Genomic DNA, 47,267 nt, shown 5'->3' on the forward strand with positions numbered 1-47,267 from the left:
CGCTCCACATCCTGACGTACTCTTTCCAGATTTGCCTTTGCACTGGCTACATTGGCCTGTGCTTGCCGGTATGCTGCCTGGTATTTGCTCCGGTCTATTTCATACAGTTTCTGGCCTTTTTTTACCTGCTTTCCATCAGATACATATATATCAGTGATGTAGCCACCCACTTGTGGCCGCAATTCTACTTCATTAATAGGCACGACAGTAGCCGGATAGGTATCCACCCCTGTCACTTGTTCTTGAGTTACCTGATAGGCACTTACCATAACCGGGGCATTGAGCTGGTTTTGCTGAGGGCTGCTTTGCGATTGCCCGCAAGATGAGAGGATAATTGGGCCGAGACTGATAGCCAGGGGCAATAAATAACGTATGTTCATTTAACTGTGTTCGGTTGAATTAATTGATGTCTATTTTTCCAAGAGCTCTTTCATAATCTAGCCGGCTGGCTAGCACCCGGTACAAGGCATTGTAATAATTTATTTGCGCAGTTTGCAGGTCAGTTTCTGCCACAATCAGGTCTACATAGGCTTTTATGCCTTCATCATACTGAAGCTTTATGGTGTTATATACCTCTTCTGCGATCTGGGCATTTTCTTGTAAGGTGAGGTACTCGTTATAATCACTTTTGTAATTGGCAAGCGCCGCCTGAAATTCTGTGTTTATGCTATTGCGGGCATTTTCCACTTCCAGATCCAGGCTTTTTTCCTGCAACTGCGCCTTTTTTAGGTTATGAAGCCTGCGGGTTCCCTGAAAAATAGGTATGCGGGCACTTAACCCCACCACAGACGTTGGATATACCTGATCGTATAATTGAGCAAACTCATTATTCTGGTATACCCAGTTATAGTTAATGAATGCAGAAACCGTTGGCACAAACCCCCATTTATAATAACTGGTATTTAGTTGCAGCAGGTTTTTCTGGGTTTGTAATTGACGGTATTCCACGCGGCTTGTATACACCAATGACTGGGTGGTATCAATCTGCATATCCTGCTGCATCACATTGTTGTCGTATTGAATATCAAAATCCGACTCTATTGGCACGCCCATCAACTCCTTCAGCATAGCATATTTGGCTTTAATGGCCTCTTCTGTTCTTTTCCGGCTAGCTCTGGTATTGGCTATAGAAATACTGGCCCGCTGATAATCTGTTTTGTCTACCAGTCCGCTGTTGTACCTGGCACGTGCATCGGCATACTGTTTTTGCTGCCTGGTAATATTTTCGTCCAATATCCGGAGTTGCTCCTGGCTGAAAATAATATCGTAGAAAGCTTTGCTTACATTTACTACTGTATTGATCTTGGTATTCTCGGTGTTCTGGTCAAACTGCAAGCGGGAATAGCGGGCCGCTTTGGAAGCGAGCAATACATCGTTGCTATACAAAGTCTGGTCGGCTTGTAAGAGTACATTGGATGTGTTGGCAACCCCGGTTTGTACAGCTACCCTCCTGCCCGAAGAAAGATCCGTAAAATCTGGTAAGATGGTGGTAGGCAATTTGAGGAAATGCTGCAAGTTATACTGTGCGGAAACCTGAGGAAGCCAGCCAGGTTTGCTTTTATTTCCTGCTCGCCAATAGATTCATTCAGCAGGGCTTGCCGCACCCCCGGCTGATTCTTTATGGCGTATTCTATGCACTGCTCCAAGCTCAATTCACCAGGTAAATTTGCCGGTACCCCTTGTGCGGCTATGAGTAAAGGAATACCCAAATACCCAGTAAGTAAAAAAATAAATCGTTTTATAGGTAACATATAAATAGGTGGTATTCAATAGTTATGTTCAATCAGCAAGTAATCCGATGTACGTTCAATCAGAATGGTTTTTAACTCCATCCCAGATCACCTGCACTATATTGGGAAAATCTTCTTCATTGATTTTTACACGTTGCGAGAAATACAGCTTAGCGGTAGTTACAACATGGCTATGAATTAAAATACCCAGTAAATGGATGTTCATAGGCTTCAACACACCAGTATCAATCCCTTGTTTTAAAAAATCCCACATCCGGTGCTGAAACTGCTCATTATCTTTTACTGGCTCCCGGTTGTTGTAAGGAGAGTTTATGTATTGCTCAATAAAGTATAAGGTGTTCGGATGTTTAATATAAAACCGGCAATGACTCAGAATAAGGTGGTAAAACCTGTCTTTGAACTCTTTTTGCTCATCGTCTCCTTCAAACATGGCATCTGCCATTTGCTTTTTCACATAGGCATACAATTCAGCAATTAATGTGTCTTTACTGTCGAAGTAATGATAAATGGTACCACATGCCACACAAGCTTTTTTAGCCACCATGCTCATAGGAGTTCCATGAAACCCGTTCTCTTTAATTAATTCCAGGGTACTCTCAAAAATTGCCTTTTTTTTCTCTGCCAGTATATCCATTAAATAGCTAATCAAATTACCGAATGAACATTCAATCGGGGCGCAAAGATAGGTTTAAAAACAAAAAGCAGAAATAAATATCAATAAATTTTAACAAAAACTTTATCCGTCCATCATTCAGGCCATTGAACTCATAAAAAATATAACTAAACCAATATTAAATAGACTTCACAAGTATTTACTTTAGACAACTGCTGAAAGCAGAATATTGTATTGAAAATGGAATAGACAAGCAGCGTAAAGTTTCATTGGTTAAAAACCTTGCAGCAACGGTAAGGGAGAATAAAGGCAGGTATCTGTTCAAAATCACTTATATGCTACATCAGTAAAGGATTTGCTGCCATACAGGGGATGACAGGGACCATAGAAACATACAAGCAACTGTTTCCAGATGTATACTTGGCTTGCTAGGTTTGCTACCTCTATGGTATATTTTGGTGAGATGAGTTATATAGTATAGTTAATCTTTAAACCGTAGCCCTTGCGCAGCTAATGCTTGCTGAAGTTTTGGTATAGAACTTTTACCCATCCCATGCCAGGCTAAGATTTCTTTTTCACTATGCTCAGCCAGCTGTTGCAGCTCAGTAATGCCATTATTTTTCAGGGCTCTTCTGGCAGGTGCTCCAAGGTTTGAAAAGACATGATCTTGTGAGTTTGCTTCTTGTTCACAGATGGGGCAAGTGGGGCAAGCGCTGCTTTTATAATAGGTATGTCCCTTTTTACATTTTCGGGCTGCTTTCTTTTTTTCTGCTTTTTCTCTATTTTCCTCTACCCGGAATTTTGTAATAGCTGAAATTAAATTCAAGGGTATGGGTTTGTTTAAAGGAAACTGAACAGAGCCTTTGGCAGATTTATAAACGGATAATTCTTTTTTGAAAGCTTCAATACCAGTTGGTACCGGGTAAAAGCCAATATGATGCGTAAACGCAGCAAAATGTACCAGATTGCCATGAAAAACAAAGGTAGGCATGGCATATTTAATAGTTTCCTGGGCTTCCGGAGCAGCTTGTTTAATTACAGACCGTATTTGTTCTAAAATTGCCTGAATTTCTACAGGAAAACTGGCTATATAGGCATCTATGGAGCTTGCTTGTAGTTGTTTCATAACTTAGTCCGGTTTGCAGCTTACATTTATACACAAATATATTTGTTTCAGATAAAGTAAATCCTGTGTAATGGCGGCAATCCGAAGGGGAAAATGCGTCAAAAATATAGTTATACCTTGAGTTGCCTGCACCCAATATGTACCTGCCTAAAACCTCCCTGGCTGATAGATTATATACATGCTATTGAATTTAAGCTGGTAATTGACTATCACTTTTAAAATAAATATATTAAGAAACTTTTTTCCTGATCAGGTCAGCTAACCTACCTACTACCTAAACGCAGCCTTATGATACACACATTTATTTTATTGAATAGCAGGAGAGGAAAATGGAAAAACAATATGTTCTTTAACATCTTCCTGCTTAGTGTTTTAGCTCTACTTAGTTCCTGCCAGTCTGGAACCTCCTCTACTCAAGTAAAGATTGGAGAGGCAGATATAGGAGGTGTCGTTACTGGCCCGAAAGGACCTGAAGCTGGTGTATGGGTAATTGCAGAGACAAATGATTTGCCTACCAGATTTGCCAAAATAGTAGTTACTGATGATCAGGGCCGGTATTTAATTCCAGAACTTCCCAAAGCAACTTATTCGGTTTGGGTACGCGGCTACGGGCTGATAGATTCACCTAAGAAACAAACCAGCCCTGGAAAAAATCTGGATTTAACAGCCGTAGAAGCCCCCAATGCGCATGCAGCCGCCGAATATTACCCAGCCGGCTACTGGTTTTCTTTATTGAATGTACCAGACAGCAGCAAATTTCCTGGTTCAGGGTCGGGACCAGAAGGAAATGGATTTTCTCCGGAGATTGCTACCCAGGCAAAGTTTTTATCCAATATTAAATCGGGTACTTGCCTGGCTTGCCATCAGCTAGGTAGCCAGGGCACCCGTAAACTGCCTGAATCGTTAGGAAATTTCAACTCTTCCGCACAAGCCTGGGAACGCCGTTTGCAGTCCGGGCAGGCAGGGCCAATAATGACTTCAGCTGTACACCAATGGGGACATGTAGGAACGTTGCAAATGTTTGCCAACTGGACCGACCGTATTAAGGAAGGAGAACTTCCACCTGCTCCGCCAAGACCTAAATGCATAGAACGGAATGTAGTCATTACCCAGTGGGACTGGGCCGATCCTAAAGCCTATTTGCATGACGTTGTTTCAACAGATCGGCGTAATCCCACAGTAAATGCCAATGGCCCGGTGTACGGCGCGTTGGAAGTAAGTGCTGATTATTTGCCTGTGCTGGACCCTGTAAAACATGCAGCCAGCCAAGTACCGCTTTCCGTCCGCGATACAAGCACGAAATCTGCTTCCGGCGTAGTGATGCAGCCCTCGCCTTACTGGGGAACTGAACCCATCTGGAGTAGTAAGACCAATGTGCATAATCCGATGATTGATGAAAAAGGCCGCGTATGGATTACAGCCACGGTTCGGCCACCAGACAATCCGGATTGCTGCAAAACAGGATCAGATCATCCATCGGCCAAACTTTTTCCACTTAACAGAGCCAGCCGCCATTTGGGTTTTTATGATCCGGCAACTAAAAAATATACCCACATTAGTACCTGCTTCAGCACCCACCATTTAATGTTTGCCGAAGACAGCAGCAATACCCTCTGGACAAGTGGAGGCGGAGAAGTGATCGGCTGGCTGAATACAAAAAAATACCTGGAAACAGGCAATGAAGAAACATCCCAGGGATGGACTGCCCTGGTACTGGATGCCAATGGTAATGGTAAACGGGATGCCTATGTAGAACCTACTGAACCAGTAGACCCAGCCAAAGATAAGCGTATAGCTAAAGGAATTTACTCAGTAGCGCCAGCGCCAGATGGTTCGGTATGGGGATCTTCATTAGGGTATCCTGGAGCTGTTATCCGGTTAAATCCTGGTTCTAATCCGCCAGAATCCGCCTTGGTAGAATATTATGAATTACCCTTAAACGACAAAGGCGAACCTATAGAAGGCTTCTCTCCCAGAGGGATGGACATTGACCGGAATGGGGTAGCCTGGGTTGCTTTAGCTAGTGGCCACCTGGCCAGTTTCGACAGACGCAAGTGCAATGGTCCCCTAAACGGACCTAATGCTACCGGTCAGCACTGCCCGGAAGGCTGGACGTTTTACACCGAACCTCTGCCCCAATTAAAAGGGGTTAATTACAAAGGAAGTGCAGAATCCAGCTACTATACCTGGGTAGATCAATTCAACACCTTAGGGCTGGGAGAAAATATTCCGATCAATACCGGTAACGAGTCGGAAGCTTTGCTGGCTTTAAAAGACGGACAGTGGGTAGTAATGCGGGTACCCTACCCGCTAGGGTTTTATACTAAATGGATGGATGGTAGAATTGATGATCCAAAGGCAGGCTGGAAGGGACGTGGCATATGGGCTACAATCAGCACCCGGACTCCTTTTCATATGGAAGGTGGCAAAGGCACTTCCAGTAAAGTATTTAAGTTTCAGATCCGGCCCGATCCTTTGGCCAGGTAATTCAGCTATCTCCTCAATAGTTGCTTCTAAAGGATAGTTTATAAAAAAAGAAAGCCCTCCAGGATAATTTTGAACCCGGGAGGGCTTTCTTTTTTGACTGCTTATTCTCTACTCTACTTTCTTCATTTCCTTCCAGGCCTGGTCCTGAAATACCGTACCAGGATTGAAACTAGCGTTATCGCTCATAATGAATGTGCTGCCATCGCCCCGGCTCCAGGCGTGATTATAGCCAGAGGCAAGCTCCATTGTACCAGTTTCATCCTGGTAGTTCTCAACTTCCCTAATGGTTTTAACAAAACTGGTATGCATGCGGTCTTGGGCACTTTGCCGTTGCTCCCAGCTTCTTAAATCCATATCCATTTCTTTTAATCTGGCTTCCCCTTTCCGGATAGTTGCTTCTCCGATGGCTTTTGTCTGGGCATCCATTAATTGCAGCTTTCCAATGTGCTCTATTTGCTTCTGCTGCCTTACGTTTGCCCAGAAATTATTCACTGTTTCATTCCACGAAGGATTAGTACGGAAACTTCCCATAATCACAGAAAACTGGCTAAGGGCTTGTTTGGCTTCTTCGGCAGGATAGGTGTAAACCATACGCTTGGTTACTTGCGTTGTATAACTTTTGCTGGTTGTGCCAGTGTATATATTGGGTATGGTATTTTCTAGTATGCTTACCCCCAACACAACCATGCCTTCTTTGCCATCCGGCCAACGGACAGTGGCATTAATAGCCGATTGATCAAACGCAATATTCGCGGAACCATATTGCATTAGTTCCCTTCTGGCTCTTTCATTAGACTGCTCCATTTCTTCCACCACCAATGGGTTAGATTCAACTTTTACTATTTGAGGGTTGCCTAACTCTTCCGGTCCAAATATATTTCTCAGGTAGTGTTCTGCATGTATAGGCTGTCCGATAGTACAATAAGGCGAACTGCTCTTATTGTTCTGATAAAACTGCATAAGTTCGGGATTGCTATTCCAGGTAAATAAAACGTCGGGTAATACCTGAAAGCGGTACTGGTTATCAGCAGATGTTGCCTCTAAAGCCCGGAAAGTACCTGCACAATCACTTCCTGGCAAATTCCAGATAATTTTACTTTCCTGCTTCCATCCTTTGGGCAGCAAAAGACTATAGGCTTCAGCAGGTTGGGAAAAAGCCGTTCTATCTACTATCCGGACTCTTTCAAAAAGTACATAATCATTGCCCTCTTTATAAGCCTGTGCACTAGCTATACTTGCCGGTGCATTATCTGCCGTGGAACTAGTTGCCGTATCTTTGGCTTGCTCCGGGGTACAACTAAACAGGCTTCCCAGCACAAGGAAAGAAAAGGAATAGATTTGGTAAGTTTGTTTCATAAAAGTAATAGATATCTATAATTATTGTATAGGAATGTGGCAGGATATTGAGCATGAAAGATGGCAGCTCTGCTGTTTTTTTACTTATGATCGAGCAATTGACTAACGGGTATTACTACATTCAAATTATTGCTTATTAATGAGTTATGCAAGCTATTTTCCTCTTTTTACTATTTTTGCATTCACCCTTTTACTCCTTCTCCTGCTTCTTGCAAATCTGTAAATTCAGCAGTGAAAATATCTGTATAGTTTCTGTATAATGCATTTGCTTTAGTAGGGCTTGGCAGCATTGACAGCATAATATTGGTAGGAAGTTTTACGATTTTTGTGTCTCCGAATAAGCATTTCGTCGAAAAGCAAACTACTGCCCTTCGTTTACCCTCACCCATAGGTAGACTATGTAAGAAAAATACATCATCTTTACGCCTCTTAACTTATATAGCAGAAAATCAACCATCTGAGAATACATACAAGCATCATCTAAAGCTATTTCCGATATAAATAAGAGTAAATTTGCTGCCTTCTAGCCTTTGCATAAAGAAGTTACCTATGTAATATTTCGTGTATACAGGTTGTATTCTTTACTAAGTAGCAATACCAAACCAGCTCAATGAGCATGTTTCATAAATAGTAAATTTGCAAGCCATCAACTTTTTTACCAACGTTTATAAGTTGAAGGTTTGCAAGGTACACGTATGGGTAATAACTACAGTATACACCCTTAATTTTCAAACTTTAACCAAACTAAAATTCGCTACATGAAAATTTAACAAAGTTCTCTCCCTTCTACGCTCGTTTTACGCTTGAGATTTCAGTAATGGCTTTGTACCCACTGAATTAATCTCTGTCTGTTCCTATTTGACATGGCGCAATACCTATCTTCAGAAGATATGTGTTGTGAATGTTTATTATGTATAATTTCTACTTCATTTTTAACTTATCTACCAACGTATGCAAAAAAAGTACAATAGTTTGTACAGGCATTTAGGAACCCTAACAGGTAACTGGCCGCTGATAGTATTTATCAGTTTTGCAATTGGTTTATTGTCGTATTCGTTTAATTATGCGCAGGAAGCAGGTTTTATCACCTGGACTGACGTAACGGACAAGCTAAACAATAAACCAGTGGCAGCGGTTGAGCCGGATATCCGCTCAACGGAATCAATAAATTTTAGTAATACTGTACACGGGCCTCCCCTAGCAAACGAAAGCAAAATCCATAGCAACACATTGATCGCATTTGACGATTGTACTTCTCCTTACAGTACATTGCCATGTGATCAAATTGCTGTGAATGTGCCTTTCCAACTTAACTTTGACGGAACAGAAGGTGGCTTAGCAGTAAATGACTCGACAAGTGGCAGCGGGTTTACAATGGCTTTACCCCACTCTGCTCCCCGCCTGACTGTTGATGAACCTGTAACGAATCAGCAGATAAACGGATACGAACTGAGTAAACTTGCTTTAAATAATGGCAGGTTAACCATTACCAGCTCTAAAGGGATTATGTTCAGAGATCCTATTGTGAGCCCTAATACCAACAGCCAGGTAAATGCCCTAGGTGTAGGGATTAATGGTTCACAAAGATTACGGATAAGCACTACCCTGACCAATCCATTCTCTTCTGTGGCTGCAGCCGACAATGGCTCTCAGCAAGCAGGTATCTGGTATGGCATTAACGATAATAACTATGTTAAGCTCGTTCTTGCTAAAGCAGGTGGCACCAATACACAAGCCAAAGTGCAATTAGTAGTTGAAAACTATGGGACAGCAACTACGTTGGCAACTACGCCTGCTGAAATTAACACGGCCAACTTTAACAGTACGGCGGGGCAACAAGTTACCTTAATACTTGAGATTGATCCACTCACTGGAACAGCAGCAGGTTATTATCAGATTGCCGGGGGAAGTAAAATTGTTGTTAGCCCAACTCCTACCTCTACTCTAAATTCGCTGGCTGTACCCAGCTTTATTCGAAATGGGGTAGATCATGATACGAATGCTTCAACAGAACCACTCACATTTGTAGGTTTGCATGCTACACACCGGAACTCAACTAACCCGGTGAATTTTTCATTTGAAAACTTTAGTATTGACAACTTTTCTACTCCTGTAAGTGTGCCTTTCCGTATAAACGCGGGTGGTTCGCAGCTCACAGCAGGTTCAAATGTATTTACTGCGGATGAATATTTTTCTCCGATACCTGGTGAAGTAAGCAACGCTACTTATTCCAATCCAGTTCTGTCTAATGGAGGACCAGAACCTCAGTTATATTATGACCGTCGCTTTGGAGCAAACATAAACTATAACATCCCTATAGTCAATGGCAATTACCAGGTAAAACTGCATATGGTCGAAAACTTTCAGACCAGTGCCGACAAACGCAAATTTGACGTAGATATAGAGGGCGTAAAAGTGATTGACGATATTGATCTGTTTGTGGATGGAGGTTATAGAGCGCCAATTATAAAAACATTTGATGTATCAGTTACCGATGGGCAACTGAATATTGCATTTGTAGCCTCTATAGACAAAGCAATCATTAATGCCATTGAAATCCTGCCTGCCCCTGTTGCTTCCAATCAGGCTCCTGTATTTGAAAATACTTTGTATACATTTACGAAAGAAGAAAATACAGCAATTGGCACAGAAGTAGGTACAATCTCTGCTACCGATGCAGACGGCCATACCCTTACATATAGTTTAACCGCAGGTAATCAAGCCGGTAAATTTGCCATCAATGCTAGTACAGGTCTTATAACATTGGCTAGCGCCTTAGACTATTCTACTGTTTCCGAGTATACTTTAACTGTTGAAGTTACAGATAATGGTACGCCTGCCTTATCAGCTACAACACAAGTAAGTATCAATGTAACAGAAGTATTACCAGAGAATCAGGCACCGGTAGTAGTTAATGCGATTACAAGCCAAACAACCACATCCGGTAGCTCTTTCAGCTTCTTAGTGCCTTCTAACACCTTCAGCGATGAAGACGGAGATGCGTTGACACTGACTGCTAGTTTAGCTGATGATTCCGTGCTGCCTGCCTGGCTTTCTTTCAATGGCACTACCTTCAGCGGTAACCCTCAAACAGCCGGCAACTACAGCATCAAGCTAACAGCCACCGATGGCAAAGCAACCGCAAGCACCCTGTTCAGCCTGACAGTAGAAGCTGCTGCTCCGGTCAACACAGCTCCTGTGTTTGCTAGTACAAGTTACAGCTTCAGCAAAGAGGAAACAGCGGCTGTTGGTTCCCTGATCGGCAGTGTATCAGCCACAGATGCAGATGGCCATAGTTTAGTTTACAGCATCACGGCAGGCAATCAGGCCGGTAAGTTTGCTATTGATGCTGGCAGTGGGGAAATTACCTTAGCGGCTGCATTAGACTATACTACAACAGCTGTCTACAGCCTGACAGTAACGGCCACTGACAACGGTACACCTGTGCAGTCCGCTTCTGCTCAACTTACCATCAATGTAACAGAAGTACTAGCTGTAAATCATACTCCGGTAGTAGCAAATGTACTGGAGAATAAAACAGCAACGGTAGGAACAATCTTCTCTTTTGCCATTCCGGCTAATACATTCAGTGATGAAGATGGTGATGAATTAACTTTAACCGCTAGCTTAGCCGATGATTCCAATCTGCCTGCATGGCTGCTATTTAATGGGAATACGCTAAGTGGTTTACCTACTGAGGTTGCTACGTACAGCATCAAAGTAGTGGCAACAGACGGAAAAGCTTCTGTTAGTACAGAATTTACATTAACGGTTAGTGCCGCCCCTATTGTTGCCTGTTTACCGATTAGTACCTTTCCTTGTAATCAGGTTGCCGTAAATATACCTTTCAGTCTGACCTTTAATGGTACCGAAGGTGGGTTAAGTGATAAAGAAGGGATTCAAACTGGTTTTACGATGGCAGATGCCTATACAGGCACCCGCCGGGTAGAAGACGGTACACCATCCTCACAAGTTAGAGGCTATGAACCTTCCAGACTGACCATTGCTAACAGCCGATTGAGCATACTATCTAATAAAGGGATTTCCATTGTTGGTAACAATAACCAGATAAATGCCTTAGGGGTAGCATTCAACGCCAGCCAGGGAAGATTTGTTATTGAAACTACCCTTATTAATCCTTACAAAGGAAGCAATGATGAGCAAGGAGGTTTATGGTATGGCCTCAACGATAAAACTTTCATCAGGCTTGCCATTAATAATAACCGGGTAGTGCTACGTAAAGAGCTAAATGACCTTTCTCCGATTACCTCTGATCTGAACGATCCAAGCAGACGGAATACAGCCTCAATAACTAATTTGAATTCCCAGACGGTCCGCCTGCGAATAGTAGTAGATCCAACAGCCAATACGGTAGAAGGTTTTTATTCCACGAATGGAACAACCTATATCAATGTTGGCGAAGGCTATCCTGTAAAAACCCTGGATATTGCGGATATGGGTATTACAGGAGCCAATGTACATGCCGGGGTATTCAATACACACCGCAATGCTACAACGCCCATTATCCATGTCTTCGATAACTTTACTATCAGACCGGAAGAAGCGCCAGTAAATACGGCTCCGGTATTTGCGAATGCCACTTATACATTTAGTAAGGAAGAAACAGCCGCTATTGGTGCAACTGTCGGTAGCGTATCGGCCACAGACGTAGATGGGCATGCGCTAGTATATAGCATCACGGCAGGCAATGCAGCCGGTAAATTTGCTATCAACCCAACTAGCGGCGAGATTACTTTAGCAGCCGCATTGGATTACAGCACAGCTTCCTCGTATAGCTTAACCCTACAAGCCACCGATAATGGCACCCCTGCCTTGTCGGCTACTGCCCAGGTTACTGTAAATGTGAGCAAGGTAAATAAAGCACCGGTTATTGTATCTGCGCCAGAGGCACAAACTATTACAGCCGGACAGCCATTTTCTTTCCAAACAGGCTCATTTTCTGACCCGGATGCCAGTGATGTACTAACCTATTCTGCTTCCTTGGCAGATAATAGTGTATTGCCAGCTTGGGTACAATTTAATGCTGCAACACAGGTATTCAGTGGTACTGCCCCTGTTACCCCCGGAAGCATTACCATTCGTGTAACAGCCACAGATCAGGCCCTTGCTTCTGTAAGCGCTACCTTTGCTATTACAATTGAGGCTGTTCAAGTAATACCTTGCTCGCCCATTAGCACTTTGCCTTGCGATCAGATCAATGTGCCTCTTCCCTATGTACTTAATTTTGATGGAAATGAAGGTGGGTTAACTGACAAAAATAATGCTCAACTGGGCTTTACCATGGTAGATGCCTATACAGGCACCCGTTTAGCTGTTGATGGTACAGCAAGCTCCGCCGTCATTGGTTATGAGCCCTCCAAACTAACACTAGCCAATGGCAGGTTAAGTATTCTGACAAACAAGGGCATTGCTTTCACGAATGCTACACAAGAAAACAATAATCAGCTGAATACCCTGGGTGTAGGTGTAATGGCCAATGGCAAGCTTACTCTGGAAACTACAGTGGTTAATCCTTTCAATGGTACAAGTTCTGAGCAGGGTGGACTTTGGTTTGGAATTAACGATAAAACATTTTTAAAACTGGTAGTGTCAGGTAACCGGGTAGAGTTACGCAAAGAATTGAACGATGTATCTAACACTGCCGGTGCTGAGTTAGCCAACCCCGATCAGCGGATTACGCTGGTAATTAACGGACTAAATACACAAACCGTCCGCCTGCGTATGGTGGTAGACCTGGTAGCCGGTACTGCAGAAGCTTTCTATTCTACTGATGGAATAACTTATGTGAATGCAGGTGCCCGGTATGCAACGTCTTCTCTCAACGTTGCTGATATGGCGTTGGCAGGCAAGCAGGTGTATACAGGTATTTTTGCTACGCACCGCAATGCTACTACGCCAGTTACGTTCACCTTCGATAACTTCTCTGTCACGTCTGACGGAGTGGCTGCCAAGGTATTAGCTTTCTCTCCTACTGCACTTGATTTCACGGTGTTACAGGGAGGTACAATCACTGCTAAGTCAGCGGTTCTTTCTGCCAGTGCAGGTACGCCAGTAGTTAGCCTTACTAAATCCACAGCCAGCTGGCTTACCTTGCCTGCTGCCGGATTAGGTACACTTACATTTGGTGCAGGTCAGATTAACTCTGCTATGGCACCCGGTATCTATGAAGCTACCGTTACTGCCAATGCAGAGGGGTATATGGCTGCTAACCTGACAATACGGTTAACGGTTACAAGTCCGGTTGCAGCTCAGGAGATAAAAGTAAATTTCCAGGACCCGGCTACTACACCACCCACAGGTTGGGTAAGTGATTATGGACAGCCATTCGGTGCAAGAATTGGAGCCAACCAAGGGAATGCATTGGAATATGGCTGGAAAGCCCGTTCTAATGGCAGTCCTCTGGATTTATCCGTAGGTGGAACTACGCCTGGTAATGGACGCAACCGGAATACTACTTTAAATCCGGATATTGATGTATTGCTGGCAACGTTGATGCACATGCAGGCAGATGATATTACCGGTACATTTAATGGTACAAAAGCTGAAGGATACTGGGAGATAAAAGTGGCCAATGGAGAATACAATGTAACCGTTACCGCAGGTGATGGAGAGCCTGGTACAGTTCCTGAAATTCATAGCCTGAATGTAGAAGGAGTAAGTGCCATCAGTGGTTTTGTGCCCGCTGGCACAGCAGGAACGTTAACCCGCTTCAGAACAGCTACTGTACGCGTAACTGTAACAGACGGGCTACTGACAATCAATGCAGATGGCGGAACAAATACCAAAATCAACTCTGCTATCATTACTCCGGTAAATGTATCTCCTTTCCTGCACTGGTCAGCGAATGAGCAAAGCCTGGTTATTGAAAGAGGAACCGCTGAGACCAATAAAACCTTTTCCTTAGATCTGGTTAACTCAACAGGAGAAGATAATGCAGTTATTTCGTTGACTGCTAATTATGGAGGCGGTGCAGCCAATTGGTTAAGCTTCAATGCAACGCATACCAGCAGTGAACCTAACGTAACCTTCGATTACACAGCTGCTAAAAACCTGCCTTTGGGCACTTATACAGTGTTAGTTACCGCAAGTGCTCAAGGATTTACCAGTGCCATTACCACCATTCAGATTACTGTGGTAGAGCCAGGTAGCATTCAGCCGTATGTAGTTTCGTCAACCCCTGCAAACGGAGCAACCAATGTGAGTGTGAATATTGCCAGCATTGCAGCCAACGACCTCTTTGTACCAGAAGTACCCGGATTTAAAGGTGGCGTGAACAACGAAACCTTAAACACGTCTACTGTTAAATTGCTGAAGATTAGCGGAAGCTCCACAACAGAGATTTTAGGTATTGTACAAGGAACAGGCGGCGGCGATGCCATTAGCTTCTCTCCAACCTTTGCCTTAGAACCAAATACAACTTATAAATTTGTTGTAACTGCCGGGGTGAAAGCGTACAGTGGTGCTTCTTTCTTGCCTTATGAAGCAACCTTTACTACCGGAGAGCTTACTACACCAGATGGCCCGACAGCTGTAGAGTTTGCTCCTAAACAAGTAATTCCAGGTACCATAGGAAAGAAATATACTTCTTTAACCTTCGGCCCGGATGGCAGATTCTATGCACTCCGGTTAGATGGTGTGATTGAGCGGTTTGTTGTAGACCGGGAAACAGGCATGCTTTCAGGCCAGACAGAAATCAGAACAGTGATCAACAAGTATGGCGCCCGTTCTGCGGTAGGTCTGGTATTCGATCCTGCTTCTACGCCTTCTAACCTAATTGCTTACGTTTCTCATTGTACCGCAGGACTTACCAATGCACCTGAGTTTGATGGCAATTTGTCAAGGCTTACAGGTGGCAATCTGGAAACTGAACAACTGGTATTAACCAAACTTCCCCGTTCAGCTAAAGATCACCTGGTAAATAATATTGTGTTCGGTCCGGATGGCGCCCTGTATTTCTGCCAGGGAAGCAATAGCTCGATGGGGGCCTATGATGGCACCTGGCAACGGGAAGAAAGTTTGTTAGCCGGCGCCGTATTACGCTTAGACCTGCAAAAACTAGCCGGACTTACCTTGCCTTTGGATGTACGGACAACAGCCAATCAGAGCCTGATCAATGCTGCGCCTGCTGCTAATATCCGGATGTCAGATGGCACCTATAATCCGTATGCAACTAACTCACCATTGACGATTTACGCATCTGGTGTACGGAATGCCTACGATCTGCTGTGGCACTCTAACGGACAGTTGTATGTACCAACCAACGGTTCTGCTGCAGGGGGTAATTCACCGGCCTCTGTTATGGGAACCCGCAGACCAGATGGTAGCTTCTACAATGGACCAGTAGTGCCTGCTACGACTAGTGTAAAAGTACAGAATGACTGGTTGTTCCGGGTAAATCCGTTTAAACCTGTTGGCTTTTTTGGGCATCCAAACCCCTTGCGTGGCGAATATGTAACCAACCGCGGGTATCTGGATAATCCAAAATATGCTACAACGCAAGGCCCGGATGCTAACTACCGGGGTGCTGCCTTCAACTTCGAGTTGAACAAATCACCCAACGGTGTGATTGAATACAAGAGCAATGCTTTTGGCGGTGCCTTAAAAGGCAGAATCCTGGTATGCCGTTTCAGTGGTGGTAGTGATATCATTATTCTGGAGCCGGGTTCTATGGAAAACCTTGCTTCTATCAACTCTGCGGACGACGATGATAAAATTTATGACATCGTAAAATTCCAGACTGGTTCAGGTACCAATGGCGTACCAGGGCTTTCCGGATTCACTAATCCGTTGGATATAACCGAAGATGTGCAGACTGGAAACCTGTATGTTATTGAGTACAACTGGAACAATACAGCCGGACAGACAGCACAACTAGTTCTGTTAAAAGCTACTACACCTTCTGCCCCAGTAGGCATAGCCAGTGTGAGCCCTGCCAAAATTGTGGATAATGATGTAGCTGGTGGCGAAGCCGGTAAAACTCACACCATTACGCTGGCTAATAAAGGCAATACTACTTTACTTGTAACAGGCATCACTTTAGCAGGAACAGATGTAAATCAATTCCAGTTACTAGGTGCACCTGCCGCAAGCACAGCCAGCCCGGTTTCTATTGCACCAAACAGTGCTATTACCTTTAATGTGGCTTTCAACCCTACTTCTGTAGGTGTTAAAACGGCCAAACTCTCTGTTACCAGTGTGAATAACACGGTGAAGGAAGTAGCCTTAAATGGATTAGGAACCATTGGCTTAAGCGGATCGAATGAGCCTTCTTTACAAGCGGTCTTAGATGTGCATGGCATTAATGTGAATGTGGGAGATGATAATAAGAGCACGAACATTATTCACAGCAATACCACCCAGCAAAAAGCCGCCTTGTTAGGAGAAGAAATTGCTGCACAGCGGTTCCAGCGGGCAGAAGATGGCCCGGTAACCATTCAGCCATTGTCTGTATTCGGGCCGACACATACCGGCGGTATCGTAACAGGTTTCGGCTGGTATGTTTCCGGCGATGCAAATGCGAAAAATGAACTCTTTACGGTAGCCAACAGCAGCTATCAGACAGTAGATGTACAAACAACTGGTAACCTTTCTTTTGATCCGGGTACGGCTTCGTTTGGTTTCTATTCTCGTTGGCCTTTCTTTAACAACCGTCATCTGTATAGTGAAGATGCCCTAAACACATTTGAAGGAACTATTCCTCATCATGTGCGGGTATATCCGCTGAAAAATACGGATGGTACCGTTGTAGAGAATGCGTATATAATAGCTACTGAAGAACATATCAGTGGATTCGATTACCAGGATGTGGTAGTAATAGCCTACAATGTGAAGCCTGTGGTAGTAAGAGAGCTTACCTTCTCTACTCCATCAATTGCATTCACTCACACCCCTGGCCTGCCTACAGCCACACAAACTGTAAGCTTATCGGCTAATACTGGCACGCCTGCCTTAACGCTGACAAAATCAGCCGGAAGCGATTGGTTGGTGTTACCTCAGCCTGCTTTAGGTGCCTTAACTTTTGGCATCAACGAAACAGGTTTGGCAACAGGCACTTATAGTGCTACGGTTACTGCAGCGGCTAGTGGCTATACCAGTGCAACCTTAACCGTTAGCTTAACAGTTAATGCTCCTGCCCCATTTGCTGTGATTAATGTAAGCAATAATGAACTTATTTTTGATGGAGTAAAAAGCACAACTATTACTAAGCGATTAACCATCACGAATACCGGCAATCAAATGCTGAACCTGGGCAATGTAACAATCAGTGGAACCAACGCCAGCAATTTTATACCGGATAACATTACGGTGGAAGGGGAACCTACCGGAAATGCAATTGGTCCTGATGAGACAAAAACCCTGCAGATATCCTTTGTACCCGGCAGCGCAGTTGCTACTTTCAATGCAGTATTGAATATACCAAGCGATGCATTGAATAGCCCAGCATTAAGCGTTGGCTTGTATGGCATGTCGTTGAATGGCTTTGAAGGAAACAATGAGCCGCCTTTACAAACGGTAGTAGATGTGTTGGGATATAAAATTAATGTAGGATGGACAACGTTAGCTGATGGAATTCAGGCAACACTAAAAGGAGAAGAAGTAGCTGTACAGCTCTTTGAAAAAGCAACTGAAGGGGTAGTAACTATTCTTCCGGTAGCCCGCTACTCTCCAAACCAGGAATTGCCTTTCGGGTTCTACACCAAGCAAAATGAGGCACCATTACGGACGGCTGTTGGAACACTTTCCGGTGTTTCAGGTCAACATCAAGCTCTGTTCCCGCAAATTGTAGCCGGTTCCGACCGTTTCGATCCACAAACAGGAGTATTTGGAATCTATGTACAAGGTCTGCAAAATAGATTATCGTATACAGAAGATCCATTGAATGCTGGTGGGCCTGCCCTGCATGCGGTACGTACCTATCCGTTGAAAGACCGTCAGGGAGTACTAGTACCTAACAGTTACCTGGTTTGTTTTGAAGATGCTTCTAATGGGGATTACCAGGATTATGTGTTCGTACTTCAAAATGTAATCCCGGCCGGAACACGTAAAGCTCTGGCTTTCAATCCAACTAGCTTGAACTTTAACGTGCCGCTGAATGGAACAACGGCAGCGAAAATAGCCACGTTGAGTGCAAGCAATGGTACGCCTGCTTCTGTCTCCTTAACTAAATCTGCTAACAGCAACTGGCTGATCTTGCCAGCAACTACCCTAGGCGATTTATCCTTTGGTGTAAATGTTAACGGATTAGCTGCCGGTGTGTATACGGCTACGGTTACAGCTGCTGCTGCCGGTTACACAAATGCAACCCTGACAGTGAACATGCGCATCGCTGATATAGGTGCTAATGCAACCAGAATAAACTTCCAGCTGGCTACTACAGCTACGCCTGCAGGTTATCTGGCAGATGCTGGTTTAGCCTACAGTGAAGCAAGAGGATATGGCTGGGTAAATCCAACAACCAAGGTGCCTAAGGACCATACGGCCAGTATGCGTGAACGTACCTCTGCCACGGTTGAAACCCGCCTGAGAACCTTAGCTTTAATGCAAAGTTCTACTAGCCCACAAACGCCAGGCAGCTGGGAAATGAAAGTTGCCCCTGGCCAGTACAATGTTACGGTAGGCGTAGGTGATCTGGATTTCTTCGACAGTAACCATACAATTAATGTAGAAGGAGTAGCGGCTATCACTAACTTTATCCCAACTGCGCAGAATCCATTCCGGACTGCTACAGTTACGGTAGAAGTTACCGATGGCATGCTTACCATTGACGCCAATGGTGGTACCAACACGAAGATCAACTTTGTGATTGTAGACCAGGCCACAGCCGAAGGTGATTTTATACCGCCAGTAGCTTCTGTGCAGTTTAAAGGTGCCTTGCAAACGCCAGGGATATACCGCAATAATGTGGTTGTCTCTGTAAATGCATCAGACGCTGGCGGATCAGAACTGGCCAACGTATTGTACAGCATTAATAACGGTCCGTTCACTGAGTACTACACGCCACTCCTGATCAATACTGCCGGAACATACAGCATCCGGGCCAGAGCAATTGATGGAAACGGCAATGAGTTTACGTCTGCTGCCACAGCTTTCAGTGTTGTAATACCAGAGTTGAACAACACAAGTATGCTGGTAGAAAATCTGGATAAATTCCCTGCCAATGACCGGCTGACTTTCTCGCTGATTCAGGAACCCTGGAGAAGAAGCAACGGCGATGGTACCTTTACGCCATACAACCGGAACCACGACCAGGTGAAAGTACGCATTAGCAACAAAGGAGCCGGTGTATTGAACATTAGCAACTTAGGGCTTACTAATACGGCCGCCTGGAAAATTACGCAGGTAAACAATGTGGTATTTGATGCAGCTACTATGCTTCCTCTTACTATTAACCCAGGTAGCTCGGTGGAAGTTGGTATTCAGTTCGTGGCTCAGTTTACATCCGGAAGAATCCGGATTCTGAACGATACCCTGCATATCGCATCTAATGATGACTTCTCCCCAAGAAAGAGCCTCGTATTGCATGGTATGTGGCAAGCCAGAGGCGAAGGTGGTAATGAGCCCTATGCCTCTGAAATTATCAGAGCCTTCGGTTTCAAAACGTCTACCGGATTTAACTCCAATGATGGCACCAATGCAGGTACCAGCCTGTTGCTCAACACAGATGAGATTCTTTCTTCCTTCTTTGTAAAAGCAGATGCTGGCAAACCTGTGTATGTTATTCAGATGGGGGCGTATCATGGGTGCTGCTCTTCTGTAGAAAGCTTCCAGTGGTATGCTAAAGGCTCTACGACCAATACAACCGTATTTGCGCATAACAGCCTGGATGGTCAATCATTGTTGCCAATGAGAAATGCATCTTCTACGTTGCTGGCAGACGGCACCTTTAACCCAACAGGCGCTTTTGGCTTCAAAGTAAGTGCTTCTTACTCTGACCGCACCAGAAACTCTGAAGGTAAAATCGGTGTACGTGTATGGAAAGCGATAGATCCGAATGGAAACATTATTCCGAATGCCTACATTATTGGGCACGATTACATTGGTACACCTGGTGTAACCAACTATGACTACCAGGATAATGTGTTCTACATAAGCAACGTTAAGCCTGAAGTTGGCGCCGCTAACTTCTCAGAATTAGCTGCTGCTCCTTCTGCGGTAGACTTCGGTTCCAAACAGATTGGTACAAACACTAACCGCACTATTGATCTGAAAAACCTAGGATTAACTTATGCCAATGGCAGCAGTGACCCGGCTATTACGATTAAGAGTGTAGAAATTGTTGGAGCGAACCTGAATGAGTTCACGGTAAGCACGCCTGCTTCCGTAAGTCTGGCGCCTCAGGCAACTACTACAGTTACGGTAGGTTTCAGACCGGGCAGCCGGGGTATCAAAAATGCAGCCTTGCTGGTATATTACAACAGTAGCCTTTCACCCTTACGCATACCGCTGTATGGCATTGCAGACGATAATTGCAGTGTAATTTCAGTCGCTAAGCGGATTAAGAGTGGAGCTGATGCCAATGTATCTATCAACGGAAAAGCATGGGAAGCAGACAGAACATACCGTCAAGGGTCTGTGCAGTTAGATAAGCCTGCGGCTACACCAATTGCTAGTACTGAAGATGATGTACTCTATCAGACGTACCTGTCTTCTACGACCAATTTGGCAGAAATTCGCTACCAGATTCCGGTAACCAATGGGAACTATATGGTTCGTATGCACTTTGTCGAAAACTTCTTTACTGTAGAAGGTTCCCGGGTGTTTAGCATCAATATAGAAAACCAGACACGGTTAACTAACCTCGACATATTCCGGGAAGTTGGATACAAAGTGGCATTGGTGAAAGATTTTGAAGTAGGTGTATCTGATGGAAGATTAGATATCCGTTTCAATCCAACAGCAAACCGTCTGGCTATTGCTGGTCTGGAGATCTTTACGACTGCTACTAATCCGAATGCTATTGCCTTAACCCAGCAATCGGTTACTGGCTCTGAATGTGGTGTAGCTAACGGTTCAATTACGTTAGGTGTAACCAACTCAACCGCTACTTCTCTGCTGTATAAAGTAGGACAAAACGGAACCTATCAGACTTCACCTGTATTTGCGAATCTGGCTTCTGGCTTGTATACCTTCTATGTAAAAGAGAATGTAACCGGTGGTTGCGAAACATCCAGTGTGTTTACTATCCCAGACCGCAACAATAATCTGGCATTTACAGTGAATGCGCCGTTGTTGTCTTGCAATGCCTTAACAGGATCAGCTACCGTAACTAACATCACCGGCGGGTCAGGCAATTACACCATCACCTGGAATACTCTTCCGGTACAGACTGGTGCTACAGCCAACAACTTAGCTGAAGGGGTGTATACAGTAACTGTAACAGATGCTACAGGTTGCAGCAAATCTCAGGAAGTAACTGTGGGCCGTCAAACAGATTGCCAGGTTGCTACATTACGTATCAATGCAGGTGGTCCGCAAGTTTCGCTGCCAAGTGGCGTAAGCTTCTCTGCCGACCAGTATTTCAACAATACGTATACGTATCAGAACCTGAATCTGGGAGATATTGCTAATACGACAGATGATGTACTGTATAGAACAGAACGTGGTTCTAACACCGACATGGGTACCTTTGCTTACAATATTCCAGTAAGAAATGGCAATCATAAAGTGGTACTGCATTTCGCTGAAATCTATTTCGTAGGAGCCAACGATGCCGGCAAACGGGTATTTGATGTGAGAATGGAAGGACAAACCCGGTTAAGCAACTACGACATTGTAGCAGATGGAGGCGCCATGGCAGCTATCACCAAATCGCTAGATGTATCAGTAACCGATGGCACGCTTACCATTGAGTTTGCAGGCAAAGTTAACCGTCCGAAAGTATCGGCTATCGAGGTAATCTCCTCATTCCCGGTTACTAACAATGCGCCGGTATTAGCAACGATTGATAACAAGACCGTAATGGTAGGCCAAACACTGAGCTTTACAGCAACTGCAACCGATGCAGATGCTAGTCAGACGAAGACCTATTCGTTGGTTGGTGCTCCACAAGGGGCTACCATCAATGCAACCACGGGTGCTTTCTCCTGGACACCTGCCCAGACTGGCAGCTTCAGCTTCACCGTGAAGGTGACTGACAATGGTACCCCTGCCCTATCAGATGAAGAGCAGATTACAGTCTTAGTAAGTGCAGTGGGTGCGAATGCCATCCGGATTAATGCCGGTGGAGCCGCCTTTATGGCCTCAGGTAACCGTCAGTTTATTGCAGATACCTATTTCAGTGGAACAACGCGTACCTTCTCTCTAGCTAGTGGAGATATTCTCAACACGACAGATGATGTGTTATACCACAGCGAACGTTCAGATGCGGCATTTAGCTATAACATTCCGGTGAGCAATGGCACATACAATGTAGTGCTGCACTTTGCAGAGATATGGTATGGAGCCCCAGGTGGTGGAGCAGGAGGAAGTGGCAAACGCTTATTCCATGTGGATATGGAAGGTAGCCGGAAGCTAACCAACTACGACATCTACGCAGCTGCCGGTGGTGCCATGAGACCAGTACAGTCAACCTGGCCGGTAACCGTAGCTGATGGAACGTTGAATATTAACTTCCTGACAGGTGCGGCCAATATGCCAAAAGTATCAGCTATCGAGGTTATCCCGGTGAGTATCGTAAACCAGGCACCAGTGTTAGCAACGATTGGTAATAAAACTGTAACAGTAGGCCAAACACTGAGCTTTACAGCAACTGCAACCGATGCAGATGCTAGTCAGACGAAGACCTATTCGTTGGTTGGTGCTCCACAAGGGGCTACCATCAATGCAACCACGGGTGCTTTCTCCTGGACACCTGCCCAGACTGGCAGCTTCAGCTTCACCGTGAAGGTGACTGACAATGGTACCCCTGCCCTATCAGATGAAGAGCAAATTACAGTCTTAGTAAGTGCAGTGGGTGCGAATGCCATCCGGATTAATGCCGGAGGTACTACGCAGACAGTGAATGGTACTACCTGGGCTGGTTGTGTGTTTGGCAACTGTAACAATTATGTAAGCGGAGGCTTCCCATATACACCAAATTCATTACCAGTTATTAGTGGTGTCCCATCAGATATGAACCAGAGCATCTTCCACAGTGAATGGACCGGAGGTGCAACAGGTACGGGTGCAGTAGCTGTGGGTGCAGTAGCCTTTACATACAATGTACCGGTAACCAATGGCAATTACTTAGTACGCCTGCATTTTGTAGAATTAAATAAGAATGGCCAGAATCTGCGGGTATTTGATGTGAATCTGGAAGGTGGTACGAAGGAATTGGTGAACTTCGACATCTTTAAAGAAGCCGGTGGCATGCTGAAAGCAATTGTACGGGAGTTCCCGGTTACGATTACTGACAGAAATGTTACCATCCAGTTTATCCGTCAGATTGAAAACGCCAAAGTAAGTGCCATTGAAATAATCCCTGTTTCTAGTGTAAACACCCGGATTACCTCAGAGGTGAATGCTGCACAAAGTTTATCTGCTCTGTCACTCAACATCCATCCTAACCCGAACATTGGGGATAAAGTATATGTAGAGTTAACAGGCATGCAGATGGATGAACAGGTATTGCTTACCCTTACAGACCTCAATGGACGAGTGATTCAGTCTATGTCTGCAACTGCGGATGAATATGGTGCCCTGAAAACAGGTATGAATTTGCAACAGCATATTCAATCAGGCTTCTATATCCTTCAGGCAACTACCGATTCAGGCGCAAGCATCTACAAACGGATAGTTATTCAGAAGTAAGTAAGCTAAATCATATTCGTTACTTTGTTAACTTAAAAGAGCTGCATTTTGTGCAGCTCTTTTTTTATATACTCTTCTCCATTACTAGTATGGTCCGGTGTTCATCTTTCATAAAGGGAAAATCTAGCCTAAAAGCTTCTTTCCTGGTGAAGCCCATTTTCTCATAAAACCCTCTGGCAGGGCTGCTATCCATAGCTTTTAGCCAGACAAAACGTTTGTTCCATTCCGCAGCTACTTGGCAAACGAATTCTATAGCTGCCTTGCCTATTCCTTTCCCAGAAACCTGTTTGAGCAGGTAAATTCTTTCCAGCTCCAGACACGCTGTTGCCGGGTAGGGAGCTAGCGGCTTTTCATTGTTGATCTTCAAAAAGCCCACCGGTTCACTTTCTAGCTGCACCAGGTAAAAATAACTTTTCTCAGCTTGCAGTTCTCTGGCAAGCGTTTCCGGTGTAAAGTTACGGGCAATATAATTTTCTCCTTTATCCGTCCATAAATAGGTATAATGTTCCCGGTACGATTGTATAGCCACTCTCAGAATGGTGGGTATTTCATTCTCCGTACATACTTGTAGTTGTAAACTTGGCACTTGCATAACAGGGTTGTTTACTGTTTACAAGCATAATAGGTTTTGCCAGCATTCTCATGTAAATAAGCAATGCAACAGAAGATGTATTGCTTATTTACATGGGAGTACTTATTAAATAGAAATCCTTCCGGTGAGATACGGCCGCCTATACCTCAACTTCTTTTTTCTTGCCGGGCATTCTTTCTAGCTGGCACAAATTATCGGAGTGAATGTTGAAGGCCAGATTCATCAGATTGTAGTAGTGCTCTGTAGATACAATCCAGGCAATCTCTACCAGTTCCCGGTCTGAAAAATAATGCTGGGCTCTGCCAAACGTAGCATCTGATACTTTCTTTTCCAGGGTTAATTCCTGGGCAAAAAGCAGGGCAGCCCGATCGGCATCGCTGTACAACGGGCTAGTCATCAGTTCATCCAGGTGATAAAACTTCTCCGTATTCTGGTGGGCTTTAAGGGCAAATGCAATTCCAATATCCATGCAAAAGCTGCAGGTATTAATCTGTGCTACGTGGTGCCGGATTAACAAAACCAGTTCTCTTTTCAGAACCATTTTCTTCTCCAGCCGGCTTATCTTATTAGAAAACAGACTGAAGCCTAAAGGTAGTCGGGCATACGCGATCTTCAGCGGACTGAGCACTTTACCAAACAGGTATTTGGAGAAGGCATACATCAGTTTCATAAGCCCTGCAGGCTGTTCAATAGGTGTTAAACGGGTTTCCATAGGTTTTAAAAGTTTTTACCCCTATGAGGGCAAAAGCCGTTGGATGTGACAAAAAATAAAAACTATTTTTCGTCTTCCACAACGATTATGTAGAACCTGCAACCCATCAGCTAGTTAAGGTAGGATAATTTTATCAGGATTTCGGATGAAAAACAGGTTGCGTATTTTATCTCCATCTATCTCGACGGTTCCCACTGTATCTGGTACAGAATTCAGGTAGAATAAAATACCCCAGGCTCCATTCATCCAGATAAGTTTTCCCTCAAGAAGCGTCTCAGGGTCTAACTGCAAGATATATTTCAGGAATTTGCGTATGTTTTTGCCTCCATAAATAGGTTTGAGGGCAGCAGCCACTTTGCCTCCCCCATCCTGATACATCACAATATCTTCCCAGAAAAACTCTTCAAGCTGAGAAAGGTCTTTCTCATGCATGGCTCTAAGTAAAGCATTCAGCAGGGCTTGTTGTTTGGCTACCTCTGCAGGCTGCTGCAACCCTCCCTTGCGTACTTTTTCTTTTGCCCGGTGGAAAAGCTGCCGGCAGTTATCAGAAGTTATTTGCAAGGTATCGGCAATCTGTTGGTGGGAATAGGCAAATACCTCTTTTAGCACAAATACAGCCCGCTCGTACGGATTCAATTTTTCGAGTAAGAAAAGCAGGGCGTACTCCAGGGTGTATTCCTCTGGCAGGCCTTGCTCAGCGAATAACGGCTGGGGCAGCCAAATGCCTTTGTACACCTCCCGCTGCTTTTTTACTTGTTCAAGCCTGGCCAGTGCTTTGTTAATAAGAATACGGCTCAGATAAGCTTTTACTTCTTTTACCTGCGAACGGTCTGCCTGTAGCCATGTTTCAAACGTATCCTGCACCAAGTCTTCAGCGGCTGGCACCTCCCCTAGCATATGATAGGCAATGGTAAACAGATAGGATTTATATTGATAGATATCAACAGGCGGCATAGATAGCAAACAATGGTTACAGAAAAGTACAACCTATCCCTATAAAAGTCAAAGATACCTAATTAGAAAAGTACTTTTTCTGCCCACTCCAGGCCATTGGGTAAGTCAGCTGTAGTGAATTCCAGATGGATTACCCGCCGGTGTTTCTGGTTTATGGTTTTGGAAGAGGCATGCAAAAGCAAAGGCTTCATCAGGTGTATACCTCCGCATCCTACCTCACAGGTAAATGGTAAACTATTCTGAGTGATCAGGGCTATTTCTTCATCCGACAGCCTTTTGTTGTGTGAACCCGGAATTACTTTCAAGGCACCATTTTTTTCATCCGTATCGTCTAAATGAATACGGATAGTCACCGTATTTTTCAGTACGTCTTCTGGCGGGCAAACGCCTATCAGGTCTTCTTTTTTGGTCCATCCGAAAAAACCTACTGTTTCTATTTTTTCCTTCACGGTAATAGTTGTATCCTGATGCCACGTAACGTACCAGTTGGATAGAGGCGGTTTATCGAAATAAATGGCTTTGGAAAGAAAAAGCCCCGGACTAATGGCCGAAAGAATGGTTTTCAGGTTCTGGTTGAACAGTACATGTTGCAAACCTTTGATCTCCTGCAGAAAATTTCTCACGGCATGTACAGGCTTGCCTTCCCCCGTGGGAGGGTAGGCTTTGGCAATAAGTGTTTTCACATGGCTCATTTCCTTTTTGGTAAACACATGTGGCAGAATAGTAAAGCCAGTATGGGTAAGCTTCCGGATCTGGTTTTCCAGCTTGGCTTGATGGATTTCATAACTGTACTGATCCAGAGCATGTGCCAGGGTGTCTTTGATGCAGCGTTTCAGTCTTTCCGGTGCCAGCACTTTTACCGAATCGCCAAAGCTTAGAACCTCCTTTTCCAGCTCATAATTATGCTGCACATACAAAGAAATAACCACGCCGTTGCTGTGCTTTTCTACTAGTTTTTGGGACGGGTGCATAGGTTTAGTGAGCACATATGGAGCTATTTTCTGTTCAAAAAACAGCACTACTTCCATAGGTTCCTGATTCAGGTTTACCGTTACCCCAATCACATGTTTAAAATATCCTTTCAAGTCAATGTCTACACACGGAGTAAAAGGCTCGTCTGTTTCCTCTATGCCCATAATGCGGTCTAGAGCCAGGTTCAGCAGCGGATCTCCTTTGCCTTTACAGCCCAACACAAACCATCGGTTGCGGTGCTCTTTCAGGTAGTACGGATGAAAGACAAATGTACTTGCCTCCCTGGCTTTAAACGACTGGTAACTAAGCAAAATAGCCTTTTTCTTTTGTACAGCTGTGTAAAGGGTAGGGATATGCTCCAACCCTTTCAGATGATCGTTTTTCTCAAAATCAATAAAGGTTTCCGATTTGGTTTTAGACGTATATATTTTGTCTTCCAGCCGCTGTACAATCTCCCCCAGGTCTTGAAATTGGCTAAATCCTTTGAACTGCTTCAGAATATCTACCACCTCAGATAGCTTCGTCAGATCACCATCTGTGAGGGGAATGTTCGTGATGGAGTAACTGGGATCTTCATAGGTATAATATTTTTTATCGATCACCTGAATAGGCGCATTATAGCCTAGCTTATCGCTGCGCATCATCTGCAAATCCATTTGCACGGTACGCCGGCTAACCCCCTTATCAATGCCTTCATACTCATACAAGGCTTCGGAGCACTTTTCAATCAGATCTTCCAGCGTCCACTTGCGGTAGCGGTTTCGCAGGCAATTGTCAAGCGTGCGGTAGCGGATAAGGGCATTGCGGTTTACTGGCATAACAGGATGTTTTTAGAAAAATAAAAAAAACTTTTCTCTACGCAAAAACACTGCGCAGCAAGCCCATTGCTTTGAAGTAAGATTTAACAAAATAGCTATTCTCAGAAAATAAACTTTTATGGAACAGATACAATTCACTCAAGCGGCCACAGTAACCGGAAAAGATTTACGTCAACTGGGTTATCCGGAAGGTAAAGTTATTGGCATGGCCTTGCAACTGATGGAAAAAATAGTTACCACTCAAACCCGGGAAGAAACCCTGCAACTCTTAAGTCTTTTACTTGCCCAACCGGCTGCCTATCTAGCACATGCCGAACTGAAAGACCTTGCCGAAGCCTTAATTCAAAAACCTTCAGATACACTTTCATTAGTCGCGCAAAAAGAGTATCAGATTTATGGAGCCGAAGCTATTGAAGCCGGGGCAGTCAAGCAAATGCAGGTAGCCATGAAACTACCCATCACCCTGGGGGGAGCCTTAATGCCCGATGCCCATCCTGGCTATGGCTTACCTATTGGCGGTGTACTAGCCACCAGAAATGCCGTCATTCCTTATGGAGTTGGGGTAGATATTGGTTGCCGTATGTGTATGACCTTATATGACCTGCCGGTTTCCCTGCTGGACGAGAAAAAAGAGGATTTTAAAAAATTGCTGCTTAATAACACCCAGTTTGGTACCGCTACCTTCAAAAAACCCCTGGACAACGCCATTTTTGAACGAAAAGAATTCTTGGAAATTGCTATCGTAAAAGGATTGAAAGACAAAGCCTATAAACAGATCGGTTCTTCTGGTGGAGGAAACCATTTTGTAGAGTTTGGCATAGTAGAGCTTCTTTCTGCAGCGAATGAATTTGCCCTTCCGGCCGGACAATACCTGGCTGTACTTTCGCATTCTGGTTCCAGAGGTATGGGGGCTGCCATTGCAGCACATTATACCAAAGTAGCTATGGAAGCTTGCAAATTACCTCAGGAAGCCAAACACCTGGCCTGGTTAGATCTGGATTCAGAAGCTGGTGCTGAATACTGGCAGGCCATGAACCTGGCCGGAGACTATGCCTCTGCCTGCCATCATCAGATTCATCAGCGGCTGGCGGTTGGCTTGAGAGCTACCCCGCTAACCATGATAGAAAATCACCATAACTTTGCCTGGAAAGAAAAAGATGCCACTGGGAATGAAATTATTGTGCACCGGAAAGGGGCTACACCTGCCGGAAAAGGGGTACTAGGTATTATCCCAGGCTCCATGGCCTCTCCTGGATTTATTGTGCGGGGAAAAGGAGAACCTCAGGCATTAAACTCTGCTTCTCATGGAGCCGGAAGAGTATTATCCCGAACAAAAGCCAAAGAAACCTTGAATAAGAAAACGGTTGCTGCACATTTACTGCAGGCTGGCGTAGAACTGCTAGGTTCCGGCCTGGACGAAGCACCAATGGTCTATAAAGATATTCACCAAGTAATGGCCTATCAACAAGACCTGGTAGACGTGCTAGGTACGTTTATGCCACGTATCGTACGAATGTGTGGGGATGAGAGATTCCAGGAGGTAGATTAGCACACTAAAATAAAGCCACCTAGGTGGCTTTATTTTTACCAACTCTATTCAATAATTCCATTCCGGACAAACCCATTGCTCCATTATTTTGTTCTACTTTATACAGAGTCCATGTACCTCATGGCAGACACTTAGAGATAGATAACCAATGGAGAACAAACATAAAAAAATATATCAGATAACAGGACTAAGTTTACTAGTACTGGTATTGTCTTCCTTTATCATGATTAGCGGCAACAACGAGCCGCTTGTTAAAAGGATTGAACAGTATTTGCAAAAGCTACGCACCGACTATAGTGCCGAGAAACTATACCTGCACCTGGACAAGCCCTATTATTCGGCTGGCGAAACCATCTGGCTGAAAGCCTATTTACAGGATGCTTCCCAGACAAAACCGGTGGCTGGCAGCCAGGTTATTTATGTAGACTTGATCAATGCAAGCGGTAAACCAGCTCAAAGAGTAGTATTAAAAGCGGAAGGAGGCAAAGCAGCCAGCAGCATCACCTTGCCCGACTCTTTGGCAAGCGGAAAATACCGCCTGACAGCTTACACCAATTGGATGCGTAACTTTGGAGAAGAGAATTTTTTCCATCAGGAAATCCAGATCTGGAACCCGGCAGACCAAGTGAAGGAAGAAACCACCAAAGCCACAGCCCAGCAAACAGTAGATCTACAATTTTTTCCGGAAGGCGGCGACCTGGTTACTGGTTTAGCTTCTAAGGTAGCATTCAAAGCTATTAATCCGCAGGGGCAGGGTGTAGCCCTTCAGGGTACATTGTACGACCAGGATGGAAGCAAAGTACAGGCAGTAAAAAGCGCCCATCTGGGCATGGGAGCTTTTGAATTGACACCGGAACAGGGGAAACGGTATTTTCTCAAAGTACCTTTCAGCAATGGAACCGTCATAGACTATCCACTGCCAGCAACCAAAGCTCAAGGTTATATCTTAGCGGTAGACGAAGTTTCAGACAAAAACCAGATACGCATACACGTACAAACAAACGTACCAAATGCCAAGTCCTTGCTACTGACTGGCATCTCCCAAAATCAATTACTTTATACGGAGTCCATTAACTGGCAAGGCAATCAATTGGCGGTGAACATACCAAAAGATAAGTTTCCGACCGGCATTGTCCGCTTTACCATAAGTGAACCTTCGGGCGAACCACTGGCTGAACGCTTAGCTTTTGTCAATCACCAGGACCAGCTACAACTGGCTATCAATACTAATCAACAAACCTATGGCACCCGTGAAAAAGTGACGATGGTGATTACAGCGAAAAATACTAAAGGCCAGCCAGTAGCAACTGATTTCTCCCTAGCGGTTACAGATGACGAACTGGTTAGCCCGGCGGTTAATACCCCAGGTATTGTTTCGCACCTACTGCTCACTTCCGATCTGAAAGGCTATGTAGAAGAGCCCAATTATTATTTCACTGACGTTTCAGCGGAGAAACAACAAGCATTACGTTACCTGATGATGACCCAGGGCTGGCGGCGGTTCGGATGGCAACAGATGCTGGACGGCCAATTGCCACAATTATCTTTCGCTAAAGAAACCGACCTGACTATCCGCGGCAAGTTGCTCACCAAGAAAGGTAAGCCTGTAGCCAATGGGGAAGTAATTCTCTACCTAAAAGATCAACACCAGACTTTTATTGTGGAAGAGACCAACGAACAAGGGGAGTTTGCTTTTGAAGGGTTCAATTTTTCAGATACCGTAAGTTTAGTGATACAAGGTACAGATGCCCGCGGCCGCAGAGATCAAGTGGAGGTAGTGATGGATGAAAAGAACTATATTCCGGCACAGCCACAAATACCTGTTCCTGGGGCGGATATGCTTCTGGCAAGCACCAGCAAAGAGTATATAACAGCCAGTTCTCAGCAGATTAACTCAATAGACGAATCTCAATCCCTAACATTGGGCGATATTGTGTTGAAAGATATTGTGGTAGAAAGCAAAGCGCGTATCGAAGAACCTTTCCGTCTGCATAACCAGGCCGATGTGGTGCTGCGTGGCAACCAGCTGCCTGTGCCGCCCTCCGGTAATATTCTGGAAGTGTTGCAGGGAAGAGTAGCTGGTTTACAAATTCAGCGGAGAGGGTTTAACGATTTCCGGGCTACTATCCGCGGCCAAGGACAACCCTTGTATCTGATAGATGGAGTGCCGGTGGATGCTTCAGCGATGGGTGCCATCAGCGCCTTTGATGTAGACAGAATTGAGGTGATAAAGAATGCAGCAGGTTCGGCTATTTATGGCGGAAGGGCCAGTGGCGGTGTAATTGCCGTGTATACCAAGCGGGGCGGCGATACCTATGAAGAGATAGATGAAACCGGCAAGAAATTTATTATTATTCACCGGGCCGGAGGCTTTGCCAAAACACGTCAGTTTTACTCACCCAGGTATGATGGCACAGCCGATACCAAACTGCCAGACCTGCGGACTACCCTTTACTGGAATCCAATTGTAAAAACAGATGCTAATGGAAAAGCGTTGATTAGCTTTTATACCGCCGACCGCACTACCAAATACAGAGCTATTCTGGAAGGTGTGTCTCCGGAAGGTACTCCTGGCCGTAGCGAATTTGTGTTTGGTGTAACAGACACCGGGCAGGCATCCGGTAAGTAACCTACCAGCGTATACAGAGAAAGGAGTTTTGAACAACTTCTTTTCTCTGTATAGTTGATGCTTTTTGCAAACAAAGCAAACAAATTCTTAAATCTACTATCTTTGTTCCGTAACAGCCAACAATGGATCAGAGATGGCATATGTAAACTTAACAATGGAATGAAACAGTATCAGTATATAAATATTATTATCGTAGCTGCCCTGGTAATTTACCTGGCCTACCAGTTGTACCTGGATTTGAAGTTTGGAGATACAAACAATCTGGCCTTACGGATAGGATTACTGGTATTTGGTTTGGCCATTCTGGTATACAGAATTCTTCAGGTCAGAAAATTCAATAACAGGCAATAATTTGTGTGCATTCAGGCAAGTTTCATCATTTAAAAAATTTAACCTATGAAAATTCATCCATCACAGCCGCCGAAAGATACAGGTTTCGCACCCATTGCTTTGTCTATGGCGGTTATTACAGGTATATTTCTAGCTTTTCAGAAAATATATTTTAGAAAGTAATAGATTTTTTTAACCTGCCAGGCTAGCTATATCCAGGAACAACAGGCAGATTGTTAAACATCAATGCCAGTTTTTATCCGGCTGCTTTTTAAGCCGCCTGGCTGCATCAATTACATCCTGCAATTCTACCGGATCACTAAAGGGATTTTCATCCAGCGTGGTAACACGGTTGAGTTCTTTTTGCCAGCGACGCAGCTCTGCAATATAAGGCTCGCAAGGAATCCGCTTTAACTCATCGCCTTCTACAGAAATATCGCAAAGGCCATTATGTAGCCATTCTCCGGTGTGCCAGTCGGGCATATCTACCGCAGGAAAAAGACAAATGCCGTGCAAATCAATCCCAGCTTCTACGGCCGCCAATGATTCTTCCATCACATCCCGTAGCCAGTGCTCACGGCCTTCATTCATACCACTGGTCTCTCCAATAATCAGCGGGCGCTTGTACCGCTCCCAGACCAGGTGCAGCAAATCACATAATGGTTTTATGCGGTCATCATCTGCAGGCAGCGCCTGGTGTGGACCATGTTCCCGGTATTCCATTTGCCCGAAAGAATAATTATTAGCCCCCACTATATCTAGTATCTCTGGAGAGCCGCCCAATTCGGGGTGTTCTTTTCCATATAAAACATCCCATGCTAAGAAAGTATCTACATAAGTTTCGTGCCAGGCGGCCTGCTGCTGGTCGGGCCGGTCTCTGGGGGCTACCACCTGAACCAGGGGGTCAATATGTACCATGCGTGCTTCTGGTATCAGTTCCCGTATAGCTTTTACTCCGGCAATGGCTGCTTTGCATAGCGCTAGGCGAAAACGGAAACGGTCTTCCTTTGTGTGAGTATAAGGGGCTACCCAACCCCATTCCCCACCGCAAAACGAAAAGAACGTAATTTCATTGATAGGTGTAAAAAAGTAAGGTCCATCCATCCGGGCAGCTACATAGCGGGCGGCTGCCTTACAATAAGCCGCATAACGGCTTGTAAAGGTATCTGTGAAAGGGTCCAGATCATCCGGATACCCATAATGGCAAAGATCCCAGATCGGTAGTATTTTGTGCTGCTTCATTGCCTCAATCATGGGATCTATCGGAGAGAAATCATATACCCCTTTATTGTCTACCAATGGCCATGGAATACCTTCTCTGGAAACAGCAATTCCCCACTCACGCAGCAGTTGATAATCTTTCCAGGCGAAGCGGTCATGTTGCGTTTCGGCAATAAGATTACGACGGTTTTTATCTTTCCACAAAAACGTAGAACATTCAAAACCAGAAATAAAGAAGGTAGGAAAAATGCCAGCTCGTTGTACCATAGACTGATTTAAACTTGATATTTCTAAGATATGTTGTGACCAGGGAAGTTTCAGGCAGCCCTGGGTTTACGTTCAGAATAAATCTACACTCAAGCTGATCAAGTTTTATAGCCCCAGCAGGATGGAAATAAATTTTCGCCAATCCTGAAAAACTCTTTAAAAAGCTGGTGTGTTGTGTACTAAATCTAAAAACTGTTTCACACTTGCCATGGGTATCTATTCCAAGTATCTCTTTCCGAGATTAATGAATGCAGGCATGTCTGGCGAGCTGACTGGCTTTTACCGGAAAGAGATTTTAACACATGCCAGAGGGAAGATACTGGAAATCGGATTTGGTACGGGCCTTAACTTGCCTTACTACCCGGCATCTGTGAAAAAGATACACACCATAGACGTAAATGCAGGTATGAACCTACTGGCGTTCAAGCATATGGAAAAATCTGCTATACAGGTAGAGTACCACATTGGCGATGCTAAGCAATTACCCTTTGGCGATGCCTTTTTCGATACCGTTGTAAGTACCTGGACACTTTGCAGCATCAAAAACATCAGCAAAGCATTAGAAGAAATTTACCGTGTGTTGAAGCCGGAAGGTAAATTCCTGTTTGTAGAGCATGGATTGAGTAATGAAGCTCATATTCAAAAATGGCAACACGTTGTTACGCCTATTCAAAAAGTAATGGCAGACGGATGCCATGTGAACCGGAATATAGAAACATTGATTCAAGGAGCCGGATTCAGGTTTGAAACACTTACCAAACAATATGCCAAGGGAGTTCCCAAAGTAGCTGGCTATCTTTACTACGGCATAGGCAGAAAGTAAATGACTAAGCCACCAAGCTATGCAACTTGCAGCAGAGGTTTGCCTGGTTTATTTTACTAACTCCTTATCAGTTAATCTGTTTACCTACCTATATGGACCTATCAGAAGCTATTAACCTTATCCGGTATGACGGTTTATTTCAGGAAAACAAGGCTGCCTGGGCAGATCTGGGGAGTGGCAGCGGCCTGTTTACTTACGCCTTAGCTTCCTTATTACCCACTGGCAGTGTGATTTATGCAGTAGATCAGCAGGCAGTTGTGCTTAGCCAGTTACCCAATCCAAAAAACACAGTTATCCGGCAGCAGCAGGCAAACTTCATTACGGATGAATTACAACTACCCCGCCTGGATGGTATCTTAATGGCAAACTCCCTGCATTTTGTGAAAGATAAAATAGCCTTGATTAAAAAACTAGGTGCCTATCTCAAAGAAAACTCCAGTTTTCTGATTGTAGAATACGATACAGAGGTGGCAAACAGATGGGTTCCTTTTCCGGTAAGCTACCATAAATTAAAGCTACTTTTTGAAGAAGCAGGCTATACTCAGGTGATCAAGCTTCAGGAAAAACCTTCGCTCTATGGAAGGGCAAATTTATATGCAGTGTATGTTAGCAAATAATACTATCTGGCAATGAGCCTTACCCGGAATGTAGTAGATTCAGTAGTCTCTCAAACCATACTGCCTACAACTCTTAGTGAATTTGCCCAATTGTGTTTGTAAGATTAGCCTTGTTTTTAGCATTGGCCTTATACAAAACAGCCCTTATGTTTGCAACATGGAACAATTACTTCTGGCTGCCTCTATGATTTTAAGTTTTTCACTTCTCGTGGCTATCGTACATGACCTGGATCAAAGGGGTATTTTGTAGAAAGAAAAAGCTCTGAGGGTTTATAACTCATATCGATATTTATTGTAGACTCATCATTCATAGGGTGCATGGCTAGCACCAACTGATATAATTCACATCTCCAGTTTCTGATTTGCATGAACAGGGGTAGGTTAAACGCTGAGGTTATTTTGCTTGAATTTATACTCAATCAGCGTACAGCTGCAATGTCGGATAACATACCTTTACTGGCAACTTAGGTTGTTCAGTAAACCGTTTTTCGAATTCAAAAACGGCAGAGGCACTATTTTACAAAGACTAAAGAGCCTCTGAAACAGATCAGAGGCTCTTTTATTTATGGAAGATTCAATAGGTGCAGGGCTCTATGCTGAAGGGTTACCAGTTAAGGTGCTGGCTTTCTGCTACTGCCGAAATGTGCCCCATTTTACCTTGCCTGAACTCCTGGTACAGCCGCCTGATATCTTCTTGCGTATCCCCGATAAATGGGCCATGAGAAACAATAGGATCGCCTTGCGGTTGCCCAGCATAGAGAATGACACGCGCTCCCTTGTCTGTAGCCTTTAGCTTCAATTCACTTTGACCTGGATCAGAAAGCCTATCCAACCAGCCAACCTGATCTTGCACTAAGTGCTTTTCATCCTCTCCTACCTGCACACCTCCATCGATCACATATAAAAAGGTAGTATAAGAGGCAGGAATATTCTGCCGGGTAGTAATACCGGCTTGCAAGTGAATATCCGCTATAATTAGCGGAACATAATTTTCTATGGGAGAGGTAATACCGGCAAATGAGCCACTGTATACCTTTATTTCTACGCCACTCTCTGATACGGTTGGCACATGCGCCAAGGGCAGGTTCTGTACCCGCGGCTTTGCCCACCTGTCTTTTTTAGGAAGATTCAACCATAGTTGCAACAGCCGCAACCTGGCTTTTTTATCTATGGTTTCCGTATGGATGATGCCGCTTCCAGCTGTCATCAGTTGCAAGTCGCCCCCGGTCATCTGGTGAGCCGAATCTCCTATTTGTCCTTCTAGTAATAAGGAGACCGTTTCAAAACCTGCATGCGGGTGAGGTCCGCCAACAGGTTCTTCATCTTGCTTATCGAGCCAATCGTCCATCAGCATGATAAAAGGGTCGCTTTCTGAAAAGTCTACCTGGATAACAGGCCTGGCCATATGGCCTGCTCCCAAAAATCCCTGCTGTGCGGGTGGTGTCTGTATAGTAACTAATTTTCTGCTTGTTGACATACTTTTTCCCCTTCTAATAAACGTAATTTTTCGTTGCGGATTATCAATTGCTCACGTGACTAATAGCTTTTGAGCTGGCAGGAGCTTTTATAAATCTGCCCCAGGCAACAAAAGCGGCAAGTAATCCTAGTGCAACAGTTATTCCTGCGCCGGCGTACTCCCCTTTTGAAATATGATAAAGAAAAGCGAGAACCATAATCGTAAAGAGGCCCAAAGCAGCGTAAGAAGTAAGTACAGGCTTAATGTTAAGAATACCCGGAAGTAGTAAGCCCGCTGCTCCCAGCAGTTCTGCGATTCCTATAAACCGGACAAGCGCTTCCGGAATCTCATTCGAAGCAGCTAATTCTTGTATAGGCGTAGTAATTTTTGGAAGGCCTGCCATAATAAACATAGCTGCCAGAATAAGTTGTGCAATCCACAAACTAATATTCAATGCTTTGGATGTGTTTTTTGCTGTTGTTTCCATAGTAATAATTGATCTACTGTTTTAATACCTATACAAAATTAGCTATATTTGCTTACTGAAATATAGTACTATACCATAGTATAGCGCTATACTCTAGTATAGTGAACAGCAAAACCTCCCATCTATTATGGAACCAACAGACGTACAACACTCAGAATGTTTATCCATCTTGCGGCCGGTTAGAGATGCCCTCGATGTATTGAATGGAAAATGGAAACTACCTATTATTGTGGCGCTTACTTTCGGAGAGAAGCGTTTTGGAGAAATAGCCAAAGAAGTTCATGGCATTACCGATAGAATGCTATCCAAAGAATTGCGTGATCTGGAGGTAAACGGCCTGGTAAAGCGGACGATACACGATACCTATCCGGTAAAGGTCACCTATGAGTTAACACCTCATAGCAAATCGCTTGGGGAAGTTATAGAATCGTTGAGGAAGTGGGGCACCTTACACAGAAAAAATATCATGCAGCATTCCTGACTTACACCTATCTATATAAGAAGCTATACCTGTTGCTTATGCCAGGCCGCCGGCTATTCTCTATAAAGTATCTGGGCTGGCTGCTCCTGTTTCATCTTATTTCCGGGGTGATTTAAATTAATGTACACAGCTCTGTAACCTTTGATAAAATCTGCAATCAAAGGGCATGAAGAATATATTGCAGGCACAACTAGCTGAATATGTTTCAGCCTGTGCATTTACACCTTTTGAGTATCCTGTAGATGGGGCAAAACTACAGATATATACCTTACATGCCGCAGCAGAGTTTTCTAAACCGGTGATAGAGCTGTCGCAAGCCCTGTCTAAGGAGTTAGCCCAGATTACTGAAATAGATACAGCCGGTTCCGTACAGGAACTTACCGTGATAAACCAGAGTGAGTGTTATTTGCTTATTTATGAAGGCAGCCTTTTAAAAGGTTCTAAACAGAACAGAGTAGTAAATGCTACCTTGTTATTGCCTCCGTTCTCTAAGAATGTGATACCGGCAAGTTGCGTAGAACAGGGACGGTGGAGGTATTCCTCACCTACTTTTGCTAAGTCAGAGCACGATGCACCACTTTTTATGCGCAAATGCATACGGGAGGATATTTACAGCAGCCGTAACCTACGTGGCAATCAGGCAAGCCTCTGGAAAGCCGTCTCTAATTACTCGGATAGCAAAAAAGTATACAGCCAGTCCAGTGATTTTGATGACATTTATTCGCGCAGTCAGAAACCAGAGTTGATTTTTCCGATGGGCCTTAACCTGCCTCCAACCCAGGGTATCCTGGTGCAAAACATGGGAGATTGTTCAATGGATTTTATGGCTAATGAAAAAGCATTTGCCGGCGTACTGCCCAGGTTAGTTTCCGGATACGAATTTTCCAGAAAGAAAGAAGAAGTTACTCCTGTAGATGAACCTGGAAAACTGGTAGCAAAATGGATTTTGGAAGGAACTGTTTTTGAGCAGCCATCTGTAGCTATCGGTACCGATATACGGATTGAATCGCCGGCTACCCATATAAGTGCTTTGATTGTGGAAGGAGAAGTTGTTTCTATCAGTATGACACCCAAATAATTGTTTCCAAAGAGTTAAGGATGTCAAACAAACTAACATAGCCCAGTGACGGAATCACTGGGCTATGTTGTAATTATATAATCTACACGAATAATTTACGGAGAATCAATCAGCCCGTTTTGTAGGGCAAACCTTACCAAACCTAACTGAGTTTTTACGCCTAATTTCTGAAGTATATTTTTCCGGTGTGTATTAACCGTATGAGAAGATAAGTTCAATCGTTCGGCTATTACACTGCTCGAATATTCATTACAGGTAAGCTTTATAATTTCTATTTCCCGCTTCGACAACAAAGCCAGTTTATTGCTTTCAACAGGCGGCTGCTTCAGCATAGCACTTTTCAGTATAGGAGCAGCCAATGGGTCAGCCTTGTACAACTTCCGGCGAACGGCGCTATCCAGCATTTTCTTTAATTCTACCGGTTCTGCATCTTTGCGCACATAATTACCTGCACCCGCTTCCAGCATCTGCTCTAGCAATTCATCTTCTGCCTGGGTTGTAATTAGCATCTGTATCTGCGGATAATTACTTTTCACCCAGGCTACCAGCTGATAGCTGTCCATCTCCGGCTGCCGGGTGTTCGTAATCAGGAGAATATCTGGCAGCGGGTGAGCAGAAAGATTTTTTATACATGCTGGACCACTGATAGCTTCCCAAAGCACCTGGTATCCGGAGAAAGCCGCTATCGTCTCTGCCATTTGTTTGCTGAATGATACATGATTATCTACAATAGCGACATGGACAATGGTTGAATACGTATCTTTACCGGAACGGAAAGCTATACCAGACATGAGTAGCTGGGTTTGCTCATATAAAGATTGCATATCAAACAAATCACGAAAGAGCTTAAACTCCGTAAGTTTTTTTGCAAACGCCGCTGTGTTCTGTAATTGATTAAAACGTACTAGTTCTGCCTCACTTAACTCTTTCCTATAGTATTTTCTAATCAGTTCTTGGTAATCATCCCTTTTCATGATGGTCTCCAGATCTGTTAAGCTTTATTCCTTCCTTACCATATATATCTGCGAACTCCCGCAACAATGCCTCATCGGCTAACACACGTTTGAACTTTTCGCTGCAACGGTGCACTTTGTTGCGCAAGGCTTCCACAGAACCATAGCTTTTCCCTACTTCTGTCTCCATAATCTCTTCATAGGACATCAGTTTGAAGAAGTAATATCGCATAATTTTGCTGCAATTGTCTTGCGTTTTGGGAAATATTTTTTGAAGCAAGGCATAAATTCTTTTCTGTTTTTCCAGCTCCTGCTCTATGGTAATCTCCCCTGTATCTGTCTGGTTGGTTAATATCTTATCGGAGGTAGATCCCCGGAAAGGTTTAGTCCTGGTTTTGTCTATCCAGCGGTTCTTTACAGCATGGCACAGGTATACTTTCAAAGAAGCTTCCCGTAATTGAATGTTCACTTTTTGCGCCCGCACAAAAAAATCGATCAGCACGGTTTGTACAATATCTTCTGCTTCTTGTGTTTCCGCACAGCCCTGCTCCTGCACATAGTTCAGCAGATCTTTAAAATACAAGGGATATATGTATTGTATGGCCCTTTCCGCCTCTTGGCTACCTTCATAAAGCATATGCAACAGGCACGTATCCAGACATTTTTTTATCTGGCACTCGCCTCCACACCTATACGCTTGCACACACTTACTGGAAGCCTGAGCAAGCGTTCTGTCCCATTGGTATCTGGAAAGAACAGGCGTTTGAATAACTGTCCGGGCAATAGGTAAACAGGTTAACGTTTCTGTCATAGTTTACGGGTTAAGTAAAAGAATAAGCAGCCTTATGCACCTCCAAAAGCGCTACACTCAGCTAGTATAAAAAACCAAAAAATTTTCGCAAAAAGTGATGATACCTGGGGGTAGCTATCCGACTATTACCAGCAACCTAAACACCTGATAATAAACTATAGCCATAAGTAAAGCTGATTAAACAGAAAATTATACAGAAGGTTTCAGAAACCAAAATCTGTACTGCCTGAAAGATGGCAAACGCGTCAGTCTTTCTGCTAAAAGGACTTAAAATTAGTATTCACGTAAACTTTTACACACATGCTTTTTGATAACACCCCTAAACTCCGTACTAAGAAAGTTCCACCGGAACCGTCAATAGAAGCATTACGCACAGGATGTGCGGATGCTTATCAAGCTTTATCCAGGCAATGCTTTCCTATGGTATGGAAATATATACGCAATAATCATGGCTCCAGGGAAGATGCCATAGACCTGTTGCAGGAAGCTATGGTTGTACTCTACCGCAACTTACAAAAAGAAAATTTTGTGTTGACCTGTAAAGCAAGCAGCTATATATATGCTGTATGCCGGCAAAACTGGCTTTATTTTTTGCGCAAACAAAAACTGTCTTCTATAGATATCACTTCTTTAGTAGATACGGTACCAGAAGAAACAAAACCTGTTGAATCTTTAACGGATGAACAATTAAATGCCTTATTAGATAAGCTCGATCAAGTCAGCAGACAGCTTCTGGTTCTTTTCTATTATCAGAACAAGAGCCTGGAAGAGATTGCCGCACAACTAAATCTGACCAGTGCCAACACGGTGAAGGTTAGAAAGTTCCGGTGTTTAAACCGGCTAAAGCAATTTGCCAAATGTATGTAGAAAGTAACATCATGAAGGATAATAGACCATTCTGATGGAACCCAGCAAACAGAAAAAATTGAACGAACAAAACAGGAAACATCCTATGTTAAGTAAACGCGAAAAAGAAGTAATAAAACTCGTGGCTGAAGGTCACAGAAGTAAAAACATCGCCAATCGGCTGAATATTAGTGTTCATACCGTTCATACACACCGGAAGAATATCACAGGTAAAATAAACGCTAAGTCATTGGGAGAATTAATCCGGTTTGCTGTAGCGAATGGTTTATTATAAGCTATAGCCTATTTTGCATCTAATAAAAACGAAAAGAGCCATAGGATAACGATCCTATGGCTCTGCTTATTCATGCGTAGGGACTTTACAGGTAATCTAAAAATTTCAGCAGCTATGTATCATTTCTTGCTCATATCTTTGATGCGGATATTCCGGAACCACAATATATTGCCATGTCCCAGGAACCCAATGTGGCCGGTAGTGCGGTGGATACCGGGATGATCTTTACCATCGGCGGTACCTTTTTTACGTGCTTCCGTCAGGTCGCCATCCAGAATAGTCGTTCCATTAAGTATCACTTTAATCTTGGTGCCTTTAACAATTACTTCCTGCTCGTTCCATTCACCTACTGGCTTCAGAAATCCTCTTTTTGCTGGTAGTACTCCATACACGGAACCATGGTATTGGTAGGGTTGCAAGGTTTTATAAATATCGGCTTCATTATCCAGAATCTGCAACTCCATGCCGGTATATGCTGCATCTCCTTCTAGTGGCGCCCGGATGCCTAGTCCGTTATTAGCACCTGGGGTAAGCTTAAACTCAAACCGGAAAGCAAAATCACTGTACTGGTCCTTTGTGTACAGATTGCCCTTGCCGCCTCTGTCCGGGTAAATGGCTATGGTTCCGTCCTCTATTACATAATCTGTGGTATTGCCCATCCAGCTATGCATGTTAGTGCCATCAAACAAAACTTTAAAACCTTCTTTTTTCTCCGCCGGCGTAAGTTCATAGGGTTTGGGGCGGGGAATTTCCCGCACATAAATATCCCGGTAAGCAACCCTGGAGCCGTGCGCCTGTAATTCAATCTGCTCTTCTGCAAATATAGGCAGGTTACGGTCCCAGTAGTTTTCCAGTACCACATTATCGGTTACCAGTTCTCCATTCAGGTATACGGTTACCCGGTCGCCTTTCATCAGAATGCGGAATGTGTTCCACTCATCTAGCGGATTATCTGCTACTTTCAGGGGTTTGCTCTCATTTTTCTCATTATTATATAAGCCTCCGGAACCTACCTGCGCCCCATCTTTCACCCGGGAAGTATCCCATATCTGCACTTGTGGCGTTCCCCGCAGGTAAATGCCTGCATCCCCATCCTTATGCCCGTCATCATAGATTTTCCAGTCGACGAACATTTCAATATCGCCGTATTTTTTCACGGTAGCCAGGTTATTTCCTTTGCCAGTAAATAATAGTTCGCCATTTTCTACTTTCCATCCATTACGCATCTCCTCATCGGCTTTTGCTTGTTCTTTGGCCATAGTTTTGGCATCCATTTTACTACGCTTGATTGGGTCTGCTACTAATCCTTTCCAGCCACTTAGGTCCTTGCCATTGAACAGAGAGACAAAACCCTCTCCTTCGGGCATTTCGGAGATAAACTTGCGGATAGATTCTTTCTGGTATTCACTGTCCTGGCCCTTCAACACATCTATGGTTTTAGTTAATAGCTCTTTTACAATGGTTCCATAATAGGCTTTATTATCCGACAAGGCTATGTTCATCACAGCCTGGGCAGCTTCCTGCTGAGCATCGGCATCAGTCAGGTATTTTCCGGCAAACGGTAAGGCAGGAAATGTTTTGTTCCGCTCTACTTCGCGCACAATCAGCTTTTTCTGTTCGGCAGTTTTGGCCACCTCCATGGCATTGCGCAACATCAGCAGCTTCTGGTCAGCAGCATAAGGTGCTATTTTTATAGCGTTTACGTACCCCTTCAAGGCTTGATCCAGGTAGGCGCTTTCTTTAGGCTGCTTGCTGATGCGGTATAGTTCACTGGCCGCCATCGCATCGGTCCACTTGGATAAGGCCACAACGGCCGCAGTTTTGGTAGAGGCATCTCCAGTAGCAAAGGCTTTTGCCACCGCATCCAGGGATTTTTTACCACCTATACTGGCCAGTACCGGAAAATACATGGGCTTTTTATCTACAGATACTTTTTCCATCTGTTGCAGAATCAAGGTAGCCTGCTGTGCCTGGTCGCCTGAATCTTTGGTGGCGGCTATTACGGCCTGTTGTATGGCTTGTACTTCCTTTACTTGAGACGTTTCATCGAGCAGCGTGAATAGCTGAGGTAAATTCTCCTGGTTTACCATGGTTTGCAAGGCTTTCAGGGCAGCCATACGGACGGTTGTGTCGCTATTTTTTACAAAGGAAAATACATCCTTTACCCGTTCATGCGCCCCACGGGCACCTAGTACAGAAATAAGAGAAGCCTGTGCAGCAGCCGGCAATTTGGGTAAGGCATCGGCCACGCGGGAAACCACTGTAGTACCCTTCATTGTAAGCAAAGCCTGTTGTACGGCAGTTATTTCTTCAGTTGTGCCTTTTTTTAGTAATTCCAGCAACTGAGGCAAAACCTGATCTTGTCCTAAGCTGCCGGCAGCACCGATAGCGGCAATCTTTACTTCTTTATTTTTATCTTTCAAGGCTTTCAGCACGGTTGGCAAGGCAGTTTCCGCTTTGTTTTTTCCAAGCATAGTAATGATCTCTGCCTGAGCCTGCGGTTGGGCTTTCTTAAGTTTTGTCAGCCACATAGTAGTAGTGGATGGGGTAACGTAAGGAGCAGCAAATTTCAGCGCAGCCGCCTGGTATTCGGGATTTTTGTCGGTAGCAGCTTGCAGCAGCAGAGGCATACTTTTCTCACCTTGTATATTAGTTAACAGCTTTAAAGCGGCTGTACGGGTATGTATCTGATTTTCTCCGGTTGCAGTATTGAGCAGTGTCTGGGCTATTTTTTCGGCTTGTGTGGCTTTTCCAGTTTCAGTTAAGCGCTGAATATAATAGAGATAAGAAGCAGTAGCATTGGTTATATCGTAAACATAGGTAGCTTCCTGGGCAGCTTTGGCTAACACGGCCTCTGATGAGGGATCAGCTATATTGGCAAGTGCATATAAAGCCAACTTTTTCAGCTTTTTATCTTCATTGTTTGCCAAAGGGGTAATAGCAGTCGCGGCTTCCGGAACACGGCTGTCTCCTAAGGCTTCCACCAAGGATAATCGGCAGGCACCTTGAGCATTTTGCAGGGCAGCAAGCAAAACTTTATTTGCCTGGGCGGAATTTACTTTAATTAAAGCTCTGGCCGCTGGGTCACATAAACGTTCGTCTTGCAGATAGGCTTGCAGGTAAGATACGGTTTCATCTTTTGCTATATTTTGCAACTGTTTAATGATAAATGCCTTATTCTCCTTATCGCTTGTTTTTTCTAAAGCCTGGCAATAGGCTTTAGCCGCCATTTGCCGCCAGTCTTCTTTGTCTTTCTGCATCACGTACCGCGAAAAACCACCAATGGCATATTCTAGTCCGGTATTGTCTCCATTGCCTGGAGCTGCCAGCATAGCTACCATATCGGTAATACCACTTTCGCCGAGTCCGGCAATTTCATTCATCGCAGCATCTAAGGTTTTGGCATCGTTGGCAGGTAATTTTGCCAGTACATCCGCAATCCTGGTGGGAACCGTTCGCTGATCGTTTCTGGCCTGGGCTTGTTGTTGTGCAATTGCGGAGCTATTTAGCAAAATAGCTGCAAGAAGCATCACTACTAGTCTCTTCATAGTATAAAATAAAGGTATAGGCTGAATTAAAAGGGTCTAAAAAATAGGTTGAAAAATTAAATTGTCCAGTCGGCCCGCATGGGTTGGTCAATCAGGCGGTTGGCTCCCTCATCATCGATAAATACTTGTTTTACCGGATCAAATTTCAGGGAACGCCCCAAACGCAAGGCAGCCAGGCCCATATTCACCAGTGTGCAGGAACGGTAACCATTGGCTTCGTTGAGGGCAAACTTCTGGCGTTTTGTTACAGCCTCCACAAAATTCGTTACCTGCGGCTCCGGGTCCGGGAAAGCGGCTAACTTCTTCTCCAGATCTGGAATATCAGAGCGGAAACCAGCATATAACTTTCCTTTGGGTCCTTCGATATAGGCCACATTTTCGTCTCTAGCTTCGCCATCCAGTACGATTTTACAGCCATCCTCATAAGTGTATTCAATTCTGCGCCAGGTGCCTACGGCATCGGGGTGTTGCTGGGGGGCATCTATCTCTACAGAAACCGGACTGGTTTCGTCTTTTCCTAAGAAATATTGAATAGGATCTAAGTAGTGTTGTCCCATGTCTCCCAGTCCACCGCCATCGTAATCCCAGTAGCCGCGGAAGGTGCCATGCACCCGGTGTGCATTATAGGGTTTGTAGGGTGCCGGGCCTAACCATTTGTTATAATCGAGTTCTTTAGGTACTGGCATTTCTTCCAGGTTCGTTTTGCCTACCCAGTAAAATTTCCAGTCGAAGCCGGTATGTTTGCTTACGGTTACTTTAAGGGGCCATCCTAGTAATCCGCTTTCTACCAGTTTTTTAATGGGCTTTACGGGAGTACGCATGCCATAAAAAATATCTTCGAACCGGAACCAGGTATTGAGGCGGAAAATGCGGCCATGCTGCTGTACAGCTTCTACCACCCGTTTGCCTTCCCCAATGGTACGGGTCATGGGTTTTTCGCACCAGATGTCTTTACCGGCTTTGGCAGCATCGGCGGCCATAATGCCATGCCAGTGAGGCGGCGTAGCAATGTGCACAATATCCACTTCGGGCAGCTGAATAAGCTCTCGGTAATCAGTGAATGTCTTCACCCCTTTTCCTACCATTTCTACGGCTTTCTTCAGATGATTCTGGTCTACATCACACACCGCTACTACCCTGGTACCAGCATATTCAAAATGGCCACGGCCCATAGAACCTACGCCAATTACGGCTTTGGTAAGCTGGTCGCTGGGAGCCAGATATCCTTTGCCACCCAATACAAACCTGGGTACAATGGTGAATCCGGCAAGGGCAGCGGCAGATTTTTTGAGAAAATCTCTTCTTGACTGAGTATTCGTTGATTTCATGAATTATAGTAAGTGATTGATAAATTTCGTTTCTTAGGGATTGTTTAACATAGTAATTCAGAAAATGCATAGGCAGAACGAAAAATTAGCACTGTCCTACTGAGCTATACTTGTGCAGTAATGCATTATTCAGGCTCACTTATCATTTCTTTAACCATTTATTTTCTCTACTGAAAAAGATATCTTACGTAGATAGTAGGAACAAAAGGTAAAAAGCCATTTTACGTATGCTGAACAATATTCCTATTTTTAACTAAATAATGGATAATGGCTTGAATAAACAAGCATTTATTTAATTAATTACTAAGTACATGTCAAAAGTTGAATGTATTTAAGTACAATCTGATCATCGTGCTTG

At 44.3% G+C, this 47,267-nt stretch carries 28 protein-coding genes (1 of these 28 running past the window's edge); 11 read left to right on the top strand and 17 right to left on the bottom strand.

The features are described from left to right. The 5 genes from Q0590_RS19140 to Q0590_RS19160 form a co-directional block, all read right to left on the bottom strand. On the bottom strand, positions 1-380 hold the 5' end (the start) of the coding sequence (locus Q0590_RS19140; RefSeq protein ID WP_302039199.1) for an efflux RND transporter periplasmic adaptor subunit. 775 nt of this gene lie to the left of the window's left edge; the window shows 380 of its 1,155 coding nt (coding positions 1-380); its start codon is at positions 378-380; its stop codon lies beyond the left edge, outside the window. Positions 381-399: 19 nt separating this feature from the next. After that, positions 400-1,497 carry a TolC family protein gene (locus Q0590_RS19145; protein WP_302039200.1) on the bottom strand — a complete coding sequence of 366 codons (1,098 nt, stop codon included), beginning with the start codon at positions 1,495-1,497 and terminating at the stop codon, positions 400-402. After that, positions 1,443-1,751, bottom strand: coding sequence for a hypothetical protein (locus tag Q0590_RS19150; protein WP_302039201.1), 309 nt, complete (start codon positions 1,749-1,751; stop codon positions 1,443-1,445). Before Q0590_RS19150 ends, Q0590_RS19145 begins: the two co-directional genes overlap by 55 nt. A 55-nt stretch (positions 1,752-1,806) precedes the next feature. Next, complete coding sequence (locus Q0590_RS19155) at positions 1,807-2,385, bottom strand: TetR/AcrR family transcriptional regulator (RefSeq protein WP_302039202.1); 579 nt, start codon at positions 2,383-2,385, stop codon at positions 1,807-1,809. Positions 2,386-2,845: 460 nt separating this feature from the next. Further along, positions 2,846-3,490 (bottom strand): DUF1801 domain-containing protein, encoded by a 645-nt coding sequence (locus Q0590_RS19160; protein WP_302039203.1) that lies wholly within the window; start codon positions 3,488-3,490, stop codon positions 2,846-2,848. Positions 3,491-3,778: 288 nt separating this feature from the next. Between Q0590_RS19160 and Q0590_RS19165 the strand changes: the two genes are divergently transcribed. Further along, positions 3,779-5,977 carry a hypothetical protein gene (locus Q0590_RS19165; protein ID WP_302039204.1) on the top strand — a complete coding sequence of 733 codons (2,199 nt, stop codon included), beginning with the start codon at positions 3,779-3,781 and terminating at the stop codon, positions 5,975-5,977. Between the two features lie 108 nt (positions 5,978-6,085). Here the strand turns inward: Q0590_RS19165 and Q0590_RS19170 are convergent, their stop codons facing one another. Further along, positions 6,086-7,333 carry a hypothetical protein gene (locus tag Q0590_RS19170; RefSeq protein ID WP_302039205.1) on the bottom strand — a complete coding sequence of 416 codons (1,248 nt, stop codon included), beginning with the start codon at positions 7,331-7,333 and terminating at the stop codon, positions 6,086-6,088. 951 nt (positions 7,334-8,284) lie between these two features. Here Q0590_RS19170 and Q0590_RS19175 point away from each other — a divergent pair. Next, positions 8,285-24,142 carry a malectin domain-containing carbohydrate-binding protein gene (locus tag Q0590_RS19175; RefSeq protein ID WP_302039206.1) on the top strand — a complete coding sequence of 5,286 codons (15,858 nt, stop codon included), beginning with the start codon at positions 8,285-8,287 and terminating at the stop codon, positions 24,140-24,142. 64 nt (positions 24,143-24,206) lie between these two features. Here the strand turns inward: Q0590_RS19175 and Q0590_RS19180 are convergent, their stop codons facing one another. From Q0590_RS19180 to Q0590_RS19195, 4 genes are all read right to left on the bottom strand, one after another. Next, positions 24,207-24,734, bottom strand: coding sequence for a GNAT family N-acetyltransferase (locus Q0590_RS19180; RefSeq protein ID WP_302039207.1), 528 nt, complete (start codon positions 24,732-24,734; stop codon positions 24,207-24,209). A 139-nt stretch (positions 24,735-24,873) separates the two neighbouring features. After that, positions 24,874-25,446, bottom strand: coding sequence for a carboxymuconolactone decarboxylase family protein (locus tag Q0590_RS19185; RefSeq protein ID WP_302039208.1), 573 nt, complete (start codon positions 25,444-25,446; stop codon positions 24,874-24,876). Between the two features lie 114 nt (positions 25,447-25,560). Continuing rightward, positions 25,561-26,400, bottom strand: coding sequence for a sigma-70 family RNA polymerase sigma factor (locus Q0590_RS19190; protein ID WP_302039209.1), 840 nt, complete (start codon positions 26,398-26,400; stop codon positions 25,561-25,563). A 62-nt stretch (positions 26,401-26,462) separates the two neighbouring features. Then, positions 26,463-28,190 (bottom strand): WCX domain-containing protein, encoded by a 1,728-nt coding sequence (locus Q0590_RS19195; protein ID WP_302039210.1) that lies wholly within the window; start codon positions 28,188-28,190, stop codon positions 26,463-26,465. A gap of 118 nt (positions 28,191-28,308) precedes the next feature. On the opposite strand from Q0590_RS19195, the gene Q0590_RS19200 reads away from it, so the two are divergent. From Q0590_RS19200 to Q0590_RS19210, 3 genes are all read left to right on the top strand, one after another. Beyond that, complete coding sequence (locus tag Q0590_RS19200) at positions 28,309-29,739, top strand: RtcB family protein (RefSeq protein WP_302039211.1); 1,431 nt, start codon at positions 28,309-28,311, stop codon at positions 29,737-29,739. Positions 29,740-29,887: 148 nt separating this feature from the next. After that, complete coding sequence (locus Q0590_RS19205) at positions 29,888-32,368, top strand: TonB-dependent receptor (protein ID WP_302039212.1); 2,481 nt, start codon at positions 29,888-29,890, stop codon at positions 32,366-32,368. A gap of 159 nt (positions 32,369-32,527) precedes the next feature. Continuing rightward, entirely contained in the window at positions 32,528-32,719 is a 192-nt protein-coding gene (locus tag Q0590_RS19210; RefSeq protein WP_302039213.1) for a hypothetical protein, read from the top strand. A gap of 222 nt (positions 32,720-32,941) precedes the next feature. On the opposite strand, the gene Q0590_RS19215 is transcribed toward Q0590_RS19210, so the two are convergent. Next, entirely contained in the window at positions 32,942-34,186 is a 1,245-nt protein-coding gene (locus Q0590_RS19215; RefSeq protein WP_302039214.1) for a glycoside hydrolase family 1 protein, read from the bottom strand. Positions 34,187-34,394: 208 nt separating this feature from the next. On the opposite strand from Q0590_RS19215, the gene Q0590_RS19220 reads away from it, so the two are divergent. Both Q0590_RS19220 and Q0590_RS19225 read left to right on the top strand, forming a co-directional pair. Beyond that, on the top strand, positions 34,395-35,009 hold the full coding sequence (locus Q0590_RS19220) for a class I SAM-dependent methyltransferase (protein WP_302039215.1): 615 nt from the start codon (positions 34,395-34,397) through the stop codon (positions 35,007-35,009). Positions 35,010-35,101: 92 nt separating this feature from the next. Continuing rightward, positions 35,102-35,626, top strand: coding sequence for a class I SAM-dependent methyltransferase (locus tag Q0590_RS19225; protein WP_302039216.1), 525 nt, complete (start codon positions 35,102-35,104; stop codon positions 35,624-35,626). 604 nt (positions 35,627-36,230) lie between these two features. On the opposite strand, the gene Q0590_RS19230 is transcribed toward Q0590_RS19225, so the two are convergent. Further along, positions 36,231-37,103 (bottom strand): pirin family protein, encoded by an 873-nt coding sequence (locus Q0590_RS19230; protein ID WP_302039217.1) that lies wholly within the window; start codon positions 37,101-37,103, stop codon positions 36,231-36,233. 43 nt (positions 37,104-37,146) lie between these two features. Next, positions 37,147-37,569 (bottom strand): DoxX family protein, encoded by a 423-nt coding sequence (locus tag Q0590_RS19235; protein ID WP_302039218.1) that lies wholly within the window; start codon positions 37,567-37,569, stop codon positions 37,147-37,149. Between the two features lie 127 nt (positions 37,570-37,696). Between Q0590_RS19235 and Q0590_RS19240 the strand changes: the two genes are divergently transcribed. Both Q0590_RS19240 and Q0590_RS19245 read left to right on the top strand, forming a co-directional pair. Next, on the top strand, positions 37,697-38,050 hold the full coding sequence (locus tag Q0590_RS19240) for a winged helix-turn-helix transcriptional regulator (protein WP_302039219.1): 354 nt from the start codon (positions 37,697-37,699) through the stop codon (positions 38,048-38,050). Positions 38,051-38,216: 166 nt separating this feature from the next. Continuing rightward, positions 38,217-39,128, top strand: a complete 912-nt coding sequence (locus tag Q0590_RS19245) for an ARPP-1 family domain-containing protein (RefSeq protein WP_302039220.1) — start codon at positions 38,217-38,219, stop codon at positions 39,126-39,128. A gap of 95 nt (positions 39,129-39,223) precedes the next feature. Here the strand turns inward: Q0590_RS19245 and Q0590_RS19250 are convergent, their stop codons facing one another. Together Q0590_RS19250 and Q0590_RS19255 are read right to left on the bottom strand one after the other, a co-directional pair. After that, entirely contained in the window at positions 39,224-40,102 is an 879-nt protein-coding gene (locus Q0590_RS19250) for a LuxR C-terminal-related transcriptional regulator (RefSeq protein WP_302039221.1), read from the bottom strand. Continuing rightward, positions 40,089-40,892 (bottom strand): RNA polymerase sigma factor, encoded by an 804-nt coding sequence (locus Q0590_RS19255; protein WP_302039222.1) that lies wholly within the window; start codon positions 40,890-40,892, stop codon positions 40,089-40,091. The genes Q0590_RS19250 and Q0590_RS19255 overlap by 14 nt, the downstream gene beginning before the upstream one ends. Positions 40,893-41,192: 300 nt before the next feature. Here Q0590_RS19255 and Q0590_RS19260 point away from each other — a divergent pair, with 300 nt between their 5' ends. Beyond that, entirely contained in the window at positions 41,193-41,759 is a 567-nt protein-coding gene (locus Q0590_RS19260) for an RNA polymerase sigma factor (RefSeq protein ID WP_302039223.1), read from the top strand. A gap of 34 nt (positions 41,760-41,793) precedes the next feature. Continuing rightward, positions 41,794-42,033, top strand: a complete 240-nt coding sequence (locus Q0590_RS19265) for a response regulator transcription factor (protein ID WP_302039224.1) — start codon at positions 41,794-41,796, stop codon at positions 42,031-42,033. A gap of 119 nt (positions 42,034-42,152) precedes the next feature. Here Q0590_RS19265 and Q0590_RS19270 read toward each other — a convergent pair whose 3' ends face one another. Beyond that, the gene (locus Q0590_RS19270) at positions 42,153-45,581 is read right to left on the bottom strand and encodes a DUF1080 domain-containing protein (RefSeq protein WP_302039225.1); all 3,429 of its coding nucleotides are present in this window, start codon (positions 45,579-45,581) and stop codon (positions 42,153-42,155) included. Positions 45,582-45,637: 56 nt separating this feature from the next. Further along, positions 45,638-46,909 carry a Gfo/Idh/MocA family oxidoreductase gene (locus tag Q0590_RS19275; RefSeq protein ID WP_302039226.1) on the bottom strand — a complete coding sequence of 424 codons (1,272 nt, stop codon included), beginning with the start codon at positions 46,907-46,909 and terminating at the stop codon, positions 45,638-45,640. Positions 46,910-47,267: the final 358 nt, after the last annotated feature.

The sequence above is a fragment of the Rhodocytophaga aerolata genome, from assembly GCF_030503435.1.
GTDB lineage: Bacteria > Bacteroidota > Bacteroidia > Cytophagales > 172606-1 > Rhodocytophaga > Rhodocytophaga aerolata.

Excerpts from the sequence above, each read along its gene's own strand:
- Q0590_RS19150 (WP_302039201.1), bottom strand. The coding sequence starts at position 1,751 with ATGTTACCTATAAAACGATTTATTTTTTTACTTACTGGGTATTTGGGT.
- Q0590_RS19155 (WP_302039202.1), bottom strand. The coding sequence starts at position 2,385 with ATGGATATACTGGCAGAGAAAAAAAAGGCAATTTTTGAGAGTACCCTG.
- Q0590_RS19160 (WP_302039203.1), bottom strand. The coding sequence starts at position 3,490 with ATGAAACAACTACAAGCAAGCTCCATAGATGCCTATATAGCCAGTTTT.
- Q0590_RS19165 (WP_302039204.1), top strand. The coding sequence starts at position 3,779 with ATGATACACACATTTATTTTATTGAATAGCAGGAGAGGAAAATGGAAA.
- Q0590_RS19170 (WP_302039205.1), bottom strand. The coding sequence starts at position 7,333 with ATGAAACAAACTTACCAAATCTATTCCTTTTCTTTCCTTGTGCTGGGA.
- Q0590_RS19175 (WP_302039206.1), top strand. The coding sequence starts at position 8,285 with ATGCAAAAAAAGTACAATAGTTTGTACAGGCATTTAGGAACCCTAACA.
- Q0590_RS19180 (WP_302039207.1), bottom strand. The coding sequence starts at position 24,734 with ATGCAAGTGCCAAGTTTACAACTACAAGTATGTACGGAGAATGAAATA.
- Q0590_RS19185 (WP_302039208.1), bottom strand. The coding sequence starts at position 25,446 with ATGGAAACCCGTTTAACACCTATTGAACAGCCTGCAGGGCTTATGAAA.
- Q0590_RS19190 (WP_302039209.1), bottom strand. The coding sequence starts at position 26,400 with ATGCCGCCTGTTGATATCTATCAATATAAATCCTATCTGTTTACCATT.
- Q0590_RS19195 (WP_302039210.1), bottom strand. The coding sequence starts at position 28,190 with ATGCCAGTAAACCGCAATGCCCTTATCCGCTACCGCACGCTTGACAAT.
- Q0590_RS19200 (WP_302039211.1), top strand. The coding sequence starts at position 28,309 with ATGGAACAGATACAATTCACTCAAGCGGCCACAGTAACCGGAAAAGAT.
- Q0590_RS19205 (WP_302039212.1), top strand. The coding sequence starts at position 29,888 with ATGGAGAACAAACATAAAAAAATATATCAGATAACAGGACTAAGTTTA.
- Q0590_RS19210 (WP_302039213.1), top strand. The coding sequence starts at position 32,528 with ATGAAACAGTATCAGTATATAAATATTATTATCGTAGCTGCCCTGGTA.
- Q0590_RS19215 (WP_302039214.1), bottom strand. The coding sequence starts at position 34,186 with ATGGTACAACGAGCTGGCATTTTTCCTACCTTCTTTATTTCTGGTTTT.
- Q0590_RS19220 (WP_302039215.1), top strand. The coding sequence starts at position 34,395 with ATGGGTATCTATTCCAAGTATCTCTTTCCGAGATTAATGAATGCAGGC.
- Q0590_RS19225 (WP_302039216.1), top strand. The coding sequence starts at position 35,102 with ATGGACCTATCAGAAGCTATTAACCTTATCCGGTATGACGGTTTATTT.
- Q0590_RS19230 (WP_302039217.1), bottom strand. The coding sequence starts at position 37,103 with ATGTCAACAAGCAGAAAATTAGTTACTATACAGACACCACCCGCACAG.
- Q0590_RS19235 (WP_302039218.1), bottom strand. The coding sequence starts at position 37,569 with ATGGAAACAACAGCAAAAAACACATCCAAAGCATTGAATATTAGTTTG.
- Q0590_RS19240 (WP_302039219.1), top strand. The coding sequence starts at position 37,697 with ATGGAACCAACAGACGTACAACACTCAGAATGTTTATCCATCTTGCGG.
- Q0590_RS19245 (WP_302039220.1), top strand. The coding sequence starts at position 38,217 with ATGAAGAATATATTGCAGGCACAACTAGCTGAATATGTTTCAGCCTGT.
- Q0590_RS19250 (WP_302039221.1), bottom strand. The coding sequence starts at position 40,102 with ATGAAAAGGGATGATTACCAAGAACTGATTAGAAAATACTATAGGAAA.
- Q0590_RS19255 (WP_302039222.1), bottom strand. The coding sequence starts at position 40,892 with ATGACAGAAACGTTAACCTGTTTACCTATTGCCCGGACAGTTATTCAA.
- Q0590_RS19260 (WP_302039223.1), top strand. The coding sequence starts at position 41,193 with ATGCTTTTTGATAACACCCCTAAACTCCGTACTAAGAAAGTTCCACCG.
- Q0590_RS19265 (WP_302039224.1), top strand. The coding sequence starts at position 41,794 with ATGGAACCCAGCAAACAGAAAAAATTGAACGAACAAAACAGGAAACAT.
- Q0590_RS19270 (WP_302039225.1), bottom strand. The coding sequence starts at position 45,581 with ATGAAGAGACTAGTAGTGATGCTTCTTGCAGCTATTTTGCTAAATAGC.
- Q0590_RS19275 (WP_302039226.1), bottom strand. The coding sequence starts at position 46,909 with ATGAAATCAACGAATACTCAGTCAAGAAGAGATTTTCTCAAAAAATCT.